Annotated in this window: 55 protein-coding genes, 1 tRNA gene and 1 pseudogene (2 of these 57 only partly in view); 10 read left to right on the forward strand and 47 right to left on the reverse strand. The window is 58.8% G+C overall.

Features of this window, described 5'->3' with window-relative positions; translation table 11 throughout:
• The 5 genes from kdpA to AC1DCP_RS15840 all read right to left on the reverse strand — a co-directional run.
• A protein-coding gene (gene kdpA, locus AC1DCP_RS15820) for a potassium-transporting ATPase subunit KdpA (RefSeq protein ID WP_476774422.1) crosses the window boundary here: on the reverse strand, positions 1 to 1,565 show its 5' portion. Its footprint begins 139 nt before the window's first position; only the first 1,565 of its 1,704 coding nucleotides appear in the window; its start codon is at positions 1,563 to 1,565; its stop codon lies off the left edge, out of view.
• A gap of 33 nt (positions 1,566 to 1,598) precedes the next feature.
• A complete protein-coding gene (gene kdpF / locus AC1DCP_RS15825; RefSeq protein ID WP_003511473.1) occupies positions 1,599 to 1,688 on the reverse strand; it encodes a K(+)-transporting ATPase subunit F in 90 nt (29 codons plus the stop codon).
• 12 nt (positions 1,689 to 1,700) lie between these two features.
• Complete coding sequence (locus AC1DCP_RS15830; protein WP_003497749.1) at positions 1,701 to 1,838, reverse strand: hypothetical protein; 138 nt, start codon at positions 1,836 to 1,838, stop codon at positions 1,701 to 1,703.
• A 166-nt stretch (positions 1,839 to 2,004) separates the two neighbouring features.
• Positions 2,005 to 2,958: an asparaginase gene (locus AC1DCP_RS15835; protein ID WP_038494287.1), complete on the reverse strand. Its 954-nt coding sequence runs from the start codon at positions 2,956 to 2,958 to the stop codon at positions 2,005 to 2,007.
• A complete protein-coding gene (locus tag AC1DCP_RS15840; protein WP_019564934.1) occupies positions 2,955 to 4,412 on the reverse strand; it encodes an amino acid permease in 1,458 nt (485 codons plus the stop codon). The genes AC1DCP_RS15835 and AC1DCP_RS15840 overlap by 4 nt, the downstream gene beginning before the upstream one ends.
• Positions 4,413 to 4,701: 289 nt before the next feature.
• Here AC1DCP_RS15840 and AC1DCP_RS15845 point away from each other — a divergent pair, with 289 nt between their 5' ends.
• On the forward strand, positions 4,702 to 6,114 hold the full coding sequence (locus AC1DCP_RS15845; RefSeq protein ID WP_065660509.1) for an aspartate ammonia-lyase: 1,413 nt from the start codon (positions 4,702 to 4,704) through the stop codon (positions 6,112 to 6,114).
• Here AC1DCP_RS15845 and AC1DCP_RS15850 read toward each other — a convergent pair.
• From AC1DCP_RS15850 to AC1DCP_RS15865, 4 genes are all read right to left on the reverse strand, one after another.
• Positions 6,083 to 6,799 (reverse strand): FadR/GntR family transcriptional regulator, encoded by a 717-nt coding sequence (locus tag AC1DCP_RS15850; protein ID WP_112674920.1) that lies wholly within the window; start codon positions 6,797 to 6,799, stop codon positions 6,083 to 6,085. The genes AC1DCP_RS15845 and AC1DCP_RS15850 overlap by 32 nt on opposite strands.
• A 217-nt stretch (positions 6,800 to 7,016) precedes the next feature.
• Positions 7,017 to 10,088 carry an efflux RND transporter permease subunit gene (locus tag AC1DCP_RS15855; RefSeq protein ID WP_476774423.1) on the reverse strand — a complete coding sequence of 1,024 codons (3,072 nt, stop codon included), beginning with the start codon at positions 10,086 to 10,088 and terminating at the stop codon, positions 7,017 to 7,019.
• Positions 10,085 to 11,170, reverse strand: a complete 1,086-nt coding sequence (locus AC1DCP_RS15860) for an efflux RND transporter periplasmic adaptor subunit (protein ID WP_019564938.1) — start codon at positions 11,168 to 11,170, stop codon at positions 10,085 to 10,087. Before AC1DCP_RS15860 ends, AC1DCP_RS15855 begins: the two co-directional genes overlap by 4 nt.
• Entirely contained in the window at positions 11,170 to 12,246 is a 1,077-nt protein-coding gene (locus AC1DCP_RS15865) for an efflux RND transporter periplasmic adaptor subunit (protein ID WP_025595357.1), read from the reverse strand. Before AC1DCP_RS15865 ends, AC1DCP_RS15860 begins: the two co-directional genes overlap by 1 nt.
• A gap of 306 nt (positions 12,247 to 12,552) precedes the next feature.
• Here AC1DCP_RS15865 and AC1DCP_RS15870 point away from each other — a divergent pair, with 306 nt between their 5' ends.
• Both AC1DCP_RS15870 and AC1DCP_RS15875 read left to right on the forward strand, forming a co-directional pair.
• Complete coding sequence (locus AC1DCP_RS15870; protein WP_019564940.1) at positions 12,553 to 13,167, forward strand: TetR/AcrR family transcriptional regulator; 615 nt, start codon at positions 12,553 to 12,555, stop codon at positions 13,165 to 13,167.
• A 570-nt stretch (positions 13,168 to 13,737) separates the two neighbouring features.
• Positions 13,738 to 14,769 (forward strand): fatty acid desaturase, encoded by a 1,032-nt coding sequence (locus tag AC1DCP_RS15875; RefSeq protein WP_476774424.1) that lies wholly within the window; start codon positions 13,738 to 13,740, stop codon positions 14,767 to 14,769.
• 47 nt (positions 14,770 to 14,816) lie between these two features.
• Here the strand turns inward: AC1DCP_RS15875 and AC1DCP_RS15880 are convergent, their stop codons facing one another.
• The 3 genes from AC1DCP_RS15880 to AC1DCP_RS15890 are packed head-to-tail and all read right to left on the reverse strand — an operon-like array spanning position 14,817 to position 16,221.
• Positions 14,817 to 15,392: a DUF4865 family protein gene (locus AC1DCP_RS15880; RefSeq protein ID WP_035199704.1), complete on the reverse strand. Its 576-nt coding sequence runs from the start codon at positions 15,390 to 15,392 to the stop codon at positions 14,817 to 14,819.
• A complete protein-coding gene (locus AC1DCP_RS15885) occupies positions 15,389 to 15,823 on the reverse strand; it encodes a cupin domain-containing protein (RefSeq protein WP_476774425.1) in 435 nt (144 codons plus the stop codon). The genes AC1DCP_RS15880 and AC1DCP_RS15885 overlap by 4 nt, the downstream gene beginning before the upstream one ends.
• The gene (locus AC1DCP_RS15890; protein ID WP_111795509.1) at positions 15,820 to 16,221 is read right to left on the reverse strand and encodes a tautomerase family protein; all 402 of its coding nucleotides are present in this window, start codon (positions 16,219 to 16,221) and stop codon (positions 15,820 to 15,822) included. Before AC1DCP_RS15890 ends, AC1DCP_RS15885 begins: the two co-directional genes overlap by 4 nt.
• A gap of 107 nt (positions 16,222 to 16,328) precedes the next feature.
• Between AC1DCP_RS15890 and AC1DCP_RS15895 the strand changes: the two genes are divergently transcribed.
• The 3 genes from AC1DCP_RS15895 (at position 16,329) to AC1DCP_RS15905 (ending at position 18,463) form a co-directional block, all read left to right on the forward strand.
• Positions 16,329 to 17,231 (forward strand): LysR substrate-binding domain-containing protein, encoded by a 903-nt coding sequence (locus AC1DCP_RS15895; RefSeq protein WP_476774426.1) that lies wholly within the window; start codon positions 16,329 to 16,331, stop codon positions 17,229 to 17,231.
• 147 nt (positions 17,232 to 17,378) lie between these two features.
• Positions 17,379 to 17,834 carry an Lrp/AsnC family transcriptional regulator gene (locus AC1DCP_RS15900; RefSeq protein ID WP_013761886.1) on the forward strand — a complete coding sequence of 152 codons (456 nt, stop codon included), beginning with the start codon at positions 17,379 to 17,381 and terminating at the stop codon, positions 17,832 to 17,834.
• Entirely contained in the window at positions 17,834 to 18,463 is a 630-nt protein-coding gene (locus AC1DCP_RS15905) for a LysE family translocator (RefSeq protein WP_003511488.1), read from the forward strand. Before AC1DCP_RS15900 ends, AC1DCP_RS15905 begins: the two co-directional genes overlap by 1 nt.
• A 38-nt stretch (positions 18,464 to 18,501) precedes the next feature.
• Here AC1DCP_RS15905 and AC1DCP_RS15910 read toward each other — a convergent pair.
• The 29 genes and pseudogenes from AC1DCP_RS15910 to AC1DCP_RS16050 all read right to left on the reverse strand — a co-directional run.
• A pseudogene (locus tag AC1DCP_RS15910) lies at positions 18,502 to 18,636 on the reverse strand (aldehyde dehydrogenase family protein); the annotation flags it as partial.
• A gap of 36 nt (positions 18,637 to 18,672) precedes the next feature.
• Positions 18,673 to 19,755: an ABC transporter ATP-binding protein gene (locus tag AC1DCP_RS15915; RefSeq protein ID WP_476774427.1), complete on the reverse strand. Its 1,083-nt coding sequence runs from the start codon at positions 19,753 to 19,755 to the stop codon at positions 18,673 to 18,675.
• Positions 19,752 to 20,552 carry an ABC transporter permease gene (locus tag AC1DCP_RS15920; protein ID WP_013761889.1) on the reverse strand — a complete coding sequence of 267 codons (801 nt, stop codon included), beginning with the start codon at positions 20,550 to 20,552 and terminating at the stop codon, positions 19,752 to 19,754. Before AC1DCP_RS15920 ends, AC1DCP_RS15915 begins: the two co-directional genes overlap by 4 nt.
• A 1-nt stretch (position 20,553) precedes the next feature.
• A complete protein-coding gene (locus tag AC1DCP_RS15925) occupies positions 20,554 to 21,381 on the reverse strand; it encodes an ABC transporter permease (RefSeq protein WP_419458307.1) in 828 nt (275 codons plus the stop codon).
• Positions 21,382 to 21,490: 109 nt separating this feature from the next.
• A complete protein-coding gene (locus tag AC1DCP_RS15930) occupies positions 21,491 to 22,501 on the reverse strand; it encodes an ABC transporter substrate-binding protein (RefSeq protein WP_476774428.1) in 1,011 nt (336 codons plus the stop codon).
• A gap of 56 nt (positions 22,502 to 22,557) precedes the next feature.
• Complete coding sequence (locus AC1DCP_RS15935) at positions 22,558 to 22,872, reverse strand: NIPSNAP family protein (RefSeq protein ID WP_476774429.1); 315 nt, start codon at positions 22,870 to 22,872, stop codon at positions 22,558 to 22,560.
• Positions 22,873 to 22,876: 4 nt separating this feature from the next.
• Positions 22,877 to 24,343, reverse strand: coding sequence for an aldehyde dehydrogenase (locus AC1DCP_RS15940; protein WP_003511495.1), 1,467 nt, complete (start codon positions 24,341 to 24,343; stop codon positions 22,877 to 22,879).
• 4 nt (positions 24,344 to 24,347) lie between these two features.
• A complete protein-coding gene (locus tag AC1DCP_RS15945) occupies positions 24,348 to 25,388 on the reverse strand; it encodes an LLM class flavin-dependent oxidoreductase (protein ID WP_421418513.1) in 1,041 nt (346 codons plus the stop codon).
• The gene (locus tag AC1DCP_RS15950; protein ID WP_111788904.1) at positions 25,385 to 26,323 is read right to left on the reverse strand and encodes a flavin reductase family protein; all 939 of its coding nucleotides are present in this window, start codon (positions 26,321 to 26,323) and stop codon (positions 25,385 to 25,387) included. Before AC1DCP_RS15950 ends, AC1DCP_RS15945 begins: the two co-directional genes overlap by 4 nt.
• Positions 26,320 to 27,165, reverse strand: a complete 846-nt coding sequence (locus AC1DCP_RS15955; protein ID WP_035199722.1) for an alpha/beta fold hydrolase — start codon at positions 27,163 to 27,165, stop codon at positions 26,320 to 26,322. Before AC1DCP_RS15955 ends, AC1DCP_RS15950 begins: the two co-directional genes overlap by 4 nt.
• A gap of 11 nt (positions 27,166 to 27,176) precedes the next feature.
• Positions 27,177 to 27,779, reverse strand: a complete 603-nt coding sequence (locus AC1DCP_RS15960; protein WP_003511499.1) for an amino acid synthesis family protein — start codon at positions 27,777 to 27,779, stop codon at positions 27,177 to 27,179.
• 118 nt (positions 27,780 to 27,897) lie between these two features.
• Positions 27,898 to 29,076 (reverse strand): iron-containing alcohol dehydrogenase, encoded by a 1,179-nt coding sequence (locus AC1DCP_RS15965; protein WP_003511500.1) that lies wholly within the window; start codon positions 29,074 to 29,076, stop codon positions 27,898 to 27,900.
• Positions 29,077 to 29,173: 97 nt separating this feature from the next.
• Entirely contained in the window at positions 29,174 to 29,905 is a 732-nt protein-coding gene (locus AC1DCP_RS15970; RefSeq protein WP_112959608.1) for an amino acid ABC transporter ATP-binding protein, read from the reverse strand.
• A gap of 29 nt (positions 29,906 to 29,934) precedes the next feature.
• Positions 29,935 to 30,624: an amino acid ABC transporter permease gene (locus AC1DCP_RS15975; protein ID WP_003511502.1), complete on the reverse strand. Its 690-nt coding sequence runs from the start codon at positions 30,622 to 30,624 to the stop codon at positions 29,935 to 29,937.
• Positions 30,625 to 30,700: 76 nt separating this feature from the next.
• A complete protein-coding gene (locus AC1DCP_RS15980; protein WP_019564957.1) occupies positions 30,701 to 31,561 on the reverse strand; it encodes a transporter substrate-binding domain-containing protein in 861 nt (286 codons plus the stop codon).
• 184 nt (positions 31,562 to 31,745) lie between these two features.
• Positions 31,746 to 32,441 carry a GntR family transcriptional regulator gene (locus tag AC1DCP_RS15985; protein ID WP_003511504.1) on the reverse strand — a complete coding sequence of 232 codons (696 nt, stop codon included), beginning with the start codon at positions 32,439 to 32,441 and terminating at the stop codon, positions 31,746 to 31,748.
• 144 nt (positions 32,442 to 32,585) lie between these two features.
• Positions 32,586 to 33,470 (reverse strand): formyltetrahydrofolate deformylase, encoded by an 885-nt coding sequence (purU, locus tag AC1DCP_RS15990; protein WP_003511505.1) that lies wholly within the window; start codon positions 33,468 to 33,470, stop codon positions 32,586 to 32,588.
• Positions 33,471 to 33,561: 91 nt separating this feature from the next.
• Positions 33,562 to 34,869, reverse strand: a complete 1,308-nt coding sequence (glnT, locus tag AC1DCP_RS15995) for a type III glutamate--ammonia ligase (RefSeq protein WP_065688023.1) — start codon at positions 34,867 to 34,869, stop codon at positions 33,562 to 33,564.
• 84 nt (positions 34,870 to 34,953) lie between these two features.
• A complete protein-coding gene (locus tag AC1DCP_RS16000) occupies positions 34,954 to 36,282 on the reverse strand; it encodes an FMN-binding glutamate synthase family protein (RefSeq protein ID WP_003511507.1) in 1,329 nt (442 codons plus the stop codon).
• A 16-nt stretch (positions 36,283 to 36,298) separates the two neighbouring features.
• The gene (locus tag AC1DCP_RS16005; protein WP_003511508.1) at positions 36,299 to 36,985 is read right to left on the reverse strand and encodes a GltB/FmdC/FwdC-like GXGXG domain-containing protein; all 687 of its coding nucleotides are present in this window, start codon (positions 36,983 to 36,985) and stop codon (positions 36,299 to 36,301) included.
• A 35-nt stretch (positions 36,986 to 37,020) separates the two neighbouring features.
• Positions 37,021 to 37,926: a class II glutamine amidotransferase gene (locus AC1DCP_RS16010; RefSeq protein WP_038494325.1), complete on the reverse strand. Its 906-nt coding sequence runs from the start codon at positions 37,924 to 37,926 to the stop codon at positions 37,021 to 37,023.
• 96 nt (positions 37,927 to 38,022) lie between these two features.
• The gene (locus tag AC1DCP_RS16015) at positions 38,023 to 38,700 is read right to left on the reverse strand and encodes a helix-turn-helix domain-containing protein (protein ID WP_019564961.1); all 678 of its coding nucleotides are present in this window, start codon (positions 38,698 to 38,700) and stop codon (positions 38,023 to 38,025) included.
• Positions 38,701 to 38,996: 296 nt separating this feature from the next.
• Positions 38,997 to 39,359 carry a hypothetical protein gene (locus tag AC1DCP_RS16020; protein WP_003511512.1) on the reverse strand — a complete coding sequence of 121 codons (363 nt, stop codon included), beginning with the start codon at positions 39,357 to 39,359 and terminating at the stop codon, positions 38,997 to 38,999.
• Between the two features lie 318 nt (positions 39,360 to 39,677).
• A tRNA-Ser gene (locus AC1DCP_RS16025) sits at positions 39,678 to 39,767 on the reverse strand.
• Between the two features lie 196 nt (positions 39,768 to 39,963).
• Positions 39,964 to 40,845: a dihydrodipicolinate synthase family protein gene (locus AC1DCP_RS16030; protein WP_065660434.1), complete on the reverse strand. Its 882-nt coding sequence runs from the start codon at positions 40,843 to 40,845 to the stop codon at positions 39,964 to 39,966.
• Complete coding sequence (locus AC1DCP_RS16035; protein ID WP_013761903.1) at positions 40,842 to 42,482, reverse strand: ABC transporter ATP-binding protein; 1,641 nt, start codon at positions 42,480 to 42,482, stop codon at positions 40,842 to 40,844. Before AC1DCP_RS16035 ends, AC1DCP_RS16030 begins: the two co-directional genes overlap by 4 nt.
• Positions 42,475 to 43,398: an ABC transporter permease gene (locus AC1DCP_RS16040; protein WP_065660432.1), complete on the reverse strand. Its 924-nt coding sequence runs from the start codon at positions 43,396 to 43,398 to the stop codon at positions 42,475 to 42,477. Before AC1DCP_RS16040 ends, AC1DCP_RS16035 begins: the two co-directional genes overlap by 8 nt.
• Before the next feature lie 14 nt (positions 43,399 to 43,412).
• Positions 43,413 to 44,327 carry an ABC transporter permease gene (locus AC1DCP_RS16045; RefSeq protein WP_003511517.1) on the reverse strand — a complete coding sequence of 305 codons (915 nt, stop codon included), beginning with the start codon at positions 44,325 to 44,327 and terminating at the stop codon, positions 43,413 to 43,415.
• Between the two features lie 73 nt (positions 44,328 to 44,400).
• Entirely contained in the window at positions 44,401 to 45,909 is a 1,509-nt protein-coding gene (locus AC1DCP_RS16050) for an ABC transporter substrate-binding protein (protein ID WP_113157399.1), read from the reverse strand.
• Between the two features lie 320 nt (positions 45,910 to 46,229).
• Here AC1DCP_RS16050 and AC1DCP_RS16055 point away from each other — a divergent pair, with 320 nt between their 5' ends.
• The 3 genes from AC1DCP_RS16055 to AC1DCP_RS16065 are packed head-to-tail and all read left to right on the forward strand — an operon-like array spanning position 46,230 to position 49,503.
• The gene (locus AC1DCP_RS16055; protein WP_065687962.1) at positions 46,230 to 47,426 is read left to right on the forward strand and encodes a sialidase family protein; all 1,197 of its coding nucleotides are present in this window, start codon (positions 46,230 to 46,232) and stop codon (positions 47,424 to 47,426) included.
• A complete protein-coding gene (gene pdxA / locus AC1DCP_RS16060) occupies positions 47,423 to 48,379 on the forward strand; it encodes a 4-hydroxythreonine-4-phosphate dehydrogenase PdxA (protein ID WP_003511520.1) in 957 nt (318 codons plus the stop codon). Before AC1DCP_RS16055 ends, pdxA begins: the two co-directional genes overlap by 4 nt.
• The gene (locus AC1DCP_RS16065; protein ID WP_476774430.1) at positions 48,376 to 49,503 is read left to right on the forward strand and encodes an iron-containing alcohol dehydrogenase; all 1,128 of its coding nucleotides are present in this window, start codon (positions 48,376 to 48,378) and stop codon (positions 49,501 to 49,503) included. Before pdxA ends, AC1DCP_RS16065 begins: the two co-directional genes overlap by 4 nt.
• Before the next feature lie 48 nt (positions 49,504 to 49,551).
• Here the strand turns inward: AC1DCP_RS16065 and AC1DCP_RS16070 are convergent, their stop codons facing one another.
• The 5 genes from AC1DCP_RS16070 to AC1DCP_RS16090 form a co-directional block, all read right to left on the reverse strand.
• A complete protein-coding gene (locus AC1DCP_RS16070; RefSeq protein WP_003511522.1) occupies positions 49,552 to 50,259 on the reverse strand; it encodes a FadR/GntR family transcriptional regulator in 708 nt (235 codons plus the stop codon).
• 4 nt (positions 50,260 to 50,263) lie between these two features.
• The gene (locus tag AC1DCP_RS16075) at positions 50,264 to 51,304 is read right to left on the reverse strand and encodes a four-carbon acid sugar kinase family protein (RefSeq protein WP_065687964.1); all 1,041 of its coding nucleotides are present in this window, start codon (positions 51,302 to 51,304) and stop codon (positions 50,264 to 50,266) included.
• 160 nt (positions 51,305 to 51,464) lie between these two features.
• Entirely contained in the window at positions 51,465 to 52,514 is a 1,050-nt protein-coding gene (locus AC1DCP_RS16080; RefSeq protein WP_065687965.1) for a polysaccharide deacetylase family protein, read from the reverse strand.
• 6 nt (positions 52,515 to 52,520) lie between these two features.
• The gene (locus tag AC1DCP_RS16085) at positions 52,521 to 53,708 is read right to left on the reverse strand and encodes a carboxylate--amine ligase (RefSeq protein ID WP_065687966.1); all 1,188 of its coding nucleotides are present in this window, start codon (positions 53,706 to 53,708) and stop codon (positions 52,521 to 52,523) included.
• Between the two features lie 165 nt (positions 53,709 to 53,873).
• Positions 53,874 to 54,263 (reverse strand): acyl-CoA thioesterase, encoded by a 390-nt coding sequence (locus tag AC1DCP_RS16090; protein ID WP_003511527.1) that lies wholly within the window; start codon positions 54,261 to 54,263, stop codon positions 53,874 to 53,876.
• A gap of 172 nt (positions 54,264 to 54,435) precedes the next feature.
• On the opposite strand from AC1DCP_RS16090, the gene AC1DCP_RS16095 reads away from it, so the two are divergent.
• On the forward strand, positions 54,436 to 54,630 hold the full coding sequence (locus AC1DCP_RS16095) for a hypothetical protein (protein WP_013761913.1): 195 nt from the start codon (positions 54,436 to 54,438) through the stop codon (positions 54,628 to 54,630).
• Between the two features lie 38 nt (positions 54,631 to 54,668).
• On the opposite strand, the gene AC1DCP_RS16100 is transcribed toward AC1DCP_RS16095, so the two are convergent.
• On the reverse strand, positions 54,669 to 56,230 hold the 3' portion of the coding sequence (locus AC1DCP_RS16100; protein WP_025595330.1) for an ABC transporter ATP-binding protein/permease. 247 nt of this gene lie beyond the right edge of the window; 1,562 of the gene's 1,809 nt are visible here — the last part of the coding sequence; its start codon lies beyond the right edge, outside the window — the gene reads right to left on this strand; it ends in the stop codon at positions 54,669 to 54,671.

Raw genomic sequence — 56,230 nt, forward strand, 5'->3', positions numbered from 1 at the left:
GTGCCGGCTGATGCCGGAACGGTCTTTTTGGTAACCAGCGAGCCGGCAATCGCCAACGCCGGGATGATCACCAGAAAACGTCCCATCAACATGCCAAAACCAAGCGTGATGTTGTACCAGGTCGTGTTGCCCGTGAGGCCGCCGAAGGCAGAGCCGTTGTTGGCAGCAGCGGAGGTATAGGCATAAAGAATCTCGGAGAACCCGTGCGGTCCGGCTGTGCCGACCGACGCGACCGCCGAGGGCAGGATGGTGGCGGTGGCTGTGAAAACCAGCATGGCGAGCGGCAGGCAGAGAATGGCCAGAACCGCCATCTTCATCTCCTTGGCCTCTATCTTCTTGCCGAGATACTCCGGCGTGCGCCCGACCATCAGCCCCGCCACGAAAATGGCGATGATGATGAAGAGAAGAATGCCATAGAAACCCGCGCCAACGCCGCCGACGATTACCTCACCCAGTTGCATGTTGATGAGCGGAATGAGACCACCGAGCGCCGTGAAGCTGCCATGCATGGCGTTGACCGCACCGCAGGAGGCAGCGGTGGTGATGACCGCAAAGAGCGACGAGAGTGCCACGCCGAAGCGAGCTTCCTTGCCTTCCATGTTGCTTCCGGCAAGGCCGAAGCTGTCCATCAGCGGATTTCCGGCTGCTTCCGCCCAATAGGTCACTGCAACACCGGCGATGAACAGAACACCCATGGCAGCAAGGATTGCCCAGCCCTGACGGGTGTTGCCGACCATACGGCCGAAGACGTTGGTGAAGGCAGCACCGATCGCGAAGATCGACACCATCTGGATCATGTTGGAGATGGCATCAGGGTTTTCGAACGGATGCGCGGAATTGGCATTGAAGAAACCGCCGCCATTGGTGCCGAGCATCTTGATCGCCAGCTGCGACGCTACCGGGCCGACTGCGATCGTCTGCCGCGCGCCTTCAAGCGTCTGGGCGCCGACATAAGCGCCAAGCGTCTGCGGCACGCCGAGCCATACGTAAACCAGGGTAAGCACGATACAGGCAGGCAGCAGGATGTAGAGCGTCGAGCGCACCATATCCACCCAGAAATTGCCGATGGCCTTGCCGGACGCGCGCGCGAAGGCGCGGATTAGCCCGATTGCAATCGCCATGCCCGTCGCGGCAGAAACAAAGTTCTGCACGGTGAAACCAGCCATCTGGGTCAGATAGGACATGGTGCTTTCGCCACCATAATTCTGCCAGTTGGTGTTGGTGACGAAGCTGACTGCCGTGTTGAAAGACAGTTCCGGCCCGACTGCTGCCATTCCTTCCGGATTATATGGCAACATACCCTGAAAGCGCATGAGGGCGTAAAGCAGGGCAAAACCGAAGAGGTTGAAGAGGAGCATGGAAAACGCATAGGTCGTCCAGTGCTGTTCTTCGCGCTCGCTTGTCCCGGCAAGGGCATAAAGGCCGCGCTCGACGGGTGCGAGAACCGGCGAAAGCAGGGTGCGTTCGCCATTGAAGACTCGCGCCATATAGAAGCCGAGAGGCTTCACCAGCGCGACAACGATCCCGCAGAAAAGCAGGATCTGAAACCATCCATTGAGGGTCATGGTATTGAACTTTCAATAGCCGCCGCTTCCCGATCAGAAGCGTTCGGGGCGAATGAGAGCATAGGTGAGGTAGGCGGCGATAAAGACGGTGACGGCACCGCTCAAAACATAGTCGAATAACATCTCGACCTCCGCCTAAAGCCGGTCGCAGGCGCGCGTATAGGCAAAGCAGAGCGCGAAAAACACCGTGGCTGCGCCGATCAGAATAACGTCCATCATCGATGGGACTCCTTTTTTAACCGAGGAGCCGGACAGGAAGAAAAGCGCCGTCATGTGGGACGTCGCTTTTCATTCTTTCTGGCTGGGAAGAAACACCATCCCTTCCCGCACAGAAGAATGCACCCGAACCGCATAAAGGTTCGAGACGGCCGCAGATGGAATAAAATAGGAATCCCATAGGAATTTCGATGCTCGCCAATGCGGGCATTGCAGCCGCTGCTTAAGAGAGCGAGCCGTCTTTGAACGCGGAAACGATCTTTTCCGCCGGGCTGTTGGCGGCAATCAGCGCCGCAAGCAGTATACGCGCCTGTCCGGGGCGCAGCGTTGACGAATGGATGGCACCGGCCGCGACCAGATCGTGACCACCGCCGCCACCGCCGTAACTCGCCACCAGCAGTCCTTCCGGGACCCTGCTGGAGACGACGACGGGAACGCCTCGCTCGGCACAGCGCTTCACCGCCACAGCGATGCCCGGATTGGCGTTGCCGGAGCCAAGTGCGGCAAGCACGATCCCATCCGCACCGGCCTGCAGGCTCGCCTCGATATGGGCGGCATCACAACCGGGATAAATGGCAACGATATCAACCCGCAGATCGGCGAGGGGCACTGCAAGCTCCAGCGCTGCGGCATGGGCCGCCGGCCGCGCAGAGCGGAACGCATCCGCCGCATCCGCGCTCAGCTTGTACAGCCCCCATGCCGGCAGACATCTGCCGCCGAAGGATAAAAGCACGCCGCGTTCGGCATTCGTCTGATCAAGCGCCGTTTCTATGGCCGCGGCCAGATTGGACGGCCCGTCCGCATTCGGATGGTCGGCTGTAAACTGTGCGCCGGTGAAGACAACCGGCTTGGTGATGGCATGCTGCAAATGCACGAGCAGCGAGGATTCTTCCATCGCATCGGTTCCATGCAGAACGACGACACCGGTGACAGCGGGATCATTGAGCTCCACGCCTACCGCATCGCTGATGCGCTGCATGTCGGCCAATGTCAGGCTGGAGGAATCCTTCGCCATCAGATCGACCGGCTTCAGCCTCGCGTTGATTTGCGGAACCAGTGCAAGCAGGTCTTCACCCGAAAGGCTTGGTGTGCTGGCGCCATCGGCGCCGCGCCTGCTGGCGATGGTACCACCGGTGGCGATGACCGCCACCAGTGGAGCTTCACCATGCCCGCTCAATGCGATGCTCCCGCGCCTGCACGTTCGCCGGCCAGACGGTGGATACGGTCGCGCAGCATATACCAGCCGATGACCAGCGCCGGGATGATGACCAGCAGCGAAGCGATGGTCCACGAGCCGACAGGGTAATCAAAAGCCATCAGCACCAGCACGCCGAACAGGAAGACGAGCGTGAGAATGCCAGTGTAAGGCGCACCGAACATGCGGAAATCCGGGCGAGCCAGTTCGCCGCGCCTGGAAAGCTGCCACAGTTTGAGCTGGCAGAGCACGATGACGGCCCATGCGCAGATGATGCCGAGCGCCGACAGGTTGAGTGCAATTTCGAAGGCCGCAGCTGGCACGACGGCGTTCAGCGCCACACCGAGAACGGTGACGGCGGCGGTCACCGCAATACCGCCATAGGGCACGCCAGCCTTGTTCATCTTTGCCAGCGCTGCCGGCGCCGATCCAGAGACCGCCATCGAATGAAGAATACGGCCGGTAGAATAAAGCCCGGCATTGAGCGAAGACAACACGGCGGTTAGCACCACAAGGTTCATGATCACATCCGCACCCTGAACACCGATGGAACCGAAGAAGGTAACGAAGGGGCTCTCGCCAGCCTTATAGGCGGTATAAGGCAGAAGCAGCGTGAACAGCAATACCGAGCCGACATAAAACACCACGAGGCGCAGCACCACGGCACGGATGGCACGGGGCATGACCTTGCGCGGGTCTTCGGTTTCCCCTGCCGCCGTGCCGATCAGTTCGATCGAGGCGTACGCGAACACTACCCCCTGAATGATGACGAAGGCGGGAAGAATGCCGTTCGGGAAGAAGCCGCCATTGTCGGTGATAATGCTGAAGCCTGTCACATGCCCTTCAATGGGCGTGCCAAAGATGACGAAATAGACGCCAACGACGAGGAAGATCGCAAGCGCCAGCACCTTGATCAGGCTGAACCAGAACTCAAGCTCGCCAAAAACCTTCACCGACAGCATGTTCATCGCCAGCACGACCAGAAGTGCCGTAAGTGCAAACACCCATTGGTCGATGCCCGCCAGCCAGGGGACGTAGTGCTTGAAGAAGTTCATATAGAGCGCAACGGCGGTCACATCGGCCACCGAGGTCATTGCCCAGTTCAACCAATACATCCAGCCGGCAAAGAAAGCCATCTTCTCGCCATAGAACTCGCGGGCATAGGACACGAACGAGCCGGAACTCGGGCGATGCATGATTAGTTCGCCAAGTGCACGCAGCACCAGAAACGCAAAGAAGCCGCAAAGCGCATAAACGAACACCAGCGCCGGACCGGCCTGCGCCAGCCGTCCACCGGCGCCCAGGAACAGCCCGGTGCCAATTGCGCCACCAATCGCGATCATCTGGATCTGACGCGGTTTGAGTGCCTTGTGGTATCCGAGGTCTTCTTCCGTGAAGACCTCGCGTTCGGCAGGTGCCGTTTTTACAGATTTCATTGATATTTCTCCTCCCAATGAATTTGCTTTGCAGTCGGCGATACGCCGGAAATCAAAATTGGAACTGGCATGCTCGGTGCTGGATACAGCACCAGCAAGCTCATGCATCGCTGTAAAGCTGCATGACAGATTTTTGCCCTCATAATTGCAGAGAATGCCGTTCGTCAAGGGGATCGAAGCATTATTGACCTTCGTACGGCGAAGGATTAAGGTCGAAAAATCTGTAAGACAGCTTTACAGATTTAGGTAACGCTTTGAGCTATTGGAGGAAAAAGTGGGCGTGACGCGCATGGAGCATGATTTGCTCGGAACGAAGGAAATTCCGGCAGATGTTTATTGGGGCGTGCACACGGCGCGCGCGGTGGAGAACTTTCAGATCACCGGCGTAACGATCGGCCACAACCCCTATCTCGTCAGGGGACTGGCCTATGTGAAGGAGGCCGCCGCCCTCGCCAATCACGAGCTTGGCTTGCTTGACCGGGAGCGGATGGAAGCAATCGTCAAGGCCTGCCGCGAAATTCGTGAGGGTGCGCTTCACGAGCAGTTCGTCGTGGACGAAATTCAGGGCGGTGCTGGCACTTCCACCAACATGAACGCCAACGAGGTCATCGCCAACCGGGCACTTGAACTGCTCGGCCACGCGAAAGGCGATTATGCCCACCTTCACCCCAACGACCACGTCAATCTCAGCCAGTCAACCAACGACGCTTATCCGACGGCGGTCAATGTAGGAATGATCGAAGCGATCGACGATCTCGCGGCTTCGATGGGTGTGCTGAAAGACGCGTTCGATCGCAAGGCACAGGAGTTTTCCGGCTTCATCAAGCTGGGACGGACGCAATTGCAGGATGCCGTGCCGATGACGCTCGGTCAGGAGTTCCGCACTTTCGTGGTGATGCTGGGCGAGGATCAGGCCCGCCTCATCGAATCCGCAGCCCTGCTGCACGAGATCAATCTCGGCGCCACCGCCATCGGCACCGGGCTCAATGCACCGCGCGGTTATGCGGCGCTTGCCTGCCAGCATCTGGCGCGGTTGACCGGACGCCCGCTGGTGACGGCCGCCGACCTGATCGAAGCGACGCAGGACCCCGGCGCATTTGTGCATCTGTCCGGCGTGTTGAAACGTGTCGCCGTCAAACTGTCGAAAACCTGCAACGACCTTCGCCTGCTCTCTTCCGGCCCACGCGCCGGCATCGGCGAAATCACCCTGCCCTCCGTTCAGGCAGGGTCCAGCATCATGCCGGGCAAGATCAATCCGGTCATTCCCGAAATGGTCAATCAGGTGGCTTATGCGGTAATCGGCAACGACATCACCATCACAATGGCCGCCGAAGCCGGGCAGCTTCAGCTGAACGCCTTCGAGCCGATCATGGTGCGTGCCCTTTCCCAGAGCATCAGCCAGCTAAGCGCCGCTTGCCGGACTTTGGCGGCACGTTGTGTCGATGGCATCGTCGCCAATCCCGCCATCATGGCACAGCGTGTGGAGGAATCGATCGGTCTCGCAACCGCGCTTAACCCGCTGATCGGATACTATGCAGCAACTGACGTCGCAAAGGAGGCGCTGGCCAGCGGCCGCACCGTGCCGCAGGTGGTGCTGGAGCGCGGCTATCTGACGGAGGCGCAACTTCAGCAGGCACTGAGCCCCCGCCACCTCGCCAACCTACCCGCGCTTACGGGTGTGGAACCCGATCTTCTCCAATAATGGTCGTTACCACCTGCTTCACCTGACCCAGGTGAAGCTCCATCGCTTCTCGCGCATCGGTGGCTGAACCCCGCCGGATCGCCTCGACGATCCGGCGGTGCTCCAAATTCGATGCAACGCGCCGGCCAGCCATCAGGTTGACCATCTCGGACTGTTGGGAAAGAGCCTCGCGCGCATCGGCCACAACCTTGGCAAACAGTGCATTGGACGAGGCTTCCGCAATGGCGCAATGAAACTGCCCGTCCAGCAGCACCCACGGATGCGGCCTTTCCTCAGCCTCCATCCTGTCGCAGAGTTCGAGCAGAGTCTCTAGTTGGGCATCCGTGCGACGCAGCGCCGCCCAACCTGCCGCCGGCACCTCGATGAAGGGGCGTGCCTCGATCAGGTCACGGGCGGAATATGCTCCGTAACTCAATTCAGCAGGCGGTGTGGCGGTCATTACATAGGTGCCGCTGCCCGTGCGCGTCTGCGTCAACCCCAGAGTCTGGAGAGATCGCAACGCCTCGCGCACGATCGGCCGGCTGACACCATATCTTTCCGCCAGATGGGCTTCGGAGGGCAGCCGGGTTCCGACCACGAGCTGACCAGAGGTGATGGCCGAACGGATATCTTCGAACACCACTTCTGCGGCATTCTTGCGATTGATCGGCTTTGCGTCTGCAAGCCAATCCGACAACCCGCCCATCCTGCAACCCTCCGGCACCCTTGGTCTGTCAACGACGCAGAAGCAAACGCTTATCTATTGAAGGACAGCGCCGCTCCCGCAGCTAAGCCGATCTTCCTAACACTATCTGCGCCGAAGGAACAACGATGGCGGGCACATTTGCAGAATTTAAGCGGGACAGTGGCTTTGCCGGTGCCACACCCTCGCGATCACGAGGGTGTGGCTGTCTCACAGGAAATTACGTCTTGATTTCCTGAACTTCCTGTTTGTCATCTTCGCGCGGAATGCGGAACCACGCGACATAGAGTGCCGGAAGGAATAGCAGCGTGAGCGCCGTGCCAACCACGATCCCGCCCATCATGGCATAGGCCATCGGACCCCAGAATATCTCCCGAGATATGGGGATGAGGGCAAGTGTTGCCGCCGCAGCCGTCAGCATGATCGGTCGCATGCGATGCTCGGTCGCCTCGATGACGGCGCGCCAGGCAGAGACCCCCTCGCTTCTGAGATGTTCGATCTGAACGACGAGAATGACCGAGTTTCGGATCAGAATACCGATCAGTGCCAATATGCCGAGAATGGCGACGAAACCCATCGGCGCGTTGGAGAGCAGCAGCGCTGCCACCACGCCGATCAGCGCCGTCGGGGCAACGGCAAAGACAAGAAACAGCCGGCTGAAGCTCTGCAACTGAACCATAAGGATCGTTGCCATCGCAAACAGCATCAGAGGCACCACGGCTACGATTGGCGCCTGCGAATCCGCGCTGGATTCCACCGAGCCTCCTATTTCCACCTTGTACCCCACGGGGAGCGACTTTTCGAAAGCCTCGAGTTTCGGCTTCAACTGCTCCACGATCGTCGCCGGCTGCGTCGGGCCGATGATGGCGGCCTTGACGGTGACTGTCGGAATTCTGTCGCGACGCCAGATGGTCGGCTGTTCCAGCTCGTAGCGGAAATTGGCGATTGCCGACAGCGGCACGGCCTTGCCGTTCGTGGCTGGCAATTGCAGGTTCTGCAATGTTTCGATGGAGCCGCGCTCCGCCAGCTGCGCACGCGCCACCACATTGACGAGGTAGATATCATCCCTGACCTGCGTCACGGTGGAACCCTCGACAATGCTGTTCATGGCATTGGCGATGTCTTCCGAAGACACGCCCAGTTGGCGGGCCTTGTCCTGCAAAACGTCGACCTTGACCACCCGCGTCGGCTCATTCCAGTCCATGACCATGTTGGACAGCAGCCGATGCTCGCCGACGATGCCCGCCAGCTGCTGGCCGAGTTCGCGGACATGCTGGATATCCGGACCGCTCAAGCGATATTGCACCGGCTTTCCGACCGGAGGGCCGATGTCGAGCAATTTCACGAAGGCGTCGGTGCCGGTAAACGTCCGGTTCAGATAGTCCTGCAACTCAGCGCGCACCTTGTCGCGCACATCAAGCCCCTTGGTGACGATGATCGTCTGGCCGAAGGTGACATCAGGCGTCTGCACGTCAAAGGAGAGGATGAAACGTGGTGCGCCTTCACCGACATAGGTCGTCCAGTGGTCGATGTCGGGGTTTTTCGCCAGCGCTTCCTGCTCGAACTGTGCCATCTGCCGGTTGGTTTCGGCAATCGAGCTGTTCTGTGGCAGGTTCCAGTCTACGATCAATTCCACACGGTCAGAAGCCGGGAAGAACTGCTGCTGCACGAGGCTCATGCCGCCAACGGAAAGGGCAAACAACGCAACCGTGAGGATGATCGTAACCCAACGAAAGCGCAGCGCCCGGGCTAGAAGCCAGGAAAAGCCAGAGGCAAAACGGCCCTTCTTCTCATGGTGCGATTTCATCGTCTTGGGCAACATCGCCACGCCAAGCAGTGGCGTGAACACAACCGCGACAATCCACGACACGATCAGCGAAACGGCGATCACCACGAACAGGGTGAATGTGAACTCACCCGCCGCGCTGTTGTTGAGGCCGACGGGAATGAAACCGGCAACGGTGACCAGCGTACCGGTCAGCATCGGGAATGCGGTCGAAGTATAAACATAGGTCGCCGCTTTTCTGAGATCATCGCCGACCTCGAGGCGTGCGACCATCATCTCGACAGCAATCATAGCATCGTCGACGAGAAGCCCGAGCGCGATGATAAGCGCGCCGAGAGAGATGCGTTGCAGCGAAATGCCGGTATGTTCCATATAGACGAAGGTGATCGCCAGCACGAGCGGTATGGAGACCGCAACCACCATGCCCGCCCGCAATCCGAGGCTGATGAAGCTGATGACGAGAACGATTGCAATTGCCTCGAACAGCGCCGAAGTGAAGCCGGAGACCGCCTCATCGACCACGGCCGGCTGATCGGACACGCGGTGCACATCGACGCCAACAGGCAGGTCCGCCACGATACGCTTCATCTGTGCATCCAGCTCCTCGCCGAAATGCACGAGGTTCGCACCGGTTTTCATGCCTATGGCAAGACCGATGGCCGATTGCCCGTTAAAGCGGAACAGCGAAGACGGCGGATCGACATAACCGCGCCGGATCGTCGCCACTTCCGTCAGCGGGAAGAACCGGTTGTTGACGCGCAGATTGATGGCGCGAAGGCTGTCTTCCGAGGTGAACTGGCCGCTGACACGCAGCGCAACACGTTCCGGCCCGGCATTGACGAAGCCGGACTGGGTGACAGCATTCTGGGCTTGCAGCGTCTTGATAATCGATTGCTGATCGATGCCCAGCGCTGCGATCTGCCGCGTGGAAAACTCCAGATAGATCGCCTCGTCTTGCGCGCCGATGACATCAACCTTGCCGATATTATCGACAGTCAGAACCTTGGCACGCGCGTCCTCCACCAGATCGCGCAATTGCCGCTGGCTGAGACCGTCGCTGGTGAAGGCGTAGATATTGCCATAAACATCGCCGAAACGGTCGTTGAAGAACGGGCCGACAACGCCTGAGGGGAAGTCGCCCTTGATGTCGCCGATCATGTTACGCACGCGCACCCAGGTGGGTTCGACATTCTTGGCTTTGGTTTCCGGCACGAGTTCCACGAAAATCGTCGTCTTGCCAGCCACTGTCTGGCTGCGCAGATAGTCGAGATTGTCGAGTTCCTCGAGCTTCTTCTCGATCCTGTCGGTCACCTGCCTGGCCACTTCCTCCGCGGAAGCGCCGGGCCATTGCGCGCTGATCACCATTGTCTTGATGGTGAAATTCGGATCTTCCTCACGTCCGAGGTTGAGATAGGAGAAAACACCGGCAAGAACGAAGACCAGCATGAAGTACCAGACGAGCGAACGGTGCTCGAGCGCCCAGTCGGAAAGATTGAATTTCTTCACTGATGGACCTCCTGATCGATCCTGATGGCTTGACCATCCTTAAGCTTGTGAACGCCGGCACTGGCGACGCGTTCGCCGGGCTTGACGCCGCCGGTGATGCGCACACTGCCGCCTTCAGCGGGCTCGCCCTCTATTTTGACCGGGCGCGAGGTGACCGTGGCCGTATCGGTATTGACGATCCAGACACTCCAACCGTCTTCGGTTTTCAGCAGGGCCGACGAGGGGAGCATGATCTGCGATTCGGAGGCGGCAATTGCTGAGGCCGTGACGACCGAGCCGAGCCGGAATGTCGGCGGCGCATCCTGAAGGCTGATTTTCGTGCGGCGCGTGCGTGTCGCGGTTTCGGCTTCTGGGGCAATCTCACGCACCACGCCGGTGGTGCGTATCTTTGGGTCCAGTTGCAGGGCGATATCGAAGGTCGATCCGATATCAAGTCGCTGCGCCGCAAATTGCGGAACATCGACCACAACATCCCGCACTTCCGGGCGGGCAATGGTCACGACCGTCTGTCCGGCAGAGACGACCTGGCCAATTTCACCGGATGTCGCAGTCACCACGCCGTCAAATTCCGCGTGTAGCTGCGTATAGCCCAGTTGCTCCTCGGCCTTATCAAGATTTGCACGGGCTTTGGCGACGGCGGCATTGGCCGTTCGCGTGGCCTGCTCGGCCTCTTCAAGTGCTGCTTCCGTGCCGCTGCGGGCCTCGGCCAGCACGCGCTGACGCTGCTCGGTCGTCACCGCATTGGCCAGTTGCGCTTCGGCGTTGGACAGATCGGATTGGGCGCTCTTTACCGAAAGTTCCAGCGCGAGCGGATCGATCGAGGCCACCACATCGCCTTTCTTGACCAGATCGGCCACATCGACATTGCGGGCAATGATCCGGCCGAGAACACGAAAGCCGAGATCGGTCTGAATTCTCGATTCCACCGTGCCGGTCAGCCGCAGCGCATCGGCGCGCGTCTCCCCTACGACAACGGAGAGCACCGGGCGCGGCGCCTCAGCGGGCGCTTCCTGCTTTTCCTGGCAGGACGAGACCGCAATCGCCGGAAGCAGCAAAAACAAGCTTCTGTTTATCCTGAACATTATTGTGCCTGCCCCTTTTCATAGGCGACCTTTTCACCGGTGCGGAGAAATTTGGTCCCGCTGGTCACGACGAGATCGCCGGGAAGAAGTCCTTCCGCCACGACGAATTGACCCGTCTCATAGTCGGAGACCTCAACCCGGCGCATGGCGATTTCCGAGGACTGCGCATCGACCACCCAGACGGCGGGAAGGCCGTTCTGCGATGCCATTGCCGACCAGGGAAGCTCAATCGCCTCCACCTGCTTGAAGCGGAAATGACCCGATACCGGTGCTCCGAGCGGCATGGTCATATCGCCGTTCAGGCCAACCTTGACCCGGATCGTCCCATTGTCGGGATCGATCGTCGGGGAAATCTCCCGCACCGGTCCCTCGACAGCGCGGGCGGGATCCGACAGGAGGCTGACATTGACGAGATTGTCGATATCGCGCTCGAGGAACAGGGATTCGTAGACATCAAATACCGCATCGCGCGGCCCGTCATGCGCCAGCGTGAAAACGAGCTGAGCGGCCTGCGCCACCTGACCGACTTCGACATTGCGCGCGGTGATCACACCATCCGCATCGGCCCTGAGTTCGGTGTAGGAAAGCGCATCGCGCGCCGTATCCAGCTGGGCCTGCGCCGATCTGACGGCGCCTTGTGTGGTGAGCAGGGTTTCCTGCGCCTTGTCGACCGCGGAGCGCGAAGTCACCTGCGTCTTGAAAAGACTTTGCTGGCGATCGAATGCCAACTGCGCCTGCGTCATCTGCGCTTCGGCAGATTGCAGGTTGGCCACCGCAACGTCGATATCCGCCTTTTGCTCTTCCGGGTCGATGCGAGCAAGCAATTGCCCGGCCTTTACCGGGGTACCCACATCCACCAGCCGCTCGGTGATCTTGCCGCTCACCCGAAAGGAAAGGTCCGTCTGGACCCGTGCCCTTACTTCACCGGTGATGACGCTGCCACGGCCGACGGGCTTTTTCGCTGCCGCAACCACATCGACGACACGCAACGGCTTTTCAGCAGGCGGCTCTTCGTTGCTGCAGGACGACAGGGCGAAAATGCCGCCGACCGCCATTGCTAAAAGAATGCTTTTCATGGTGACCTCTTGATCTTCGCCTCACCCTATAATATTTGACTGACTGAATAGTCAATGAAATTCTTGTGTCGCCGATCGGGAACCGTCCGGACGTCAAACCGGGCTCCCCGAATGATCATTACGAATTGCCCGGCGCGTCCTCTCGGACGCATCGGGGGATGTGCCGACATATTGAACCACGCACCACGTCTTGTAAAAATCGATTCCGGTTTTTACGCCGGTGCTATAGGCAAACCACCTGTCATTTCCGTCGATTGCGACGGGTAAAAAGGCAAGTGCCGAAACAATACGTAGGGATCCGGGGTTATGGCAAAAGCAAAACTGACACGCGCAGAACAGAAGATACAACGTCCGTTGGAAATTCTCGACGCCGCATTCGAGGAATTCACCAAGAGAGGATTTACGGCCACGCGGGTGGAGGACATTGCCGAGCGGGTGGGAGTGACGAAAGGCACGGTCTACGTCTATTTCGAAACCAAGGAGGCTCTTTTCGAGGCGATGATCAGGCATGCCTCGGCACCTTTTCAGGAGGCATTCAAGGCTTATGCACGCACGTCGGATGATCCCGTCGAGGAGCTTCGGATGCTTCTTGAATTCCTGTTCGACGCCCTCGTCGACAATAGAAAGATGCGGGAACTGTTTCGCTTCATCGTTGCGGAAGGAGCAAAATTCCCCGATCTCATCGACCAGCACCATGACGTGGTGATGGCGCCGGTATTCGAGCGGATCAATACGATCCTCGAAGAGGGCGTGGCGAAAAAAAGGTTTAGAGCCAACCCCACCGAACTGGCCAAGGTCGTCATGTCACCCATAGTCGGAACATTGGTTTTCCGGTTGATTTTCGACGATCGGCGCAGTCTGGACAAGCAGGTCGTTCTGAAGATTCATCTCGAACTGATCATGCGCGGGCTGCTGGCATAAGGGGCACTCTCCTGCCAGTCGATGACCCCTGATGCTGCGATCTGATACATCGCAAGAAACCTTACATGTCGGGCGCGATACAGCCACAATGCTGCGGTAAGGGTCTGTTGCCTCGAGCATATTGCTCGTATTTGAACGAGTAATTGCCATCCTGTTGCCGAGACCCGCTCAACACTCCAACTTTTCAGCGATTTTAGTTGCCGAGTCGAGCTGTGCTCCTGCGAGAGAATGCCAGTGCCGATTAAATTCTAGTACCCTTCAATCAATTTGAGGTCACCCTGCCCCTCTGTGCAAACAGCGCCGGTACAGTTAGACAGAACAGGTTCCAGCCGCGCAGAGTTGTGCGAGATCCTCGCCGAGCAGATCGACTTAATTAACCGTTTCAGATTTCAGGAGCGAGCTTACAGCTCGAACATTTATGAACAAAACAGTGAATGCCCGCGCCGAGCAGAGCACGGAACCGCCGCGGCAACGCGTGTTGGCTCGAGATCGGGCTATTCCAGAAAACGACCGCCAGCGCGGTGAACACTTTTTTCGAAATGCAGGCGACCAGAAGGATTGCTATCAACCATGACCGCGACGTTAACAGCCCAATTACCTGGCGGCGCGAGTGAAAAGGCCCTGCTTAAAATACTTTCGAATTATCGCAAACCCCGCACCGGCCGCAGCCTGTACGAACTTGCCGTGACGCTTGTTCCCTTTGTATTCCTTTGGGCAGCAGCGTCGGTATCGATTCATTTTGGTTACTGGCTTGGCCTGCTTCTGGTGATCCCCGCAGCCGGATTCCTGTTGAGGCTCTTCATACTGCAACACGATTGCGGACACGGCTCTTTTTTCGGGCGCCGTCGCTGGGATGACTGGACGGGTCGCGCAATCGGTATCCTGACGCTGACGCCCTACGACTATTGGCGCCGCGCGCATGCGGAACACCATGCGTCAGCCGGCAATCTCGATGAGCGAGGGGTTGGCGACATTACAACTCTGACCGTGAACGAATATCGTGCGCTCTCCCCGCGCGGAAAACTCGGTTATCGCTTGTACAGGCATCCGCTGGTGATGTTCGGCATCGGTCCTGCTTTCCTGTTTCTGTTCAAACAAAGGCTACCGTTTGGCATGATGCGGTCTGGAGCGTTGCCCTGGATTTCGACAATGGCAACAAATGCCGGTGTGGCCGTATTGGCCATTCTTCTCATCTGGGCGATAGGGCTCGTGCCTTTTCTGTTGGTTCATCTGCCAATAGTGCTGCTTGCCGGGTCAGCAGGTGTCTGGCTGTTTTATGTCCAGCACCAGTTTGAAGAAACCCACTGGTCCAAGCCTCCGGAATGGACTTTTCCCCATGCGGCGATGCATGGCGCCTCGTATTACGATCTGCCGGGTCCGCTGCGTTGGATCACCGGCAATATCGGCATGCACCATGTCCACCATTTGTCGAGCAAGGTACCTTTTTACAGGTTGCCAGAGATTCTGCACGACTACCCGGAGCTTGCGAAACTTGGTCGCATCAGCCTTCGCGACAGCCTGGGCTGCGTAAAGCTCATTCTGTGGGACGAATCCACCAAACGGCTGATTTCGCTACGTGAGGCAGAAAAGCAACCGCGATAGACGAGAGCTGGAACGACGCAATACCCCTTGAGCCGGTGCGTGAGGTATCATTCCGCTAAATGCAGAACCGACCCCAATGAGACGTGGCCAACAGTGTAGGTTTGCATTGTTTCAGTAACGGCCGGCACTGTCGGCCAGAGGTTGAACTGTAGCAGCAGCCATTTTGTTGGATCGAATGCGGCTATGGCCGCGAGCGCGCCGGCCCTGATTGCTGAACGCGCGTCCGCGGTCGCAGTATCGCGCAGCTTGGCCAGATCAGAATGGGGCGCTATGGACCGAGCCTCCCGTGTGGCATATCGCGAAGCTGTAAGATCAGGTACGTGGTCGGCGTGCCAGACCAGCCACGTCTGCACCGACGGCCAGCCGAAGTCCCGTGTCAGAACCGCAAAACCTGGACCGGACAAGAAGCTGTCTATCCCTTCTGGCTCATCCCAGAGATAGAACGGCGCGTAGAGATTTTCAGCACTGGTGAAGCCGGCATCCTGCTTTCTCGCCGAAAGATAGGCCTTGAAGCGCAGGCGTGGAAAGCCATCGAGCAGCGGCCCCTTCTCCCTTATGCGCCGGTCTATGATCGCCATGTCGTAGCCGGCAGGCAGCGTGAAGCTGTATTGCATGGCGATCATGACGTGCTCTCCTCTTTTTTGACAGGTTCCATCCAGTGGATGGCAGTTCCACTCCTGACCGGCTGGACGCTGAGATAGCTGAAGGGACAGGACGGCGCGGCGCCATGCCAATGGGCTTCGCCGGGCGCAAACCACACCGCATCTCCGGCACGGACTTCACGCGGATCGTCACCCTTGCGTTGGACGAGACCGATGCCATCCAGCACGAAGAGAAGCTGGCCGCGCGGATGACTGTGCCAATGGGTCACGACCCCCGGCGGCACAAAAGCGCGCATTGCCGTCATCTCGCCATCGATCCGGCTCGATAACAGCATCTGGACGAGGAAGGCCCCGCTGGAGATACCCTCAGGTGCCGCAACTATTCCGTCACCGGCTCGACGCACGCTCATGGTGGATGGACAGGCCGGTTGCATCTCGAAAAAATCGGTCATCGGCCACTCCCATCCGCTGGTGTGCCTGCTGAAACGCCTGATGCAAAGGACCAGTCATCAAACGTCGAGTTGACGATGGCGACCATCACATCCTCCGGCCTCACACCGGGCGACACCGCCAGGTTTTCGACGAGCCTCGCATAGAAGCGCGCCTTGGTTTCCGGCGATCGCGTCTTGCCGGTGGTGATATGAAAGAAAATGAAATCATCCGACCGAGGGCCGCCGCGATATGTTCGGTCGAAGATCAGTTCGCCCGGTTGGTGCTGGTGGATTGCAGCGAAGCGGTCGTTTTCCGGAACGTCAAAGCAGTCGACAAGCGCGCGGTCGAGACTGTCGGAAACCGCCTTGAGATAGTCGGCGGATTTGCCCGCAAGCAGAGATATTCGGGTGAAAGGCATGAATGCGCTCCGTTCAAGAGGATTGACAGCCACACTATGAAACGACATCATCATCCTGAAAATCAAATTATTCAGGATATTACGTCCTGATTTTAGGGACATTTAACTTGCGCCTTACCCATCTGGATCTGGACGCGCTCCGCAGTTTCGTGATTGGCATCGAGACCGGGTCGTTCGCGCAGGCCGCAGACAGACTAGGGCGTTCGACCTCTGCGGTCAGCGCACAACTTAAGAAGCTGGAGGACCAGGCCGAAACCGCTCTGGTGCGCAAATCCGGGCGGGGGCTGGCGCTGACCGAGAGCGGCGAAGTGCTGCTGTCCTATGCCCGCCGCTTATTGAGCCTGAATGACGAGGCGATCAGCGCCGTTCGCGGGCCGGAACTCGCAGGCTGGATCCGCCTCGGGATTCAGGAGGATTTCGGAGAAACCGTGTTGCCGCAGGTGCTGGGCCGTTTCGCACGCGCCCATCCACAGGTTCGGATCGAAGGGCGCATCGCTCGCAATAGCGAATTGCGGGAGAAGGTCGAGTCCGGCCATCTTGACCTCGCCTTGGCCTGGAACGACGACACGGCTTCGCCAGCTGAAACGGTTGCATCCATGCCACTGTGCTGGCTGGGCGCGGAGGAAGCAGAAACTGTCTGGCAGACCGGCGGGAAAGAGCCGCTGCCACTTGCAGTCTTGGAAGCGCCGTGCCTTTTACGTAGCATTGCCTGCAACCACCTTGATCAACAGCGTATCGCCTGGCGCATTGCATTCGTCAGCCCAAGCCTCGGCGGGTTGTGGGCTGCGACAGCCGCAGGCCTTGGCATCGCACTTCGCACACCGTTCGGCCGGCCGCCTGCCGTACGGGTTCTCGATCCAGTTACCAACGGTTTGCCGCAACTCCCGTCGCTGGGGCTCAGCCTTCTTCGCTCCGGAAAAGACGAAAATCCAATCAGCGCCCATCTTGCCACGATCATCCGCCAAGCCTTGCAGGAATCGCTGCCGGAAGCATGGATAGTGCGACCGTAATCGCTGAAACAGCATAAGCTTCCGCCAAGATTACATGCATGGCGAAGCTGCAGGGGAATCTTGGCCCCGGCTCAAGGCTTGCGCTCGATTCACTAAAATTCCGCATAATATCTTTCATTATCATAATAAACATGATTATCTGCGGAAATGGATTCAACAGACCGCAAAATCATCAGTCTTCTTGCAGAAGACGCCCGCCGCTCTCTGGCTGATATCGGAAATGTCGTGGAGCTTTCCGCTTCGGCCGTGAACGAGCGCATCCGACGCCTGACGGCCAGCGGGGCGATCCGTCGCATCACCGTTGATGCCGATCCATCCGCATTCGATTTGCCCGTGATCGCCTTCGTGTGGATCGCGTTGGCGCCGGATGCGGACGAGGCCGCGTTTCGTGTCTATGCGGCGTCGCAGTCCGCTATTGCGGAATGTCACCATGTGACCGGGCAGTGGTCCTACCTCGTCAAAGTTCACGTCGGGTCGCTGGCGGAGATCGAAACCTTTCTGGCGACAATGAAACAGAACGGGTTCCTTGCCCGTACCGAAACGATCATCGCCCTGTCTTCTGTCGTGCCGGGACCATTTATGCCGAAGGAAAGCGTGGACTGATGGAACTGATGCTCGTTTTGAAAAGCATTGTGCTGGGCCTTGCGGTCGCAGCCCCGCTCGGCCCCATCGGCGCCCTCTGCATCAACCGGACCCTTGAGCGCGGGTTCTGGGCGGGAGTGGCAGGTGGCCTTGGGACTGCCCTGGCGGATGCCGTGTATGCCAGCCTCGCAGCGCTCGGCTTTTCCGCTTTCGCGGCGACCCTTGCGACAATCGATACGCCGCTCAAAATCGTTGGCGGCCTTTTCATGCTGTGGCTCGGCTGGAAAAGCCTGAGGCCCAAACCTCTGGCAGAAGCGGCCAAGGTTGGAGCGCGCGATCTGCTCGGCACCATCACCGCGACCTTTTTCCTGACGATCACCAACCCCATGACGATTCTGTCCTTTGCAGCAATTTTCGCGGGTCTCGGCCTTGCTGACGCATCGGGAGCGACGAGCGCGTTTTTTGTGGTCGCGGGCGTTTTTCTAGGGTCTTTATTGTGGTGGTTCATGTTGAGCGGCGGCGTTGCATTTGCCCGGCAGCGCCTTCCCACCACCTTTGCCCGCTGGGTTTCCCGCCTGTCCGGAGTGATCCTTGTCTTATTCGGGCTTTTTGCCCTAGGTTCACTTGCCTGGGGCATGATGGCTCATTGAAATGCAACGGTTTTGTCTGCGGCTCCAACTTCTGGGAAAATCGGCGCTCCCTCCACGACCGCATCGAGATCGGCGTCGTCGACGATGAAGGGCGCATTGCCGCCAAGTTCCAGTCCCAGTTTCTTGATGGTCGGCGCGCATTGCCGGTAGAGATGTTCTCCCGTGCTCGCCGACGAGCATGGGATCATTAAGATGCATATTTCCGACCCTCAACAGAAAACCTGCGCCGACGCGGGATCAAAGGCCAGATGCACGAGATCACCACGGTTGAGGCCCGAAATCGCCTCATGGCCAAATGGCAGACGCACGGCAAAGGGCTCTCCCGAACCTGTATGGGCGACGACATGGACGTTGTTGCCAAGGAAGGTGATATCGCTGACGGTGGCCTGAAAACCGGCGTAAGAGCCGGGCCTGTTGCGGCTGAGCTGTAAACGCTCCGGACGCAGCATCAGCGCCGCCTTTTTTCCCGGCGCAGCTTCGCCATGAACCGGAATTTGATCAAAGACGATATTCTGCCCGAGCGAAACCGTCGCCATGCCGCCCGAGGCGGCGAGGAGATCGCAGGCGATGAAGTCGCTGTCACCGATGAATTCGGCCACGAAGCGGGTGGTGGGGTGAGCGTAAAGCTCCGGCCCCGTACCGATCTGGTCAATCACGCCTTTTGAAAACACCGCGATCCGGTCGGAAAGACGCAAGGCCTCTTCCTGATCGTGGGTGACGTAAAGGATCGTTACTTCCGTCTGCTGGTGGATGCGACGGATTTCGAACTGGATCTCTTCCCTGAGCTTCTTGTCGAGCGCCGAAAGCGGCTCGTCCATCAGAAGAACCGGCGGATCATAAGCGAGCGCCCTTGCCAAGGCCACGCGCTGCTGCTGGCCGCCCGACATCTGCGCAGGCTTTCTGTCCTCGAAACCTTCGAGACGAACGAGCCTCAGCATCTCCTTCACCTTCGCATCGATTTCCGCCTTGCTCTTTCGGCGCACTTTCAGCGGAAAGGCGATATTCTCGCCAACAGACAGATGCGGAAACAGCGTGTAACGCTGGAAGACCATGCCGATATTGCGCTTGTGCGACGGCGTGGAGAGCAGACTTTCGCCGTTCAGCAGAATGTCGCCCGCCGTCGGCTGTTCGAAACCGGCCAGAATGTAGAGCGTCGTGCTCTTGCCCGAACCGGATGGTCCGAGAAACGTCATGAACTCGCCCGGCTGCACCTCGAGATTGACATCCTTAACGGCGACGACCGGTCCGTATTGCTTGGCGATGCCGCGAATTTGCAGGAGCGGTTTGGTCATGTTTTCAATCCTTTTCGCACAGCTGCGACAAGCAGCATGAGAATGATGGTCACCGCGATGAGAAGCGTCGATGCAGCGGCGATCACCGGCGTCAGATCCTGCCGCAGCGTCGCCCAGATTTTCACCGGCAGCGTCTGCAACGTTGGACTTGCCATGAAGATCGCCAGCACCACCTCATCCCAGGAAGTGAGGAAGGAAAAGATCGCGGCTGAGAACAGGCCGTGGCTGATGGCCGGCAAGGTGATGCGGATTTTGGCCTGCAGCGGGCTCGCGCCGCATAGCACTGCAGCGTCTTCGATCGATTTATCGAAACCCTCGAGCGCGCTGGTCAACGCCAGAATGGAGAAAGGCAGCGCCACGACAAGATGGGCAATGACAAAGCCCGTGGTGGTGCCCGCAAGGCCGAGCTTCAGGAAAAAAGCATAAAGCGCCACCGCCAGCACCACGACAGGCAGGATCATCGGCGTCATGAACAAAGCCCGCAGACCCTCGCGCCCGATGAAACGCCCCCGCACCAGGCCGAAGGAGGCCACGAGGCCGATCAACACCGACAGGACTGTGACCATCACGGCGATACGCAGGCTTGTCCAGGCAGCATCCAGCCACCTCGGATCGGCAAAGAAATCCGCATACCATTTCAGCGTCCAGCCGGGCGGCGGAAAGATCAGCCATTGCGACGAGCCGAAGGACAAAGCGGCGATGAAGACAATCGGCAGGATAAGGAATGCCGCTGTCAGCACGGTGATGAAAAGGAGCAGCCACTTCCATGCGCCAAGGCTGTTGTAGTTCAAAAGCATGTCAGCGCCCCCCTGCCCCGGCCGCGCCGAAGAATTTCAGCTGGATTGCGTAAAGCGTCAGCGTCACCACCAGAAGCACCAGCGCCGCTGCCCCGCCCATGCCCCAGTTGACGAGAGACTGCACGAATTGCGCGATAAGCTCGGCCAGCATCATGTTCGCCGTGCCGCCCAGCAGCGCCGGGGTGACGAAATAGCCAAGCGACATGACGAACACCATCAGCGCGCCGGAGATCATACCCGGAGCGGCAAGTGGAATGAGAACGCGGGTCAGCGCCTGAAAGCGGGTTGCACCGCACAGCGCCGCCGCCTGGAGAATGGCCGGATCGATCTTGCGGATGACGCCATAGAGCGGAATGATGATGAATGGCAGCATGATATAGGTCATGCCGATCGTGACGCCGGTCAGGTTGTTGACCAGTGCAAGCGGCTTGTCGATGATGCCAAGGCCCATCAGCGTCTTGTTGACGACACCCGTCCGCTGCAACAGCACCATCCAGGCATAGGTGCGTGCCAGAAGGTTGGTCCACATGGACAGAAGCAAAATTGCGAAAACGACGGAGGCAAGCCGCGACGGCATGATGGCAAGCGCCCACGCGACAGGAAAACCGATGACCAGCGTTACGAGCGTGACCAGCGCCGAGACCGCGAATGTATTGAAGAAAATCTTCAGGTAGGTGGAGCTGCCCAGCAATGCGGCGTAATTGCCAAAGCCCGGCACCGGCTCGGTAACGCTGCGCGACAGCAGGATGATAACCGGCACGACGAAGAACAGGGCAAGCAGAACGAATGCCGGCAGGGTGGCGGCAAAATTGCCGGGCCGGAAGGGCATCCGCACCTTCGTCTTCGGGCTTTCTGTTTCATCGGTAAGCGAGACCATGCCCAAACCTCCCCGGAGGTGAAAATTTGCGCGGGCGCTTTTGGCTGCCCGCGCCGTTGCCTTACTTGGCCTGCCAGGCGTACCAGCGCTCACCGATCTCGTCGCGATGTTGCGCCCAGTAGTTCATGTCGGCATTGACCTGGCTCGCTGTCTGCTGGTCGGGCAGGGTCTTTGCCGTTTCCGGATCCATCAGCTTTGCGGATTCGACATTGACCGGAGCATAACCCGTGGCAGACGCCATATCCGCCTGCGCCTGCGCGGAGGTCGCAAGAGCGATGAACTTCATCGCCGCGTCCTTGTTCTTCGTTCCCTTGGGAACCACGAGGGAATCCGCTGCCGTGATGTTCTGCTCCCAGGAGGTCTCCACCTTCACACCGCTTTTCTCAAGCGCTGTCATGCGGCCGTTCCAGACACTGCCGAAGGGCGCCTCCGCAGAAGCGATCAACTGCTGCGATTGCGCGCCGCCAGACCACCAGATGATATCGGATTTGATCGTATCCAGCTTCTTGAAGGCGCGATCGAGATCAAGCGGGTATAGCTTGTCGGCAGCAACCCCATCGGCCAGCAGGGCTGCTTCGATCACACCCGGTGCGGACCACTTGTAAAAGGTGCGCTTGCCGGGGAACTTTGCCGTATCGAAAAGGTCGGCCCAGCTCTTGGGGCAGGCGGCTACAGCATCGACATTGCAGCCGATGACGAAGGAATAATAGAAGCTTCCGACGGAGTAATCAGTGACGAAACGAGGGTCGAGCTTCGTTTTGTCGATGACGGCGAAATCAAGCTTCTCCAGCAGGCCCTTCGGCCCGGCCTGCGCGGCGTAGTCGCCCTCCACGTCGACCACATCCCATGTCACGCCGTTCGCCTCGACCATGGCTTTCAGCTTGCCATAGTCCGTCGGGCCATCCTGAAGCACGTTGATGCCGGTCGCCACCATGAATTTTTCGGCCCAGGCCGCGTTCTGCGCGTCCTGCGTGGTTCCTCCCCAGCTGGAAAAAACCAGATCATTCGCCTGTGCGGATGCGCCCAGGGCGAAAATTGCTGCGCATGTCATCAATACCAGTTTCGATCTCATGTTCCCTTACTCCGTTTTAGAGCTTGTTGTTGGCATGCACTTCGCGGCCGGCAGATTCACTTCAGCGGTGAAAAAGGCGCCGGCTTCATGATCTTGTTTTCGGCGACTTCAATGAGGTCGCGGATCTTAGGCAGGAAAGACAACCAGCGTGGATCGGCCAGGAGCCGCCCACGCCGTTCTTCGCGGTCATCCAGGCTGGAAAAGGCCCAGATGTGGACAATTTCATTGATCGGCCCGATCTCGGAAAAGAAGTAACCCACCAGCTCGCCCAGATGGCTTTTCTGGATTTCGATGCCTTCCTCTTCGACAACCCCAAGGTAGGCCGGAATGGCGCCGTTCTTCAGCCGGTAGGTGCGGATCTCGTAAAACATCGCGTCACCGCATCACGAATGGATCGGGGATCGGGTCATCGGAGGTTCTAAGCCATATGGTCTTCGTGCGCGTGTAATCGAGCGCTGCCGCAAGCCCGCCTTCGCGACCATCACCGGAAAGACCGAAACCCCCGAAAGGCGCAATCGGTGAGACGGCGCGATAGGTGTTCACCCAAACCACACCGGCACGGATCGCCTTCATCAGCCGATGGGCGCGCGTCAGGTTCTGCGTGAAGACGCCCGAGGCGAGGCCATAGACCGTGTCATTGGCCAAAGCGATCGCTTCCGCCTCGGTTTCGAAGGAAACAACCGAAAGAACCGGGCCGAAGAACTCCCTTTCCATGGACGGCGAACGAATGCCGTCACAATCGAGAATGGTCGGAGGGTAGAAATAACCAGCGCCATCCACCGCCACACCGCCCGTCACCACCTTCGCACCGGCTTTTTCGGAAGCAGAGACCAGAGAGACAATATGCTTGCGCTGCCGCTCGGTCGCGAGCGGCCCCACTTCCGTTGCCATGTCCAGCGGCGAGCCGATGCGGATCGCTTCGGCCTTCGCCTTCAAAATCCCGAGGAAGCGATCCTTCACGCTTCTCTCGACAATCAGCCGTGATCCGGCAACACAGCTCTGACCGGTCGCCGCGAAAATTCCCGCGACCTGCGCATTGGCGGCGCTTTCGAGATCGGCGTCGGCAAAGACGAGGATTGGCGATTTGCCGCCGAGTTCGAGCGACGTGGAGGCAAGATTTTCGGCCGAGTTGCGAACGATGTGACGCGCCGTTTCCGGCCCGCCGGTAAAGGCGATATGGGCCACCTTCGGGTGCGTGGTGAGTGCCGTGCCGCAGGACGCACCGAAACCAGTGACTATATTGACGACGCCGGCAGGAAAACCAGCCTCCTGCACCAGCCGGGCGAATTCCAGAAGCGGCGCCGGTCCATCTTCCGAGGCCTTGATGACGATTGTGCAGCCGGCAGCGAGCGCCGGGCCGATTTTAACGGCTGCCAGAAAAAGCTGGCTGTTCCACGGGACGATCGCGGCCACCACACCCACGGGCTCGCGCCGCAGCCAGACATCCATGTCCGGCTTGTCGATCGGCAGGTAAGCGCCCTCGATCTTGTCAGCCAAGCCCGCATAATAGCGATAATAGTCCGCGACATAGGCAATCTGCGCCGAGGTCTCGCGGATGATCTTACCGGTGTCACGGGTTTCGAGTTCGGCAAGCGTCTTTGCATTTTCGGCAACCAGATCGGCAAGCCGATAGAGCAGCTTGCCGCGTTGCGTCGCCGTCAGTTTCGACCAGGCGGCATCGTCATAAAGTGCCCGATGCGCGGCCTCTACGGCGCGGCTAATATCCGCTTCGCGGCTTTCCGGCATTTCTGCCCAAGGTTCACCGGTTGCCGGGTCGAGGCTCGAAAAGCTCGCCTCACCATCCTCGAAGCGCCCATCGATGTAACATTGGAAACGGCGCATCATCTTACTCCTTGAAAGCCGGCATGACATCGGAAAGGAAGCGTTCCAGCGAGGCCTTCTTGCGCTCGAAGCTCATGCCGGTATCGATCCAGAAGGAATATTCGTCGTAGCCCATGGCCTCGTAGGCCTTAAGCCGGGTAATGACTTCATCGGCATCGCCGACAACGTTGTTCTTGCGCATGACATCACCGGAAAGCATGGCGTTTGCAACAATCTCCTCCGGCGCAATACGCTCGATCAGCCCTTGATGAACGGGCTTTTCGTTTTTGAACCATGCAAAGAAGTAGTTGTAATAGACGCTCATCTCATGGGCCGCCTGGGCAATGTCGGCTTCACCGGAACCGACATAGGTGTGGCGCAGCAGCATGATTTTCGGCCGCTGTTTATCCGGATTTTTCGCGCAGGCATCGTTGAAGCGGCCCATCAGGGTTTCCACCTCGTCATCGCCTTGCCAGAGCGGCGTCACCTGAACATTGCAATCATTGGCGACAGCGAATTCATGTGAATTCGGATCACGCGCCGCCACCCAAATGGGCGGAAAAGGCTGCTGCAGCGGTTTGGGAGCCGATGTGGTGGCCGGGAACTTGAAGAATTCGCCGTCGTGGGTGTAGTCACCCGCCCAAACCCCTTTGACAGCCGGAATAAGCTCGCGCATCCGCTGGCCGGCGCCCCAGGCATCGAGGCCTGGAAGCAGCCGCTCATATTCGAACGAATAGGCGCCACGCGCAATGCCGATATCAAGACGGCCGTCACAGATCAGATCCGCCATCGCCGCTTCGCCGGCAAGCTTGATCGGGTGCCAGAAAGGCGCGATCACCGTTCCCGTACCCAGGCGTGCCGTCTTCGTACGCCGCGCCAGATCGGCGATCGTTACAAAGGGGTTGGGCGCTATGGTGAAATCCATGCCGTGATGTTCGCCGGTCCAGATGGCATGCATGCCACCACGATCGGCGATCTCGCATAGTGTCACGAACTCCTCGTAGAGTGTCTTGTGGTCCTGGGAGGCGTCCAGCCGCTCCATATGAACGAAGAGGGAGAATTTCATGGTTTTGGCCCCTTCATGGAGATGGGATGAACCTTGCCGGCGGTCTCGTTCCCGACATAAACACCGAAATTGCCGATCGAGCTTTCCAGCACGAAACGATTGACGATATCCGCCGTAGCGCCGGAGTCGAATTTTGCCGAAGCCAGCGCGCCGGGCAACAGAAAACGGCCCTCGCGCGGCGCTTCATCGCCATCGGCAAGCGCGTGATAGACGATGTGTTGGCGCCCGTCCGTCTTGTTCTCATAAACCGAGTAGAGAAATCCCGTTTTGACGGAGAGACCCGTCAGGTCTTCGAGACGTGATGTCAGCGCCGCGACCGGATCGCCGCTTGCCACGACACAGCCGGGAAGCGACAGCACGTCGTCGCCAACGAGGTAAATCTCGCCGCGCCGTTCCAGAACGGCGCCCACGACGATATCKCCCTCTGCCGCTGCCGATACCGCCTTTGCAGCCAGCATCGGCGTGAAATAGCCGCCGCGCGCATAACCGAGACCGTTCAGGCCGCTATTGTCGAAAGCCTCGATACGGCCGAGCAGAATGACATGATCGCCGGCCTCGATAACCTCCTGCATCGAACATTCGAACCAGGCCGCGACGTCTGCAAAGACCGGGGAGCCCTTCGGCGCATCCAACCAGCTAGCGGTGGCGAAACGGTCTTCGACCGGCCGGGCGAAGGTGTTGGAGAGGTCCTTCTGGCTTTCCGACAGAATATTGACCGCGAAGTTTTTGGTGCCCGTCATCGTCGCGAAATTGCGCGAGCTACGGGCAAGGCAGATCAGCAGCAACGGCGGATCGAGCGAAACCGAGGTGAAGGAGTTGGCGGTAAAACCGATGGGCTTTCCTGCATCGTCCCGGGTGGTCACGATTGTTACTCCCGTAACGAAAGCGCCGAATGCATCGCGCAAAGCGCGCGGATCAAGGGTTGCAACAGTCATTGCGGCTCCTCCTCTAAAGCCAGCCATTCGGCCATCATTGCATTGACAGTTTCAGGTGCGGTCAGGTTGACCATATGCCGGTGCGCCTCAACGACGCGGGCGTAACCGCGCGGTGTGATCGCCGCCATCTGCTCGGCCATCAACGGCGTCGAATTGGGGTCGTCCGAACCCGTCAGGAAAAGAGCCGGGCAGATGACCGAGGGCCACCGATCCGCATAGGTCTCGTCGCCGCCCGCAAATGCGGTATAGGCAACCGCGTAACCTTCGGGATCGACCATTTCCAGCCAGCCCCGCGTCAACTCCCGCGCCTGCTGGCTCTTTGGATCGTCGCCGAACCAGCGTAACAAAGGGCCTTCCTTGTCCACGCCGGTGGTCCGGATGGCAGCCGCGCGTGCAAGAACCGCAGCCTTCGCGGCCGGATCACGGCGGTAGACGCCGTTAAGATAACCAACGCGCGCAATTCGATCTCCAAAGGTTGCAGCGGCACCGCCGGAAATCAGCGCACCCATGGAGTGCCCGGCCACATTGGCACGCGCGATCCGCATATCGTCAAGAAACCGGCCGAACCAGCCGACAAAATCCTTGAGCGAGCTGCCCGCTGGCAGGCGTTCACTGCCGCCATGCCCCGGCATATCTACCGCGATGACACGGTGCGTCTTTGAAAAGATTTCGATCTGCGGCTTCCAGGCTTCCAGCCGCATTCCCACGCCGTGGATGAGGATCAGGTCTTCACCGGCGCCTGCCTCGAAATAGGCCGCCCCGCCCTCGGTCACCTTGCGAGGGAGCACAGCAGCACCTGCCTTTGCAGCATTGACCCGTGACGTGGTGGCGGCCTCCTGCATTTGCATCACCCTCAAACGCCCGCCGGGTTGGCAACATCCTGACCGAGATCCTTCAGATCCTGATACCGGTCGCCGATGCGGTGATGAGGCCTGCCGCCGACTGAAGCACCGAGCGCGACGACGATCTCGTCGGCAGCCGGAGCATCGGGAACGGAGGTCTGGATAGTCAGGTAGTGCGAACGGCGGCCTTCATCGTTCTTGTCCATTAAGGGGATCATGATCGGCGCATTGCCGGGACCACGCGTATTGCAGAAGGCGAGATAGGACTTGGCACCCACAGCCTGACGATAGTGATTGCCGAAACGCAACGTGTGAATGAGCGCGGAGGCATGTTCGATCTCACCATCCAGCCCGACGACGGCCGCCTTGCCATAGGCCTCCACCGCTTCGCCGGAACCCACGGCATCAAGGATCATCTTCGTCAGGAGTTCGCCCAGCACCGGCGCACCGGCGTGGATTTCCGGTTTGAGATCATCCACGAAGCCTTTTCCAGCCCAGGGATTTTTTACGACCGCGATGGCGGTGAACAGCTTCAAAGGTGTCGCTGCGGCCTTGCCTCCTTCAATCAACGTTGTTTCGACCTGCAACAGGGTCTTACGGATCTGGATGGGCATAGGCGTTCTCTCCGATAAATATGATATCTTATGGTATGCCATAATATGCAGGTGTCAAGTGGCGGAAATCTGTGGCTTGAAGTTGCGAAAAATGACAATTCTTACAGGATGTTATGGCTCAAGGGCCTTCCATGCGGCCGTCAAAGGCCAGTTCGTAAAGGCGCGTCATTTCCGCTGCCGTCGGAACCCGTGGGTTATTTGCCGGTGTGCCGGAGGCGAGGCCTTGCCGCACCATTTCCGGCAAAAGATCGAGATAGCGGGTTTTGTCGATACCGAATTCCTGCGGGGTCGGCACCTTCAACCGCCTGTTCAGGCCGATGAAAGCCTCCACCATCTTTGCGCCTGCAATCTGGTCACTGTCCGTCGAACTGGCGCAACCAAGTGCGCGGGCGGCGGCGGCATATTGCGGTAGAGCGGAATTCAACGAAAATTGTGTGACCAACGGCAGCACCATCGCATTCGACATGCCGTGCGGAACGTGGAAAAAGGCACCAACCGGCCGGCTGAGGCCGTGGATCAACGCTGTGGATGTGTTGGAAACGGCAAGACCCGCATGCGTCGCCCCGAGCATCATCGCTTCGCGTGCTTCCCGGTTTTGCGGGTCGTTCGCGACTTTTTCGAGATTTGCCCCGATCAGTTTCAGCGCGGACAGCGCCAACGCCTCGGAATGGGCATTACCGTTGCGGTTGACCAGCGCTTCCAGCGCATGGGTCAGCGCATCTATGCCGGTATCGACCGTGACGCGGTAAGGGCAGGTCAGCGTCAGCTCGTAATCGATGATGGCCGCAACGGGCAAAGCGGCAGTGCCGAGGATGAGCATTTTTTCGCTGGCAGCCGTATCCGTCACGACGGCGGCGCGTGTTACTTCCGATCCGGTTCCTGCGGTTGTGGGTATGGCAATTACCGGCATGACGGCAAAATCCACGATCCTTGGAACTTTCAGCGCCCGCAGCTCTTCGCCACTGGTTGCAACGATGGCGCCTGCTTTCGCCGTATCCATGGCGCTACCGCCGCCGAGTGCGACGAGACCATCATGGCCTCCCCCGGAAACGCGTTTCACCAGTGTGGCGATGGATATATCCGTTGGATCTTCTACGACATCCGCAAAAATGGCGGCATCGATACCCTCGCCGCCAAGCGCCTGCAAAAGCGCATCCGCATGGCCGAGTTTCTGCATGACTGGATCGCAGACGAGCAGAGGGCGCTTCACCCCCAGAGATTTCAACAGTGACGGCAATCGGAAACGGCTGCCACCGCCGATGAGCATTTCGCGAGGCATCAGGACACGGTTTATCATTGCGGTTCTCCGCCAATATCATTCTGCGTTGTTCGGAACGGCCTAAGGCACACGATCTGAAGCGGGATTTCGCCATCCCGCTCCGGTCACCGTGGCGTCAATGCGCCAGGATTTTCGACAGGAACGAGCGTGCGCGATCCGTCTTCGGATTGGTGAAGAAGCTGTCACCCTCGCCGATCTCGACGATCTCGCCGCCATCCATGAAGACGATGCGGTCCGCCACCTTGCGGGCAAACCCCATTTCATGCGTCACCACCATCATCGTCATGCCTTCCTGCGCAAGCGAGACCATGACGTCGAGCACCTCGTTGATCATTTCCGGATCAAGCGCCGATGTAGGCTCGTCAAAAAGCATGGCGACCGGATCCATCGCCAGCGCGCGGGCGATTGCGACGCGCTGCTGCTGACCGCCGGAAAGTTGACCGGGATATTTCCTCGCATGCGCGGTAAGCCCCACCCGCTCCAGAAGGGCGTTGGCTTTGACCAGCGCCTCCGCAGGGGAGCGGCCGAGAACCTTCTCCTGCCCGATGCACAGATTTTCGAGGATCGTCATATGCGGGAAAAGTTCGAAATGCTGGAACACCATGCCCACTTTGGAACGCAGCTTCGGCATATCGGTCTTGGGGTTGGTCACCTCAACCCCGTTGACGGTGATGATGCCGTTGCCGATCGTCTCCAGCGCATTGACGCATTTGATCAGCGTCGACTTGCCCGAACCGGACGGACCGCAGATCACGACGACTTCGCCCTTGGCTACATTCAGGCTGCAATTGGTCAGAACCTGAAAGGTCGGACCGTACCATTTGTTGACGGATTGAAGTTCGATCATGCTGGTTGCTTGAGACATCGGACTTCTCCCTAGTGTACGTCAGCCGACATTGGGCCGTAGGCCTTGCCGAATCGTTTCTCGATACGGCGCTGGATGAGTTCCCAGGCGGTCGTCATGGCGAGGTAATAAAGGGCCGCAACCATGAAGAGCTCCAGAACGAGGAACTTTTCCTGGATAAGAACCTGCGTGCGGCGCAACAGCTCCTCCATGGAAATGATGGAGGCGATCGACGTTGTCTTCAGCACGCCATTGACGGAATTGCCAAGCGGCGGAATGATGATGCGGAAGGCCTGCGGCGCAACTATGTAGCGCATCACCTGCGCCTCGGTCATGCCGATGGCGCGCGCCGCATTGATCTGGCCTTTGGGAACCGCGGCAATACCTGCCCGGACGATTTCCGACAGATAAGCGGCCTCGCAGAGCGACAGGCCGATCAGGGTGGACTGCAGAACCGTCAGCTTGATGCCGAGCTGCGGCAGGCCGGTATAGATGATGATGAGCTGCACCAGCAGCGGCGTGCCACGAAATATCCAGGTGTAGAAATAGGCCGGTCCGGAGAGGAACCGGTATTTCGACATGCGCATCACCGCAATGACGAAGCCCAGCGCAAGACCCGCCGTCATGGCAAAAACCGTGAGGCCGAGCGTCACCATCGCCCCCTCGAAAAGATAATAATTCGTCAGATATTCGAAGAAACCTTCCCAGTTCCAACCCTTCACGTCTTTCTCCAATTCATGCGGGAATGGTCGCGGCGAGAACTCTCCCGCCGCGCTGACAGTTCAGATGGAGGAGATTTCAGCCTTCTGGACCAAGAACGGCGAGATCGCCGGGCGCGATGCTCACGCCATAACCACCCATCAGCTTTTCAAGCGAACCATCGGCCCTCATTTCCTTGAGAGCAGCAGAGACGGCACTGGCGACGTCCTTGCTTCCAAAGGAAAGCGAACCGGGCGTAGGGTACATGCCGGAAAGTGCATGCGTGAACTCGCCGCGATCCTGGTATTGCTTGGCGACAGGATCGATGGAGACCGCGGCCTGAACCTGACCTGCCCGCAGCGCCTGATAGACGGTCGCGTAATTGTCGAACAGGTTGATGGTCATCGGCGCAAGACCGCGTTTCTTGAAGTCCTCGTTCAATTCCTTGATCTTGCGCTCGGCATAGCCACCGATATCGGTGCTGACAGCCTTGCCGGCCAGATCGTCCACCTTGGTGATGGGCTCGGATGCACCGACGGCCGTTGAAATGCTGATGGCGAGACTCTCATAGGGGATCATGAACAGGATCTTGCGCCGCTCCGCCGTCACGAACAGGCCAGCATTGATCATGTCCCAGCGGCCGCCCTGCAGGCCCGGCACCATGGTGGCATATTCCGTGCTGATATATTCGGGCTTCAAGCAGAGGCGCTTGGCGATTTCATAACCCAACTCGATACGAAGGCCTTTGAGCACACCCTGTTGGTCGGCATAGGCCATGGGCGGCAATGTCGGGCTGGTCGCCATCACGAGATGGCCGGGCTTGATGAGGTGATCGTTGGATATTTTCGGCGTGCAGTCCTGTGCAACGGCCGCACCGGCAAGAAGACTGATGACAAAGCCCGCCAGAGAGGTTTTGGCGCGCACGGCTATGCATTTCCGGGAAATCGGATTCCAGTTCATATTAAGCTCCGCTCTTTATATTATTTATTATGGCATACCATCACACCAAACGGATTGCCCTGTCAATAAGCGGTCATTTGTTTTTCTAAATTATTGTAAAACAACCATAAAATCAAAAAACCAAGAGCCTGCGGCCGCCAACTGGGCAACCGCAAGACAAGCAGAACGGAGCGCCAAAAAGCCGTCAGTCAGCCGTTTTTTGCGCGGTGAGAACGGCTTCGGCGATAGCGCATGCGCTGGTGACATGATCGAGAGCGGCTTTGTAAGCGGCGTCCCCGTCACCTTTCCGGATCGCATCGACGATCTTTTTCATCTGCGCCGGACCTTCGGTATCGCGGCTTTTCGTCTTGATCGTCATGGAGCGAAGATGGTTGATCCGCACCGTCAGCAAATTGACGACGCCCCAGGCGACATGCCGGTCGATCTTGCTGAACAGCGTATGATAAAAAGACGAGGTATGCGCGAGAACACCGGGCATATCCTTGGCAACGTAACTTTCGCGAATATGCTCGAGCGAAGCCTCAAGCGCCTCGACAATGGCGGGATCGCGACGCTCCGCACAAAGGCGAGCCGCCATTCCCTCCAGCGCACCGCGGATTTCGTAAATCTGCTTGGCCTCGGCGAGATCGAGTAGCGCAACCATCGGCCCCTTGTTCGGCAAATTCGCCACCAGCCCCTCGGACTCCAGATGCCGCAGGACTTCGCGCACGATGGTGCGGGAAACGCCCAGCTGGGCGCAGAGATCGCGCTCCACAAGGCGGTCTCCCGGACGGAAGTAACCGTTCACGATGGCGTCGCGCACCTTGTCGAGCGCAAGCTCCCTCAGCGTCTTGGTCGGACGCTCAACGCGAATGGCAGTTCCCTGCAAAGCACCGGTCATGGTATCACCTCGTTTGGCACATCCCGCTTCCGCCCACCGAGCGTGAAAATAGGTTCTGGCTCTTTATATTATGGCGTACCAACTTATTTAGCCGCGCAGCATGTTTATGGCAACAGCGCGCGACCAGCTTGTCGCAATGCCGCGTCACCCCATCCGTTCCGATGCATAGCTGCCCGGGCTTGGCGGGAAGACCACGGTGCGGTTGCCGTTGATGAAGGTACGGTGGTGGATATGGGCATGGATGGCGCGTGCCAGAACCTGCGCCTCGACATCCCGGCCGAGCGAAACATAATCCTCCGCGCTCTGGGCATGGGTAATACGCACAATATCCTGCTCGATAATCGGACCTTCGTCGAGATCGGCGGTGACATAGTGGGCCGTTGCACCGATCAGCTTCACGCCGCGCTGATAGGCCTGCTTGTAAGGGTTGGCGCCCTTGAAGGACGGCAGGAAAGAATGGTGGATGTTGATGATCTTCCCCGACATCGTCTCGCACATCCGGTCGGAAAGCACCTGCATATAACGCGCAAGCACGATCAGTTCGGTTCCGGTGCTTTCGGCAATATCCATGATCCGGGCTTCAGCCTGTGGCTTGTTTTCCTTCGTCACCGGAATGTGGTGGAAGGGAATATCATGATTGACCACCACTTTCTGGTAATCGAAATGGTTGGAGACGACACCGACAATATCGATCGGCAAGGCCCCGATGCGCCAACGGTAAAGCAGATCGTTCAGACAATGGCCGAAGCGCGAGACCATCAGCAGGACTTTCATTCGCTCGGACTGGTCATGAAGCGCCACTTCCATGCCGAATTTCTGCGAGATCGGCATCAGTCCAGCCATCAAGTCGTCACGCTTTGCTCCCTCTTCGGAAATGAAGCCCACGCGCATGAAGAAACGGCCAGTGCCGAGATCATCAAACTGCGAACTATCGACGATGTTGCAGCCTTTTTCAGCGAGAAAGCCTGAAAGGGCAGCGACGATGCCTCGGGTGGACTTGCAGGTTACGGTCAGGACGAAGTTCGTCATCCGGCACTCTCTCTGTCATCGATATTGGAAAAACCCCGCGCTGTCTGATGAGCGCGGGGAAAAGCCGCGAGGGCGGCGGGGAAACCCGAACTCAAACGTCGAGCGTTGTCTGGTGCTCCCAGGCAGTGAATTGCGCGCAATAAGCGTTCCACTCGCCCTGCTTGAGCTTGAGATAGGCCTTTGAGAACTCCATGCCCAATGCCTGCTGCAGTTCCTCGTCCTTCTCGTATTCGCGCAGCGCATCGAGAAGATTGAGCGGCAGTTTCGGCGCATTCGTCACGGTATGACCTTCGCGATACATGTCTATATCGTGATGCGGACCGGGATCGGCCTGTGAGCGGACACCCGACAGACCGGCCGCAATGATGATGGCCTGGAGCAGATAGGGGTTCACGGCTCCATCCGGCAGACGCAGTTCGAAACGCCCCGGCCCTGGCACGCGAACCATGTGGGTGCGGTTGTTCCCGGTCCAGGTCACCGTGTTCGGCGCCCAGGTCGCGCCCGAGATGGTCCGCGGCGCGTTGATGCGCTTGTAGGAATTAACCGTCGGATTGGTGACGGCCGCAAGAGCGGAGGCGTGTTTCATGATGCCGCCCAGAAACGTCTTGCCCTTTGCGGAGAGCCCGAAAGGCATTGCCTTGTCGGCAAAAGCGTTGACCTCGCCGTCCAGGTCCCAGACCGAAATATGGGCGTGGCAGCCGTTGCCGGTCAGCCCCTTGAAAGGCTTCGGCATGAATGTCGCGCGCAGCCCGTGCTTTTCGGCAACCGACTTGACCATGAACTTGAAGAAGGAATGTTTATCCGCCGTCTGGAGCGCATCGTCATATTCCCAGTTCATCTCGAACTGGCCGTTCGCGTCCTCATGGTCGTTCTGGTAGGGTTTCCAGCCCAACTCCAACATGTAGTCGCATATTTCCGCAATCACATCGTAACGACGCATTACTGCCTGCTGGTCGTAGCAGGGCTTTTCCGCCGTGTCGTACTCATCGGAGATTTTCGCGCCGTCCGGCGAAATGAGGAAAAATTCCGGTTCCACGCCGGTTTTGACCCGCAGCCCTTGCCCGGCCGCTTCCGCGATGAGCTTTTTCAAAACGACGCGCGGCGCCTGTTCCACAGGCTGGTCTTCCATGACGCAATCGGCAGCAACCCAGGCCACATCCTTTTTCCAGGGAAGCTGGATGACCGAGGAGGCGTCCGGCACTGCGAAGAGATCGGGATGGGCGGGCGTCAGATCGAACCATGTGGCGAAACCGGCAAATCCGGCGCCGCCCTTCTGCATATCGGCAATCGCTTCTGCAGGAACCAGCTTGGCGCGCTGGCCACCAAAGAGATCGGTATAACTGATCATGAAATATTTGATGCCTTTTTCGGCAGCAAACTTGGAGAGGTCCAGTGTCACGTCATTCCCCTTTTTTTGAATATCAGACACTTCATCGAAAAAAGACGGCCACATCCTCCCAAATGCGCCCGTCCATTGTGTTTTTTAAAAGCTGCCTTTACCCGGGAACCAGTTTGTTCCCGCCAGCGGAACCTGCGCCATTGCCGCAGCCTCCATGGTTAGAGCCACCAGATCTTCCGGTTCCAGATTGTGGAGATGGTTTTTGCCGCAGGCGCGTGCGATGGTCTGGGCTTCGAGCGTCATGACCTTCAGATAGTTGGCGAGGCGGCGACCGGCGGCGATTGGATCAAGACGTGCGGCAAGTTCCGGGTCCTGCGTGGTGATGCCTGCGGGGTCTTTGCCCTCGTGCCAGTCATCATAAGCGCCGGCCGTAGTGCCTAGCTTCTGGTATTCGTCTTCCCATTTCGGGTCGTTATCGCCCAGCGCCACCAGCGCCGCCGTTCCGATGGCAACCGCATCGGCACCAAGCGCCAGAGCCTTGGCGACATCCGCACCCGAGCGAATGCCACCGGACACGACCAATTGCACCTTGCGATGCATGCCGAGATCCTGAAGCGCCTGTACTGCGGGGCGAATACAGGCAAGCGTGGGCATGCCGACATTTTCGATGAAGACGTCCTGCGTGGCCGCCGTGCCGCCCTGCATGCCATCAAGCACCACCACATCGGCACCGGCCTTTACGGCAAGTGCGGTGTCGTAATAGGGGCGCGCACCACCAACCTTGATGTAGATCGGTTTTTCCCAATCGGTGATTTCGCGCAGTTCAAGGATCTTGATTTCCAGATCGTCCGGGCCGGTCCAATCAGGATGACGGCAGGCGGAACGTTGGTCGATGCCCTTCGGCAAATTGCGCATATTGGCGACGCGATCGGAAATCTTCTGGCCAAGCAGCATGCCGCCGCCACCCGGTTTCGCGCCTTGGCCGACGACCACCTCGATGGCGTCCGCACGGCGCAAATCCTTGGGGTTCATGCCATAACGCGACGGCAGATACTGATAGACCAGCGTCTGGCTGTGGCCGCGTTCCTCATCCGTCATGCCGCCATCGCCCGTCGTGGTGGACGTGCCGGCAATGGTCGCGCCACGGCCGAGCGCTTCCTTGGCGTTGCCGGAAAGCGCGCCGAAGCTCATGCCGGCAATGGTGATCGGCGTTTTCAGCGTGATCGGCTTCTTGGCAAAGCGCGTGCCGAGGGTGACGGTCGTATCGCACTTCTCGCGATAACCTTCGAGCGGATAACGCGAGATGGACGCGCCGAGAAACAGCAGGTCGTCGAAATGCGGCACCTTCCGCTTCGTGCCTGCGCCGCGAATATCATAGATGCCGGTTGCAGCCGCACGGCGGATTTCCGCCAGCGTGTGATCATCGAAAGTCGCGGACTTGCGCGGTGGGGTGAAGGGGTTGTGATAGCTCATCGGAAAATCCCTCGCCTCAATACGCGTCGGCGTTGTCGATGTTGAAATTGTAGAGCGTGCGGGCCGAACCGTAGCGTTTGAACTCGCTTGGGCTGACATCGGAGACGCCGGCTTTTTCAAGAAGTTCGGCAAGCTTCTCCAGATGTTCGGGCCGCATTTCCTTCTCGATGCAGTCGGCACCCAGGCTTTTGACCGAGCCGCGCACGAAAAGCTTCGCTTCATAAAGGGAGTCACCCAGCGCATCGCCCGCATCGCCGCAGACAACGAGGTGGCCGGACTGACCCATGAAAGCGGACATGTGGCCGATATTGCCCTTCACGACGATGTCGATGCCCTTCATGGAAATGCCGCAGCGGGAAGCGGCATTGCCCTTGATGACCAGAAGCCCGCCGCGACCGGTGGCACCTGCGTATTGCGAAGCGTCGCCCTCGATGACGACGGTGCCCGACATCATGTTTTCGGCAACGCCCGGCCCGGCCGAGCCGTAAACGGTGACGGTGCCGCCATCATTCATGCCGGCGCAATAATAACCGACCGAGCCGCGGACATCGACGATGACGGGGCTGTCGATGCCAACAGCGACGGCATGGTGGCCGCGCGGATTGACAACTTCGAATTCGGTGTCGTTTGCGCCCGAGGAAAGCCCATGGAGCGCGCTGTTGAGTTCACGCAAAGGCGTGTGGGAGAGATCGAAAACTGGCATGGATATGACTTTCGCAATATGCGCCGATGACGGTTTCACGCGGCCTTTTCATGGTCCCAGAAATAGACGGTCGCCGGCTCCGGCTCCCAGACGCGGGCATTTTCGATGCCGGGCAGATTTACCAGCGCGCGGTATTCAGAGCCGAAAGCGACATATTGATCGGTCTCGGCCATCACCGCCGGCTTGCAGGCGATGGGATCGCGCACCACGCCGAAACCGGATTTGGTGCCGACGACGAAGGTAAAGAACCCGTCGAGATCATCGAGCGCGCCGGTCAGCGCTTCGCCCAGATCCTTGCCCTTGGCCATTTCAGCCGTGAGATAGGCGGCGGCCACTTCCGAGTCGTTCTGGGTTTCGAAGGTCATGCCCTCGCGTACCAGTTCCCGACGCAGATTATTGTGGTTGGAGAGCGAACCGTTATGCACCAGGCACTGGTCGGCACCGGTGGAGAAGGGGTGTGCGCCAAGCGTCGTCACAGCCGATTCCGTTGCCATGCGGGTGTGGCCGATGCCATGGCTGCCCGCCATAGAGCGCACGCCAAAACGGGCGACGACATCTTTCGGCAGGCCGGTTTCCTTGTAGATTTCCACGCTGTCGCCGGAGCCCATCACCCGCACATTGGGACGAATGGCGGCGAGGACCGAGCGAATTTCCGTGAGCTTTGCCGATGGAATATCCAGGACCGCGTGGGTGCTTTTCACCGCAACCGAAGCTTCAACGCCATTTTCCTTCAGCGCTTCGGCAAGGCCCGAAAAATCGGTGACGGGATCGGCCGACTGGATGGTTACTTTTGCCCGGCCATCGGCAGCGCTTCCATAGATCGCGATGCCGGCGGAATCCGGTCCACGATCCGTCATGGTCACGAGCATGTCCGAAAGCAGCTCACCCAGCTGCGGTTCAAGGCTTTTGTCTTTCAGGAATAGTCCAACAATGCCGCACATCGACAGGCACCTCCATTCGTTTCTGAATGAAGAGCTAGCATATGGAATTCCATCTCGTCAACTATCAGGAATATTTTTTTCTTCTAAGGCAACTTTTCAATCATTTGTCAGACGCCTTTGCGGATAGGAAATGATCGACAGATAGCGAGCGGGAAGCTTCACCAGCTCCTCCGGTCCGTGCGGCGCATCAGCATCAAAAAACAGGCTGTCTCCCGCCTGCATGGTGAAAAGCTGCTCGCCGTGGCGATAAACCACCTCTCCCTCCAGCATGTAGAGGAACTCCATGCCCTCATGCTGGAAGGTCGGAAATACATCCGAGTCCGTCGTCAGCGTGATGAGATAGGGCTCGACGGTGACGCCGCTGGTATTGTTGTCGATATGGCCAAGCAGGCTGTACTGATGGCCGGCGCGGGTGCCTCTACGCTCGATGTTCACCCCTTGGCCCGCCTTGACGAAGGTGGCGCTGCGCGGCTCCTCGAAGCCACGGAAGAACGCCGTGATCGGCACGCCGAGCGCCTTTGAAAGCGTCTGCAGCGTGGTGAGGGACGGGGAAATATTACCGTTTTCGATCTTTGAGAGCATTCCCACCGATACGCCGGTGGCCGATGCGAGATCGGTGACCGTGATGCCCAGCTTCTTGCGATAGGCACGCACCTCATGGCCGATCGCCATTTCGAGATTATTGACCCTCGGCTCGCGAACCGCATGCGGGTCCTGCGACAAAAGCGCAGGCTCGGTCTTTGTGCTGTCCTTTGCCATGTGATCCTCCGGCATAAAGCGTTTTTCCTTCTTTAAAGGAAAACTATTTTAATTCAGAGGAAATTTTTACATCGCAGCAGCGGTAAAGCCTGCGGAAGGTCAGTACGTCACCCTGCCATCGGAGAGATCAAAGACGGCACCAGTATAGAGGCATTTCAGTGGACTACGGACACGCGCTGCTCATCGTAGTCTTGCGCAGATATTGAAGCTCACCTCTAACACGCCGCCAAGCGATGCCAAGAATTACTCGGCACCGCTGGATTTCGAAAGGCCCTTCGACCAGTCAATGGCAAGAACCGTTCCTGCGGAGTTCAGGCTTCGACCAGCTCGCGAACATCATCAACGAGAAAATGCACGATCACATAGCGCGTCGTGTATTTCTGACCGCTATCGGACACGCTCTCGACGCTGCCGCCGTCGGAGGGATGCCATTTCTGATAGTGAGGATTGTTGGCGATCAGCGTAATCGCCTTGCCCGAAAACCTGCCGGTCAGCCGATAGCGAGCCTCTGCAAGATGCCAAATCTTTTCAAAATCCTGCTGGCTGATGCGGGCTTTCAAAGCCTTCTTGGATATCGTTTCTTCGGGCGAACTGTCGTCGTGTGCACCCGATGGAATATGCAGGTCAACCTCTTCCGCGCCGTCCAGCAGAAAGGCAAATTCGTCTGGCCACATCCGTCTCACGTATCGCTCCTCCCAAAGCTTATCGTCCTACAACACAATTATGATAGCGCCTCTGCCGTAAGAGGCAATGGCGGATATGAGCGAGCACTTGCCGGCACTCCAATTTTTCGGGATCGTCACCATGTGGGCTTCCAACAGGTGCTGAAGATCGCGGGTGGGACGCAACGAAATGGAAGCCAACGGCTATCTCAACCAGTCTGCCTCCGCTGGCGCAAAGCGGCACCGGCTTCGCTAGCGGACTGCAGCATCAAAGCGACCAACGAATGAATCAGGCTATCTCGGAAAAATCTTACGGCTCAGCGTAAATTATGGCGGAGAGGGTGGGATTCGAACCCACGATACCCTTGCAGGTATGCCGCATTTCGAGTGCGGTGCATTCGACCACTCTGCCACCTCTCCGCATGCGCGAACGCTTGCGTTGCGCGCTCCTCATAAACATCAATGGCGGGACTGACAAGGGAAATTTCGTGTTTGTGTCACAAATTATTCGTCACGGACAAGGCTGTATAAATGCTTCGGCTTCTGGCCGTTTTGTGGATATTTTCGCGTGGCGCCACACCGCGTCACTCCTGCACGTCACATTCGGGCGGTGGCGTCACAGCTGGTGATAACGACGTAAGATTTCCACGATCCGATCGTCCTGTTCCTGATCCGGCAGAAGGGCGGGTTGCCGGCTGGCGCCGACGGATGGGTCCTGAAGGTAAAGCGAGCGCTTGACCATGGCGGGCGCAAAACCGAGCGCATAGAGATCGGTGCGAAAATCCGTATAGATCGCCTGCTGGCGTTCGGCCTCAGCGATATCGCTGGCGTTGAAAGCATTGAGAATGCCGGCAAGTACATCCGGGAGCGCGTTGCCGAGGCCGGAGATGCAGCCGGCGGCACCGTTCTGCAATGACCAGAGAACGAGATGATCCGGGCCGGAATAGACTTCGAAACCGGGCATCTCCTGTGCTACCTGTAGATAGGCTTCCAGCGTCTGCTGCGCACCGCCCGAATCCTTGATGCCGGCAATGTTGCCATGGGCGGCAAGTTTGCGGGCGGTTTCCGGCTCTATGTGGTTCTGGGTTCGGGCGGGAATATCGTAAAGATAGACCGGTGTTTCGACGGCGTCGGCCACAGTCGAGAAATGGCGGATCAGCCCATCCTGGGTGCAGGCGATGAAGAAGGGTGTGATGACGGCAATACCGTCGACGCCGATGCGGTCGAAGGCTTTGGCGAGTTGCAGCGTTTCGAAAGTGGCGGGCATGCCGGCATTGACGATGACCTTCGCACGGCCCGCAACTTCGTCCACCACCTCTTCCGTCAGCCGGATTTTTTCTTCATGCGTCAGTGCGGTGAAATCGCCGTTAGTTCCGGCGCACATGATGTTGTTGCCGGCCGCCACCTGACGGCGCACCTGCGCACGGGTCGCTTCGTAATTGATGGTTTCGTCCTCGTTGAAACAGGTCACGAGCGCGACGAAGGCTTGTTTGGTCATGAAAGAACTCCGCTTGGATTTCCAATAGTGTGATCGGCATCGATCGGACGCACAGACTGCATATCGGGGTCGGGATCGAGGCTGGCGGAAAGAAGTGCGCGCGTATAGGCCTCGCGCGGCGCTTCGAAAACCTGCCGGACAGTCCCGAATTCCACAACCTCTCCCCGCTGCATGACCATGACGTGATCGGCAAAATCGCGGACCACCGGCAGGTCATGCGCGATGAAGATGAAGGAGAGGCCCATTTCACGGCGCAGCTTGTCAAGAAGTGCAACAACCTGCGCTTGGACAGACACGTCGAGCGCCGAGACCGCCTCATCGCAGATGATGAGCTTTGGCTCCAGCGCCAGCGCGCGGGCAATCGCGATCCTCTGCCGCTGCCCACCGGAAAACTGATGCGGATAACGGCGCATATGTTCCGGCGAGAGGCCGACCTGATGCAGCAATTCCGCGACCCGTTCGCGCCATTTCGCTTTGGGTAGTATGTCCGGATGGATCACCCAGGCTTCGGAAACCAGCTGGAACACAGTCATGCGGGGGTTCAGCGACTGGGTTGGATCCTGAAACACCATCTGTAAATCGCGCCTTAGGGCAAAGAGTTCGGCAGGCGAAAGCTTGAAGAGATCACGCCCCTTCCACTCGGCGCTGCCGGCATCCGGCTCGTCGAGCCGGAGCAGAATGCGCGCGAGTGTCGATTTGCCGGAACCGCTTTCGCCAACGACAGCTATGGTTTCCCCCGCCATAAGGTCGAAGGAAACGCCCTTCAGTGCCTCGAAAGCCCCATAACGTTTGCGCACATCGCGCACACGGAGGAGCGGTTCGCCGGTCGCATTCGGCTCGTGCATTTCGCCCCTGCCGGGGGCGGCGCTGATGAGCTTGCGGGTATAGGGATGCTTTGGGTTGCGATAGACCTCGCGAACCGTGCCTGCCTCCACCAGCACGCCCTTTTCCATCACGACCACCCGGTCGGCGATTTCGGCGACGACGCCAAGATCATGGGTGATGATGAGAACGGCCATACCGGTTTCCCGCTGCAATTCCTTGAGCAGGGCAAGAACTTCAGCCTGAACCGTCACATCGAGTGCCGTGGTCGGCTCGTCGGCGATCAGGAGATCGGGCCGGAGCGCAAGCGCCATGGCGATCATCACACGCTGGCGCTGGCCGCCAGAAAATTCATGCGGATATTTCTTCAAGGCTCCGTCCGGATCAGGAATTCCAACGCGCGCGACAAGCCGCCTCGCCTCCGCTTCGGCTTTCACCCTGTCCATTCCATGGGTGGTCATCGCCTCGCGGATCTGCCAGCCGACGGTATAGACCGGATTGAGATGGCTGAGCGGGTCCTGAAAGATCATGGCGATGCGCCGGCCATTGATCTCGCGGCGGGCCTCAGCCGGCATTGTCAGAAGGTCTTTGCCATCAAGAAATATCTGGCCGCCGCTGATACGTCCGGGCGGCATGTCGATGAGGTTCATGATGGCCGAGGACGATACCGATTTGCCCGAGCCGCTTTCACCGAGGATCGCAAGCGTTTCACCACGGTCGATATGATAGGAAACATCCTTCACCGCATGCACGACACCGCCTGCGGTGTGAAACTCCACGGAAAGGTTGCGCACATCGAGAAGATGGTCAGCCATGTTTGCGGCCTTTCATTTCCAGCCGCCAGCGCTGCACGGGGTCGAGCGCAATGCGCAGCCAGTTGGACAGCAGGTTGAGCGACAGGGTGGTGAGTATGATGGCAAGGCCCGGCCAGAAGGACAGCCACCAGGCGTTGGTGAGGTACTGCCGCCCCTGCGAGATCATCAGGCCCCAGGTGATTTCCGGCGGCTGAATGCCGATACCAAGGAAAGACAGCGCGCTTTCCGCCAGCATCACATAGGCGAAATCGAGCGTCGCAAGCGTTGTCAGCGTCGGCAGGACCACGGGTAGAATATGGCGGAACAGGATACGTTTGCCGGATGCGCCCATCACGCGCGCCGCCTGTACGAACATGCGTTCACGCACCTCCAGCACTTCGGCCCTTGTGGTGCGGATGTAAACGGGGATGCGGGTTATCGCCAGAACCAGCATCAGGTTGAGGATGGAGGAGCCGAGCAGATAAAGCACGATGACCGCGATCAACAGTGATGGAAACGACATGATCACGTCCGCCAGCCTCATGATGATCTGGCCAACACGGTTGGAGGAAAAACCGGCGATCAGGCCAAGCACGGTGCCGGTGACGGCGGAAAGGAAAACGGCACCGGCGGCGATCATCAGCGTATTTTGCGTGGCGGCAACGATGCGCGCCAGTAGCGGGCGACCGAGCGCATCCGCCCCCAACCAGAAATACCATTCGCGTTGCCATTCGAACGGGGCAAGGTTGCGTCCACGCAGGTTCTGCTTCGTCGCCAGCTCGCCAAGCCACGCCGGGCCGACAAAGGCGAGAATGATGACGACGACGAGGAAGATCGCGGCGCAGAGGGCGAATTTATCCGCCCACAACATGCGCAGCATGCGCGTTGCAAAGGATGGCTCATCAATGATCTCTGTATCGGCGTTTGAAAGGCTCATGGCTGAACGTCTCCTCAGTGCCGGATACGCGGATCGAGCAACGCATAGGCGATATCGATCAGAAGATTCATCAGGAAGATCGCAAGCGCGGTCACGAGAATTGCTGCCAGCACGACGTTGAAATCGCGCTGAAGAATGGAATCGATCATCAGCTTGCCAACCCCGGGGAAACCAAAGATGGTTTCGACGATGACTGCGCCGTTGAGAAGGCTTGCCGCCTGATCGCCGATGACGGTGATGACCGGCAGCATGGCGTTTCGCAAGGCGTGGATGAAGATGATCGGACCCGATTTCACACCCTTGGCGCGCGCCGTTTTGACATAGGCAGAGGACAACGCACCGATCATCGAGCCGCGCACCACCTGAACGATGATGCCGAAGGGGCGCACGAACAGAACCGAGATCGGCAGTATCCAGTGCAGCACCGAGCCGGTGCCGGAGGTGGGCAGCCAGGCGAGATTGACGGAAAACACCACGATCGCCACAATCGCGAGCCAGAAATCCGGCACGGAAGCGCCGATGAGCGAAATGGTGGAGGCCATGCGATCGAAGAAGCCACCGGAGCGGAAAGCGGCAAGCGAACCGACGACGATGGCTGCGGTAGTGACGAGGGACATGGTGATGACCGCAAGCCACAGCGTCCAGACGAAAGCCTCCAGCACCACATCCAGCGCAGGGCGGGCTTTCCTGAGCGATTCACCCAGATCCCCCGTCATCACGTCGCCCGCGTAGCGCAGGAACTGCACCATCAGCGGATCGTTCAGCCCATGCAGCGCACGAAACTGCTGCTTCAATTCCTCCGAAGCCTCCACCGGCAAAAACAGCGCGGCCGGGTCGCCCGTCAGGCGGGAGAGGAAGAAAACCATTACGATGAGGCCGATCAGGGAGATCAGGCTTGCAACGGAACGTTTTCGGATGAAGCTCAGCATGGTTACCTCCGGTGTTCAGCACGACGGCGAAGCTAAAGCTCCGCCGCCGCTCTTTGGCAGATGAGATACCGGCTTACTTGATGCCGATTTCCGAAAGCTGCAGCATCGAATTGGTGGCGATGGTGGGCTTGAAGTCCAGCCGTTCGGAGACGCGTGAGAAGCCAACCATGTGGAACAGCAGCACATCCGCCACGACATCGTCATGCAGGTAGGCGATGAGCTCGGACCAGAGCTTGGCGCGTTCATCGCCGACGGCTGCGGATGCTCGTTCGATCAAGTCATCCACCTTGGGGTCCGAGAAGCCGGATTGCGTGCCCTTGGTGGCATATTTGAAGAACATGGTGAAGGACGGATCACCCTTGGAATTGTCGTGCATGGCAGCGACGATCTGCGGTCCCCGGCCTTCCTTGAAGGGCTTGGAATAATAGCTTTCGTGCTCGGCCACTTCCACGAATTTGAGGTCGATCTTGAAGCCGACTTCCTGCAATTGCTGCTGGATCGCCTCCATGATCTCGGTGACATTAGGGAAGTTCGCAGTGCGCGCGATGATGGTGATCGGCGTATCCACCTTCACACCAGCAGCTTTTGCCTCCTCCAGCAACTTCTTCGCGCCATCAGGGTCGTAGGGGAAAACCTTGACATCAGGGTTCCAGCCGAGCGTGGTCGGCGGAACGAGTGCGGTGGCCAGCAAAGCACCTTCGGGAACCAGCGTGCCGAGGAAAGCCTGCCGGTCGATGGCGAGGTTGAGTGCACGGCGCACCCGCACGTCATTCAGCGGCGCGATGTTGTGGTCGAGGCGCATGTAGACCGTCTCGCTGTCGAGATAGGAAAAGTCGGTCTTCGGGTTTGTCGCGTCGAGCTGCGAAATGGAGGGTGAAAGATCGGCTTCGCCGGTCTGCACCATGGCGGCGCGAACCGAGGGATCAGCGCGGAAAAGATAGGTCGCTTCCGTCACCTGCGGCTTGGCGCCCCAATAGTCGTCACGTGCAGTCAAAACAATCTGCTGGCCCGGTGTCCAGTTGGTCAGCTTGTAAGGTCCGGTGCCAACAGGCTCGCGGATAAATTCCATCTTGGTTTCTTCGGGCACGATGGTGACGAGCGACATCAGGAGCGGCAGAATGGGCTGGGCTGGCTCTGTCTTGAAGTCGATCGTATGGTCGTCGACGATCGTGGGGGTGACGGTCATACCGCCAAAGTAACGACGGGATTCGCATGCATTCTTGTCGCTCATGATGCGTTCGAAGCTATGCTTGACATCCTTGGCATCGAAACCCGTGCCGTCGGAAAACTTCACGCCTTCACGCAGGTGGAAACGCCAGCTGCCATCCGCGTTCTGCTCCCATTTTTCAGCGAGGCGCGGCTGCACGCCGTTCTTGCCGCGCACATCAAGCTCGGTCAGCGTCTCGCTGACATTTTCCATGATGATACGACCAATATTGGAGCGGGTCGCCATGCAAGGCTCCAGCAGGTCAGCCTCTTCCGCCAGCACGATCTTGATCGGCCCCGACGCCGCAAGCGCCGGCGAAAACGCGGCGCTAAGGCAACCCATAACAAGGGCGCCCGCAATCAATGACTTCTTCATTCCGTTCTCCTCCCAGATCAGAAATTCAGCAACATGGCGGCGTGCCGCAAGAGGCATTCAAAAGCCCCGTCTCCTGCATTGAGGAGCATGGCGTGCGGATGATCGTCTCCTCCACCCGTTATCAAAGCATCGACGCTATCACATTTTTTGTCAAATTATTTTTCAGAAGGATTTTTTATTGAGACCTAGTACAGAAGTTTTATCGTTATAAAACATATATTTATTTTAAGTCATCAAAAATTCAAAGCCCTTCTTTTTTCTTAAATAAACTTGACAACTTTTTTAATATGTCATTTTCATCAGACCAAGAGGAGACCACGATGACCCCTGATGACATTGCTCACGCCATGACCGGAGCCATCCATGCTGTTTCGGAAAACCGGCACGAAGCGTTCCTGCCATCGCCGATGATCCAGAACCATGCGAGCTTTCTGCACCTTCTGCAGGACGGCACCCTGCTGTGCGCCTGGTTTGGCGGAACGCTGGAGGGAAAATCGGATATTTCGATCTTCGCGTCCGCGCTCACACCCGGCGCGAGCCGGTGGGGAGCGCCGCAGCGCCTGAGCAACGATCCCGCCCATTCCGAACAGAATCCGGTTATTTTCACCGCACCTGATGGCACTCTCTGGCTGTTTCACACCACCCAGCCATCCGGCAATCAGGACGAATGCCGCATCCGCATGGCGCGGGTCGTCCACGACCCGGCAACGCCGGAAAAGCTGTCCGCCGAAGATGGCCGTTTTCTCGATCTTCCGAAAGGCTGCTTCATCCGTGCGCCGCTTCGCATCCGCGATGACGGCGCATGGCTTCTGCCGATCTTCCGCTGCGTCCAACGCCCCGGCCAGAAATGGAACGGCAGCCACGATACCGCAGCACTCGGCATATCGAAAGACAACGGCCTCACATGGCAATTGCAGGAGCTGGCGGGCTCGACCGGCTGCGTTCATATGAGCCCGGTTGCGGGCGCGAATGGGCGCTACTCCGCTTTTTTTCGCCGCCGTCAGGCCGATTTCGTTTACCGCACGGAAAGCACAGATGGCGGTCGCTCATGGACAGAACCGCTGCCGACCGACGTACCGAACAATAATTCCTCCATCGCCGCGATCAGGCTCGCACACGGCAGGCTGGCGATGATCTGCAACCCCGTCAACGCCGCGCAATCCAGCGACCGTCGCGCCTCGCTTTATGACGAACTGGGCGAGGAAGACGACAGACCGGATGCCGATCCGAGCGGTGGATGTGTGCCCATATGGGGCGTGCCGCGCGCGCCGGTTTCCATCTGCCTGTCCGATGACGACGGCCGCAGCTTTCCTACCCGGATTTTGATCGAGGACGGGCCGGGCACCTGCCTGTCCAACGATTCGACCGACGGCCGCAATCTGGAAATGTCCTATCCATGGCTTCTGGAGGCAGCGGACGGTACCCTGCACGCAAGCTACACCTATCATCGCCGCGCAATCAAATATGTCCGGCTGGCGCCCGGCTGGGCAGACGCCAAGGACGGGAGAATCGGATGAGCAACATCATTGGTATCACCATGGGTGACCCCTGCGGCGTCGGCCCGGAAATCACCGTCCGCGCGCTTGCGGAAATGTCCGCCCCGGATAGGGAAGCAACGCGGATTTATGGCAACCTTGCCACGCTGGAAGCGGCGCGGGGTGCGCTTGGCATCGACATCGATCTTACTCGGAATGTGGTCGATCTGCCGGTGGAGGGTGCGCCGCTGCCATGGGGCACGCTGTCGCCGGTTGCCGGAGACGCCGCTTTCCGTTTCATTGAAAAAGCGGTGCGGGATGCCGAAGCGGGCGCAATCGGCTGCATCGTCACTGCTCCGATTAACAAGGAAGCCCTCAATCTTGCGGGCCACCATTATGACGGCCACACCGGCATGCTGCGCAGCCTGACCGGTTCTTCAGCCGCCTATATGTTGCTTGCCTCCGAGCGGCTGAAGGTCATTCACGTCTCGACCCACGTGTCCCTGCAGGAAGCCATTCGCCGGGCAACGACGGAGCGGGTGCTGGCGACCATCCGCGCTGGCAATGCTCATTTAAAGCGCATCGGTTACGAGCGGCCGCGCATCGCGGTTGCCGGTATCAATCCGCATTGCGGCGAAAACGGTCTGTTTGGCACCGAGGATGACGACCAGATTGCGCCAGCGGTTGCCGCAGCGCGCGCTGAAGGCATCGAGGTACACGGGCCGATCTCCGCCGATACCGTGTTCCACCGCGCCTATTCGGGCACTTTCGATCTGGTTGTCGCGCAATATCACGATCAGGGCCATATCCCGATCAAGCTCGTCGCCTTCGATACCGCCGTCAATGTCTCGGTCGATCTGCCGATTGATCGCACTTCGGTCGATCATGGAACGGCCTTCGACATCGCCGGCAAAGGCATCGCCAATCACGGCAACATGAATGAGGCCATAGCCTATGCGCGCAAGCTCGTGGCGGGCAAGGGCGCAAGAGGATGAACACCATGTCCACAGCCTCCATTCTCATCCATCAGCCGCGCAGGCTTGCCGTTGGCGCCGGCACCATTTCCCAGGTCGGCGCCTGGGCCGGCAAAACCGCTTCGACCCTGGTGATCGCCACGCCGCTGACAGCGAAATTTGCCGACCGGCTGCAATTGCAGGGTCCTTTCACTGTCTTCGACGCCATTCCCGGCGAACCGGACACAGGGACGCTCGATGCAGCACTGGCCGCAGCGCGCGCCGCCAAACCCGATCTCGTCATCGGCCTCGGCGGTGGCTCGGTGATGGATGTGGCGAAGCTCGTCGCCGCACTCTGGAATTCCAGCCAGACGCTTGAGGATGTGGCAGGACCGAACAGGGTCGCAGGGCGCGACACCAGGCTCGTCCAGATCGCCACCACCGCCGGAACCGGCTCGGAAGCCGGGATTCGCTCGCTCATCACCGATCCCGTCAAGGGCAGCAAGGTCGCGGTCGAAAGCCCTCATCTGATTGCCGATTTCGCGGTGCTCGATCCGGAACTCACCTATTCCGTGCCATCAGCCGTGACAGCGGCGACGGGGGTGGATGCCATGGCGCATTGCGTGGAGGCTTTCACCAATCGCAAGGCCCATCCGATGATCGACGGTTTTGCCCGCATGGGCTTTTCGCTGGTGGGCAAATATCTGGCGCGCGCCGTTCGCGACGGCGCTGATACCGAAGCCCGCGAAGGAATGATGCTCGCCTCCTACTATGGCGGCATCTGCCTTGGCCCGGTCAATACGGCGGCGGGTCACGCCATCGCCTATCCGCTCGGCACGCTTCTCAACCTGCCGCACGGGTTGGCAAACGCTATCGTCTTCCCGCATGTTCTGGCTTTCAACCAGCACGCGGTTTCGGCAAAGACGGCGGAGGTGGCCGGAGCGCTTGGGCTTCGCGAGCATCTTTCATCCGATGATCTTCGCAAGGCAGCGACAGATTTCTGCGCCAGCCTCGGCATTGAAATGTCCCTTGCGCGGCACGGGGCGAGCGAAACCAACCTTCCCCGTTATGCGCAAGACGCTCACGCAATCCGCCGGCTGATGGACAACAATCCCGTCGATATGAGCCTTGATGACGTGCTCGGCATTTACCGCCGCGCTTTCTAATCGAAAGTCCGGTGCGCTATCGCGCGCACCGGCTCGCCGTCACTTGCCTCAATCCGTATGCGAAGACTCGAAGAGGCGGTCACGTGATCCCGTCAGATGGTCGTGCATCAGCCGCCGCGCGGCCTCGGCATCTCCTTCGGCAATCGCCACCGCAATCGCCTCGTGCTCGGCAAACACGCGGGTAAGGCCGGATGCCTCACGCTTCACCGACATGCCGTGAAACTTCATTCCCACCGCAATGTGGTCCTTGAGAGCCTCCATCGCAGTCGAGAAATAGCTATTCCGTGCCGCCCGCGCGATGGCAAGGTGGAACTGATAATCGGCATCCTCACGGTGGGACTGGCGATTGGTGGCGTCCCGCATCAGCTCGAGCGCCTTTTTGATTGCGACGAGCCTCTCGCCATCATGCCGCAAGGCCGCCGCCGCCGCAGCTGCCGGCTCCAGAGTCAGCCTGAATTCATAACAGTTCAGCAGGTCAGCGACATTTTCGAGCTGGCCGAAGCCCAGCGGCTCGCGCAGGCCGAATGCCCGCACATAGCTGCCGGAACCCCTTCGCGAATAGATGAACCCCTGTTCGCGCAGCCGCCGAAGCGCCTCGCGGACCACCGGTCGCGACACTTCGAATTCCATGGCGAGTTCATGTTCGGTCGGAAGCCGTTCATCCGGCTTGTAGGCGCCGGATTTGATCGCCCGGTGCATTCTCTCGAAAATAATGTCCGGAAGTGCCTTGCGCGCCGTTTCTTTCATCAGCCCCATCTGGTCAGCTTTCTCCAGCGTCATTTTCGCCAAGCATCATTTTCGCAATCCGTTTCAACGTGTCAGCTTGCCCAAAACCACCTGACTTCGCAATGATACATTGGTCGCCGGACCAGCCGACACCAAGACCGGGCAGGCACTCGCCGGCAAGGCGCAGACGCGATACCCCCATGGCCAGCAGCACCGCTTCGGCCGTGGCGCCGCCGGACAAAAGCAACGTGTCGGTCCCGGTGGTGAAAAGCGGCACGACGCCATACGCCAGCCGGTCTGAAACCTCGAGCGGGGAAAGATTTTCCGCCCCTTGCGTCGCGTAAACGAGCGTCAGCCTGGAACGAGCATGCGCGTGAAACGGCACGACGCCATTGGGTGCATCGGTGACCGATACCAAACCCGTTCCTTTAAGGATTTCAATTTGTTCAACGGTGATCGGGTCGCGCGAACCTATGGCGAAAAGCCCCTTACCCGCGGGAATAGATGCCGCTTCGGGCACTGCCTGCGCTGTCATCATTTCTGCCAGCGCCTCGGCCAGCCCTCGCGCGCCCACCAGAAGATCAACCCCGTTTGCGCGCCCGGCAAGCAAAGCCTCCCTGATGTCCGCATGCGATCGGGTGTCTGGGATTGCGCAGCGGCTGGCGTGACCGCCCAGTCTTTCATGAACTGAAATCGTGCCGTCAACGCCAAAGCCGGACACGGAACCGTCTACGACGATGCGTCCAAAATCCGGAATGGCTGGCGCTACAAGCGCATGCCGATAGGAAACAGCATCCATTTCCGCGGCGATATGTCCTTTCAGGCGGGAATCGATCTTCTTGAACAGAACTGTATCGGCCGGAACCAGTGCCATCAGTTCCTGCGTGCGGCGGCGGGCTTCATCCGCCTTGCCATCCCGACAACCCAGATTGACGCTGAGGACGGCCGGCGCATCGGCCACCGCTGCAGGGACGCCCTCAAGACCGATCGCAACTTCAGTCGAAAGCCCACGCCCGGCGAAGGGGGCGGCCGCATCAAGCGCACCGGTCAGGTCATCGGAAAAAATCAACAGCACGGGCGAAACCTTAAGAAAAGTTGTAATGTTTTCCTTCGATAAATTTATTTATAATCAATAGATAAATGGATGTGAATAACAAAAACAACACGACAGCTCGATTAGCCGCACCGACACACGTCGTCGTCATCGGCGAAAGATGGCAGGGAGAGGTTGATCCCTAGACGAACCGGAAAGGCAGGCCTGAGATGAGCGCTTTGACAAAGCGCTTTTTCTGAAAGCGGCCGTTCAGCGAAACGCGCGGCAACAGCATCGGCTTTTCAAGGCTATGGGCCCCAAGAACACCGGCCTGCGTGGTAACAGCTACGGGAAATCCCGCATCAAACACCGCTTTCGCCTCGCGTTCTCCCACGGCCTTCATCCAGCCATAGGGATAGGAAAAGGACCTCGGCCGACGGCCGACATAGGTCTCCACCCGTCTTGTCGATTCCTCGATTTCGTAGGCCAGGCGCGCCGCATCGATCTTGCGCATGTTCACATGCATCATGGTATGCGCGCCGAGATGGACCAGGGGATCGCTCGACAGCGCCTTGAGTTCGGCCGCATCCATGACGAGTTTTTCCACGATCGCGATCGGATCGATACCATGTTGCCCCGCGACACGGTCGATCCTCTCCACCGCCTCGTCCTCCGCGAATATCTGAACGAAGTTTTCCAGACGCGCAAAGGCTTCCGCTTTTTGTGGAAGGCTGCCGGATTTAATCTCCTCCGGCCCTGTCCCGAAATCGAATTCAAAGGACGTGGCTTTTTGCGTCAGCGCGGCAGTGGTTTCCCACCACACGCTACGCGTCCGCTCCACAAAACCCGGCGTGATGAAAATCGTATAAGGAACAGCATATTTTCGAAAAATCGGTGCAGCATATTCGGCATTGTTGCGATAGCCATCATCAAGCGTGAAAGCACAGAACGACCGTTTCTCGGAATTATCGGCGAGCAGGCCCGGCAGATCGTGCAGATGAACGGGAACGAGACCACATTCGAGCGCCGCCTCTATCGCCTCTTCCAGAAATTGTGGCGTGATCGACAAGTGTGCATTCGGCGCAAAAGCTGACGCTTCCTCGTCCGGACGAACATGGTGCAGCGTGAAGATCACGCCACGCCCGGCAAGAGCCGGAAAAGCCGCACGAACCGCCGGCAGGGAAGCTACCTCCAGCCCCGCCCTTATGACCCCATATTTCAGAGAGCGTTTTACCGACCGCAAAAACACCATTACCGATTACCGCAACTTCAAACCGGGCAGAACCCGTTTTTTGATGACTCTCCAGACCGTGAGCGGCAGGTCGATAAGGCCCGGCAAAGGATCGTTCGCCGCAAAAGCCGCCCAGCTGCGGATTGTGCGCAGAGAGGCGACATAGTCCCCAATTCCCGCCTGTCCCCGTCGATTCAACGTCAATGCGGCAATGGCATCACGGACAAGATAGGACCATGACACACCTTGCCGCGCATCGAGCATCTGGCCGGTCGGCATGTCGTTGGCAACCTGCCACAGCAGCGCGCCGAGATCGATGCCGGCCGCTGAACACAGGCCAAACCACGACCATGGGCGCGGATTGACATCGAGAAGTTTCAGCGATCCATCCCTGCCATCCCGCTTGAACTCCACCTCGACCAACCCGCTGTGACCGGCCGATTTCAATATTTTCCTTGCCGCATCGATCGCTTGAGGGTTGTCGACAACCTCGACACAGGTGCTGGTGTAACCAAAATCGACGGGATACTGACGCAGGCGTCGGGCGGTGAATTCTGCAACAGGCTCGCCATCGCGCCAGAGCGCCGCATAGGAAAACTGGCTTTCTCCCCCGCCGGGAATGAGCTCCTGCACGACGACATTGCCCGCGCCGATCTCGCCGCTCGCAGCGGCAAAAGCGGCTTTCAGGGCCTGCCTGTCATCGGCGCGGATAACCTTCGCCCGGGAAATCGCGGTATCGCCGCCGCCCATATTCGGCTTCAGGATAACGGGAAACGTCACGTCCAGCGCATCGGCGTCATCGGACGAGACCATGGCATAGGTCCTGGGGAAGCTGACACCGAGTTCCGCCGCGCGTTTGTAGAGCAGCGGTTTCTCGCACAACCATTGAAGGGAGGACCAATCAGGCAGGACGATTTTGTAAAGGGCGGAAAGCTCATCGCGATGTTGTGAAACGAGCTGAACCTCGCCATCCCCTGATGGCACCAGAAGACACCCTTTCAGATGATGCTTCTCTGCCATATCGCGTAAAAACGCCATCGCCCCTGCATCAAGAGGACCGGACCAGCGGATCGTGTTCTTCACGAAACGCGACCAGCCCGGCAGCGGTGAATCATGGGTTATATAGTGCACAGGCACATCAAGGGCGCCAAGGCTGCGGGCAAGGGCAAGCGTGCCGTGAGCGCCACCAACAATAACAACACCTGGAATGGTCACAGCCTGATCCCCGCCCTATTCCATACCTTGATCGCAAAAATTGATAAATAAATTGGATATTTCTAAAGTATTGCGCGTTCGGAGATCGAATTGGCGGAGCCGAAGAGCCTCATGCGCTTTCGGCTGCCTGCGAACGGTTGGAAGTTTGATTCGAAGGCAAGCGCCTTACGCCTCTTTGCGCACAGGGCGCGGCTCGCCTTTGTCATCCACCGCTACCATGATGAAGACGGCCTCCGTAACCTTTTCCCGGGAATCCTGATAGTGCCTGCGGGTCCAGGCCTCGATCTTGAGCGTGACGGAGGTGCGCCCAACCTTTTCGATCCTGGTATAGACACACAATGTATCGCCGATCTTGACCGGTTTCTTGAAGACGATTTCATGAACCGCCACTGTGACGGTACGCCCGCCTGCCACATCATTGGCGCGGACGAAGGCGGCAAGGTCCATCTGCGACATCACCCAACCGCCGAAAATGTCGCCGGCCGGATTGGCGTCAGCCGGCATGGCAAGCGTTCTGAGCGTGAGTTCCATATCGGCGGGCGGTTGCTGTTCCATATCAAATTCCTTTCAAGAACCTCCCGCCGCCGGATTTAAACAACCGCGCCCCCTCAGCCAATAGCCGATTTTTCGCGGCAGCCCTTCCAAAACAGCAAGGAATCACGAAGCCATCGTAAGCTTCGGTTAACCATGATGCGGCACGATTCCAAAAAACCGCGAGGGCGTGCGAATGGCCTATGACTGGAGTGGAAACAATAAGATACAGCAGCGCTACGACCGTATCATTCTCGCGGTTGCCAGCGTCATTGCCATCAGCCTGGCGACCGGCACCTTTGTTCTGCGCTCGCAGATGGAGCCGGACGGCACCATAAGCCTTGCCAAACAGCAACGGCTGGACCTCGAAAAATGGCATTTGCGGCTTTGATCCGCACGATAATGTCAACAGCAGCATAACCCGGCGGCTTATTTTGGAGCGATATCCGGCTTTACGGTATTTTCCTTCATGGGGGCATGGTCCAGATGGGCCAAAGCCGGGGTAAGAACCGACAGAAATGTCTCTGATCTGCCGATATAGATAATCGCTACGCCGTCGATCCCATTCAGAACCTCCGCCAGCGTATCCTGTGTCTGTTTTTCCAGCCCTTCCAGCAAATCGTCGATGACGATGAATTTCGGCTTCAACAACAGGGCATTGGCGATCCTGATGCTGGCCTGTTCATCCGAATCCAGCTTCTTGTCCCAGCGAATGTGTTCATCAAGCCGTGGCGCCATTTCACCGAGACCGCACGCGGTCAGCGCCGCGACATAGTCTGCCTCCGCAAACCGCTGGGGCGCGCGTGGATAGGCCAGAATTTCGCGCAGCGTACCTGTTGGCAAATAGCCGTGCTGGGCAATGAAAAGCGTGTCGGACTGTTCGGGCATTTCGATCCTGCCCTGCCCCCATGGCCACAGGCCGGCCATGGCGGCAAACAGCAGCCGCCGGTTCACGCCCTGTTCGCCATTGATCATCAGACGATCACCCCGCCCGATTTCAACCTCGGCCTCACGCAGCCGGAAACCCCGCTCCAGATCCTGCCCGCCCGCATCACGGCAGATAGTCACCGACCGAAGGCGGATTTTTTCGTTGTCGGCACTCCGTTGAAGATCGATTGCGAGGCCGTGCTGTTCAACGCTATCCATCTGGATCAGAGCGTTGCGGAACACCGAAACACGCTGCAACGTCGCCTTCCAGCTGGCAATCGGCCCGAAATTGTCGATATACCAGCGAAGTGCGGTATTGACCTGGTTGAAGGCGCCGACGGCCATCATCAGCCCGCCGAAGGTGAGGTTGCCGGAAAAATAGACCGGCGCTGCGATAAGAATGGGCGCCACAACCGCCAACCAGCCGTAGCCCGACGACACCCAGGTCAGATGCGTCATTGCTAAAGCGAGCCCGCGGATTACGCCGAGCACGGCATCGATATCAACGCCGATCCGCCGCCGCTCGTTTTTTTCACCACGCGCAAGCGCAATCGCCGCCAGATTTTCGCTGGCCCGCATCAGGGAAAAGCGTAGTTCGGCCTCTTTTGAATAACGTTCAGCATTCAGGCCGACCAGACGATAGCCGACAAGGTTGCTGAGCAGGGACGCCGAGCCCGCATAAAGGATCGCCGCCCAGACCATGTATCCGGGAATCGCGACCGGATCGCCGTTGATCGTGATGGAAAAGCCTGCCGACAATGTCCACAGAACGCCGATGAAGCTGATGAGCAGGATCGTCGCATTCACAAGGCCGATGGAAAGCGCCGTGCTGCTTTCCGCAAGGTTGCGGACATCGTCGTGCAAACGCTGGTCCGGATTGATCGCAATCGTGCCGAAACCGGCAAGGCGGGCGGCGCGCCCCGGTTTCAGCCACTGGTCCACCATATCCTTGGCCAGACCCTCGCGCATGTTCAGCGCCGTCATCTGGTTAAGCCAGGTCTGAATGACATTGAGAAGCAACAACAGCCCGGCAATGATCGCGAAGACTTCGAGCTGATGGAGGA

This window comes from Agrobacterium sp. 10T429 (genome assembly GCF_056393925.1).

What these genes read in the sequence shown, in the direction of transcription:
- AC1DCP_RS15920 (WP_013761889.1), bottom strand. Translation starts at nt 20,552, where the DNA reads ATGCTTTTGAACTACAACAGCCTTGGCGCATGGAAGTGGCTGCTCCTT.
- AC1DCP_RS15970 (WP_112959608.1), bottom strand. Translation starts at nt 29,905, where the DNA reads ATGATCGAACTTCAATCCGTCAACAAATGGTACGGTCCGACCTTTCAG.
- AC1DCP_RS16015 (WP_019564961.1), bottom strand. Translation starts at nt 38,700, where the DNA reads ATGCCGGAGGATCACATGGCAAAGGACAGCACAAAGACCGAGCCTGCG.
- AC1DCP_RS15830 (WP_003497749.1), bottom strand. Translation starts at nt 1,838, where the DNA reads ATGACGGCGCTTTTCTTCCTGTCCGGCTCCTCGGTTAAAAAAGGAGTC.
- AC1DCP_RS15965 (WP_003511500.1), bottom strand. Translation starts at nt 29,076, where the DNA reads ATGATAAACCGTGTCCTGATGCCTCGCGAAATGCTCATCGGCGGTGGC.
- AC1DCP_RS15955 (WP_035199722.1), bottom strand. Translation starts at nt 27,165, where the DNA reads ATGCAGGAGGCCGCCACCACGTCACGGGTCAATGCTGCAAAGGCAGGT.
- kdpF (WP_003511473.1), bottom strand. Translation starts at nt 1,688, where the DNA reads ATGTTATTCGACTATGTTTTGAGCGGTGCCGTCACCGTCTTTATCGCC.
- AC1DCP_RS15890 (WP_111795509.1), bottom strand. Translation starts at nt 16,221, where the DNA reads ATGCCTTTCACCCGAATATCTCTGCTTGCGGGCAAATCCGCCGACTAT.
- AC1DCP_RS15945 (WP_421418513.1), bottom strand. Translation starts at nt 25,388, where the DNA reads ATGAAATTCTCCCTCTTCGTTCATATGGAGCGGCTGGACGCCTCCCAG.
- pdxA (WP_003511520.1), top strand. Translation starts at nt 47,423, where the DNA reads ATGAGCAACATCATTGGTATCACCATGGGTGACCCCTGCGGCGTCGGC.
- AC1DCP_RS15885 (WP_476774425.1), bottom strand. Translation starts at nt 15,823, where the DNA reads ATGACCGATTTTTTCGAGATGCAACCGGCCTGTCCATCCACCATGAGC.
- AC1DCP_RS15985 (WP_003511504.1), bottom strand. Translation starts at nt 32,441, where the DNA reads ATGACCGGTGCTTTGCAGGGAACTGCCATTCGCGTTGAGCGTCCGACC.
- AC1DCP_RS16070 (WP_003511522.1), bottom strand. Translation starts at nt 50,259, where the DNA reads ATGGGGCTGATGAAAGAAACGGCGCGCAAGGCACTTCCGGACATTATT.
- AC1DCP_RS16065 (WP_476774430.1), top strand. Translation starts at nt 48,376, where the DNA reads ATGAACACCATGTCCACAGCCTCCATTCTCATCCATCAGCCGCGCAGG.
- AC1DCP_RS15860 (WP_019564938.1), bottom strand. Translation starts at nt 11,170, where the DNA reads ATGTTCAGGATAAACAGAAGCTTGTTTTTGCTGCTTCCGGCGATTGCG.
- AC1DCP_RS15845 (WP_065660509.1), top strand. Translation starts at nt 4,702, where the DNA reads ATGGAGCATGATTTGCTCGGAACGAAGGAAATTCCGGCAGATGTTTAT.
- AC1DCP_RS15880 (WP_035199704.1), bottom strand. Translation starts at nt 15,392, where the DNA reads ATGATCGCCATGCAATACAGCTTCACGCTGCCTGCCGGCTACGACATG.
- AC1DCP_RS16055 (WP_065687962.1), top strand. Translation starts at nt 46,230, where the DNA reads ATGACCCCTGATGACATTGCTCACGCCATGACCGGAGCCATCCATGCT.
- AC1DCP_RS16005 (WP_003511508.1), bottom strand. Translation starts at nt 36,985, where the DNA reads ATGCCAGTTTTCGATCTCTCCCACACGCCTTTGCGTGAACTCAACAGC.
- AC1DCP_RS15900 (WP_013761886.1), top strand. Translation starts at nt 17,379, where the DNA reads ATGGATTCAACAGACCGCAAAATCATCAGTCTTCTTGCAGAAGACGCC.
- AC1DCP_RS16045 (WP_003511517.1), bottom strand. Translation starts at nt 44,327, where the DNA reads ATGCTGAGCTTCATCCGAAAACGTTCCGTTGCAAGCCTGATCTCCCTG.
- AC1DCP_RS16090 (WP_003511527.1), bottom strand. Translation starts at nt 54,263, where the DNA reads ATGGAACAGCAACCGCCCGCCGATATGGAACTCACGCTCAGAACGCTT.
- AC1DCP_RS15870 (WP_019564940.1), top strand. Translation starts at nt 12,553, where the DNA reads ATGGCAAAAGCAAAACTGACACGCGCAGAACAGAAGATACAACGTCCG.
- AC1DCP_RS16040 (WP_065660432.1), bottom strand. Translation starts at nt 43,398, where the DNA reads ATGAGCCTTTCAAACGCCGATACAGAGATCATTGATGAGCCATCCTTT.
- AC1DCP_RS15960 (WP_003511499.1), bottom strand. Translation starts at nt 27,779, where the DNA reads ATGCCCATCCAGATCCGTAAGACCCTGTTGCAGGTCGAAACAACGTTG.
- AC1DCP_RS16095 (WP_013761913.1), top strand. Translation starts at nt 54,436, where the DNA reads ATGGCCTATGACTGGAGTGGAAACAATAAGATACAGCAGCGCTACGAC.
- AC1DCP_RS16000 (WP_003511507.1), bottom strand. Translation starts at nt 36,282, where the DNA reads ATGAGCTATCACAACCCCTTCACCCCACCGCGCAAGTCCGCGACTTTC.
- AC1DCP_RS15930 (WP_476774428.1), bottom strand. Translation starts at nt 22,501, where the DNA reads ATGAGATCGAAACTGGTATTGATGACATGCGCAGCAATTTTCGCCCTG.
- AC1DCP_RS15840 (WP_019564934.1), bottom strand. Translation starts at nt 4,412, where the DNA reads ATGAAATCTGTAAAAACGGCACCTGCCGAACGCGAGGTCTTCACGGAA.
- AC1DCP_RS15865 (WP_025595357.1), bottom strand. Translation starts at nt 12,246, where the DNA reads ATGAAAAGCATTCTTTTAGCAATGGCGGTCGGCGGCATTTTCGCCCTG.
- AC1DCP_RS16050 (WP_113157399.1), bottom strand. Translation starts at nt 45,909, where the DNA reads ATGAAGAAGTCATTGATTGCGGGCGCCCTTGTTATGGGTTGCCTTAGC.
- AC1DCP_RS15905 (WP_003511488.1), top strand. Translation starts at nt 17,834, where the DNA reads ATGGAACTGATGCTCGTTTTGAAAAGCATTGTGCTGGGCCTTGCGGTC.
- AC1DCP_RS16080 (WP_065687965.1), bottom strand. Translation starts at nt 52,514, where the DNA reads ATGGTGTTTTTGCGGTCGGTAAAACGCTCTCTGAAATATGGGGTCATA.
- AC1DCP_RS15850 (WP_112674920.1), bottom strand. Translation starts at nt 6,799, where the DNA reads ATGGGCGGGTTGTCGGATTGGCTTGCAGACGCAAAGCCGATCAATCGC.
- AC1DCP_RS16020 (WP_003511512.1), bottom strand. Translation starts at nt 39,359, where the DNA reads ATGTGGCCAGACGAATTTGCCTTTCTGCTGGACGGCGCGGAAGAGGTT.
- AC1DCP_RS16030 (WP_065660434.1), bottom strand. Translation starts at nt 40,845, where the DNA reads ATGACCAAACAAGCCTTCGTCGCGCTCGTGACCTGTTTCAACGAGGAC.
- purU (WP_003511505.1), bottom strand. Translation starts at nt 33,470, where the DNA reads ATGACGAACTTCGTCCTGACCGTAACCTGCAAGTCCACCCGAGGCATC.
- AC1DCP_RS15875 (WP_476774424.1), top strand. Translation starts at nt 13,738, where the DNA reads ATGACCGCGACGTTAACAGCCCAATTACCTGGCGGCGCGAGTGAAAAG.
- AC1DCP_RS15915 (WP_476774427.1), bottom strand. Translation starts at nt 19,755, where the DNA reads ATGACCAAACCGCTCCTGCAAATTCGCGGCATCGCCAAGCAATACGGA.
- AC1DCP_RS15925 (WP_419458307.1), bottom strand. Translation starts at nt 21,381, where the DNA reads ATGCCCTTCCGGCCCGGCAATTTTGCCGCCACCCTGCCGGCATTCGTT.
- AC1DCP_RS16010 (WP_038494325.1), bottom strand. Translation starts at nt 37,926, where the DNA reads ATGTGCGGCATTGTTGGACTATTCCTGAAAGACAAAAGCCTTGAACCG.
- AC1DCP_RS15940 (WP_003511495.1), bottom strand. Translation starts at nt 24,343, where the DNA reads ATGCGCCGTTTCCAATGTTACATCGATGGGCGCTTCGAGGATGGTGAG.
- AC1DCP_RS15935 (WP_476774429.1), bottom strand. Translation starts at nt 22,872, where the DNA reads ATGTTTTACGAGATCCGCACCTACCGGCTGAAGAACGGCGCCATTCCG.
- AC1DCP_RS15980 (WP_019564957.1), bottom strand. Translation starts at nt 31,561, where the DNA reads ATGAACTGGAATCCGATTTCCCGGAAATGCATAGCCGTGCGCGCCAAA.
- AC1DCP_RS16035 (WP_013761903.1), bottom strand. Translation starts at nt 42,482, where the DNA reads ATGGCTGACCATCTTCTCGATGTGCGCAACCTTTCCGTGGAGTTTCAC.